48 protein-coding genes and 1 tRNA gene (2 of these 49 running past the window's edge) are annotated in these 57,671 nt (G+C 33.0%); 27 read left to right on the top strand and 22 right to left on the bottom strand.

Going from position 1 to position 57,671, the window contains the following annotated elements:
- The 8 genes from IPO86_11035 to IPO86_11070 form a co-directional block, all read left to right on the top strand.
- Window positions 1–619 carry the 3' portion of an ABC transporter substrate-binding protein gene (locus IPO86_11035; protein MBK9728644.1) on the top strand. The gene continues 170 nt to the left of window position 1, outside the view, so the window shows 619 of its 789 coding nt (coding positions 171–789); its start codon lies beyond the left edge, outside the window; its stop codon occupies window positions 617–619.
- On the top strand, window positions 616–2,211 hold the full coding sequence (locus IPO86_11040) for a S8 family serine peptidase (protein MBK9728645.1): 1,596 nt from the start codon (window positions 616–618) through the stop codon (window positions 2,209–2,211). The genes IPO86_11035 and IPO86_11040 overlap by 4 nt, the downstream gene beginning before the upstream one ends.
- Window positions 2,212–2,263: 52 nt before the next feature.
- Window positions 2,264–2,337: transfer RNA gene (locus tag IPO86_11045), tRNA-Arg, on the top strand.
- A 29-nt stretch (window positions 2,338–2,366) separates the two neighbouring features.
- Entirely contained in the window at window positions 2,367–2,600 is a 234-nt protein-coding gene (gene rpmB / locus IPO86_11050; GenBank protein ID MBK9728646.1) for a 50S ribosomal protein L28, read from the top strand.
- Between the two features lie 6 nt (window positions 2,601–2,606).
- Window positions 2,607–2,795, top strand: coding sequence for a 50S ribosomal protein L33 (gene rpmG / locus IPO86_11055; protein ID MBK9728647.1), 189 nt, complete (start codon window positions 2,607–2,609; stop codon window positions 2,793–2,795).
- 2 nt (window positions 2,796–2,797) lie between these two features.
- Window positions 2,798–2,974 (top strand): DUF4295 family protein, encoded by a 177-nt coding sequence (locus IPO86_11060; protein MBK9728648.1) that lies wholly within the window; start codon window positions 2,798–2,800, stop codon window positions 2,972–2,974.
- A gap of 77 nt (window positions 2,975–3,051) precedes the next feature.
- On the top strand, window positions 3,052–4,005 hold the full coding sequence (gene ftsY, locus IPO86_11065) for a signal recognition particle-docking protein FtsY (GenBank protein MBK9728649.1): 954 nt from the start codon (window positions 3,052–3,054) through the stop codon (window positions 4,003–4,005).
- Window positions 4,006–4,125: 120 nt separating this feature from the next.
- Entirely contained in the window at window positions 4,126–6,546 is a 2,421-nt protein-coding gene (locus tag IPO86_11070) for a T9SS type A sorting domain-containing protein (GenBank protein ID MBK9728650.1), read from the top strand.
- Window positions 6,547–6,566: 20 nt separating this feature from the next.
- On the opposite strand, the gene lepA is transcribed toward IPO86_11070, so the two are convergent.
- Window positions 6,567–8,360: an elongation factor 4 gene (lepA, locus tag IPO86_11075; protein ID MBK9728651.1), complete on the bottom strand. Its 1,794-nt coding sequence runs from the start codon at window positions 8,358–8,360 to the stop codon at window positions 6,567–6,569.
- 268 nt (window positions 8,361–8,628) lie between these two features.
- Here lepA and IPO86_11080 point away from each other — a divergent pair, with 268 nt between their 5' ends.
- On the top strand, window positions 8,629–9,411 hold the full coding sequence (locus IPO86_11080; protein ID MBK9728652.1) for a hypothetical protein: 783 nt from the start codon (window positions 8,629–8,631) through the stop codon (window positions 9,409–9,411).
- A 39-nt stretch (window positions 9,412–9,450) separates the two neighbouring features.
- Window positions 9,451–10,485: a PLP-dependent transferase gene (locus IPO86_11085; GenBank protein MBK9728653.1), complete on the top strand. Its 1,035-nt coding sequence runs from the start codon at window positions 9,451–9,453 to the stop codon at window positions 10,483–10,485.
- A gap of 11 nt (window positions 10,486–10,496) precedes the next feature.
- Here the strand turns inward: IPO86_11085 and IPO86_11090 are convergent, their stop codons facing one another.
- The 3 genes from IPO86_11090 to IPO86_11100 are packed head-to-tail and all read right to left on the bottom strand — an operon-like array spanning window position 10,497 to window position 12,797.
- Window positions 10,497–11,087, bottom strand: a complete 591-nt coding sequence (locus tag IPO86_11090) for a bifunctional nuclease family protein (protein MBK9728654.1) — start codon at window positions 11,085–11,087, stop codon at window positions 10,497–10,499.
- A 9-nt stretch (window positions 11,088–11,096) separates the two neighbouring features.
- Entirely contained in the window at window positions 11,097–12,044 is a 948-nt protein-coding gene (locus tag IPO86_11095; protein ID MBK9728655.1) for an electron transfer flavoprotein subunit alpha/FixB family protein, read from the bottom strand.
- Window positions 12,045–12,056: 12 nt separating this feature from the next.
- The gene (locus tag IPO86_11100) at window positions 12,057–12,797 is read right to left on the bottom strand and encodes an electron transfer flavoprotein subunit beta/FixA family protein (protein MBK9728656.1); all 741 of its coding nucleotides are present in this window, start codon (window positions 12,795–12,797) and stop codon (window positions 12,057–12,059) included.
- Between the two features lie 163 nt (window positions 12,798–12,960).
- Here IPO86_11100 and IPO86_11105 point away from each other — a divergent pair, with 163 nt between their 5' ends.
- Window positions 12,961–13,191, top strand: a complete 231-nt coding sequence (locus tag IPO86_11105) for a hypothetical protein (GenBank protein MBK9728657.1) — start codon at window positions 12,961–12,963, stop codon at window positions 13,189–13,191.
- On the opposite strand, the gene dapF is transcribed toward IPO86_11105, so the two are convergent.
- On the bottom strand, window positions 13,183–13,965 hold the full coding sequence (gene dapF / locus IPO86_11110) for a diaminopimelate epimerase (protein ID MBK9728658.1): 783 nt from the start codon (window positions 13,963–13,965) through the stop codon (window positions 13,183–13,185). The two genes, IPO86_11105 and dapF, sit on opposite strands and share 9 nt — an antisense overlap.
- 81 nt (window positions 13,966–14,046) lie before the next feature.
- Between dapF and IPO86_11115 the strand changes: the two genes are divergently transcribed.
- From IPO86_11115 to IPO86_11125, 3 genes are read left to right on the top strand one after another with little or no spacing between them, the layout of a single operon-like run.
- Window positions 14,047–15,498: a trypsin-like peptidase domain-containing protein gene (locus IPO86_11115; protein ID MBK9728659.1), complete on the top strand. Its 1,452-nt coding sequence runs from the start codon at window positions 14,047–14,049 to the stop codon at window positions 15,496–15,498.
- 60 nt (window positions 15,499–15,558) lie between these two features.
- Window positions 15,559–17,196 (top strand): acyl-CoA carboxylase subunit beta, encoded by a 1,638-nt coding sequence (locus tag IPO86_11120; protein MBK9728660.1) that lies wholly within the window; start codon window positions 15,559–15,561, stop codon window positions 17,194–17,196.
- A gap of 3 nt (window positions 17,197–17,199) precedes the next feature.
- The gene (locus tag IPO86_11125) at window positions 17,200–17,613 is read left to right on the top strand and encodes a hypothetical protein (protein MBK9728661.1); all 414 of its coding nucleotides are present in this window, start codon (window positions 17,200–17,202) and stop codon (window positions 17,611–17,613) included.
- On the opposite strand, the gene bshB1 is transcribed toward IPO86_11125, so the two are convergent.
- The 3 genes from bshB1 to IPO86_11140 form a co-directional block, all read right to left on the bottom strand.
- Window positions 17,605–18,333 (bottom strand): bacillithiol biosynthesis deacetylase BshB1, encoded by a 729-nt coding sequence (bshB1, locus tag IPO86_11130; GenBank protein ID MBK9728662.1) that lies wholly within the window; start codon window positions 18,331–18,333, stop codon window positions 17,605–17,607. The genes IPO86_11125 and bshB1 overlap by 9 nt on opposite strands.
- Before the next feature lie 37 nt (window positions 18,334–18,370).
- Window positions 18,371–19,423, bottom strand: coding sequence for a ketoacyl-ACP synthase III (locus IPO86_11135; GenBank protein ID MBK9728663.1), 1,053 nt, complete (start codon window positions 19,421–19,423; stop codon window positions 18,371–18,373).
- 185 nt (window positions 19,424–19,608) lie between these two features.
- Complete coding sequence (locus tag IPO86_11140) at window positions 19,609–20,886, bottom strand: asparagine synthetase B (GenBank protein MBK9728664.1); 1,278 nt, start codon at window positions 20,884–20,886, stop codon at window positions 19,609–19,611.
- 139 nt (window positions 20,887–21,025) lie between these two features.
- Here IPO86_11140 and IPO86_11145 point away from each other — a divergent pair, with 139 nt between their 5' ends.
- The 3 genes from IPO86_11145 to IPO86_11155 all read left to right on the top strand — a co-directional run bounded on the left by IPO86_11145 (window position 21,026) and on the right by IPO86_11155 (window position 26,087).
- Window positions 21,026–23,122 carry a hypothetical protein gene (locus IPO86_11145; GenBank protein ID MBK9728665.1) on the top strand — a complete coding sequence of 699 codons (2,097 nt, stop codon included), beginning with the start codon at window positions 21,026–21,028 and terminating at the stop codon, window positions 23,120–23,122.
- 66 nt (window positions 23,123–23,188) lie between these two features.
- Entirely contained in the window at window positions 23,189–25,186 is a 1,998-nt protein-coding gene (locus IPO86_11150) for a ComEC/Rec2 family competence protein (GenBank protein ID MBK9728666.1), read from the top strand.
- Window positions 25,173–26,087 (top strand): helix-hairpin-helix domain-containing protein, encoded by a 915-nt coding sequence (locus IPO86_11155; GenBank protein MBK9728667.1) that lies wholly within the window; start codon window positions 25,173–25,175, stop codon window positions 26,085–26,087. The genes IPO86_11150 and IPO86_11155 overlap by 14 nt, the downstream gene beginning before the upstream one ends.
- Before the next feature lie 10 nt (window positions 26,088–26,097).
- On the opposite strand, the gene fbp is transcribed toward IPO86_11155, so the two are convergent.
- Window positions 26,098–27,078 (bottom strand): class 1 fructose-bisphosphatase, encoded by a 981-nt coding sequence (gene fbp / locus IPO86_11160; protein ID MBK9728668.1) that lies wholly within the window; start codon window positions 27,076–27,078, stop codon window positions 26,098–26,100.
- An 87-nt stretch (window positions 27,079–27,165) separates the two neighbouring features.
- On the opposite strand from fbp, the gene IPO86_11165 reads away from it, so the two are divergent.
- Together IPO86_11165 and IPO86_11170 are read left to right on the top strand one after the other, a co-directional pair.
- A complete protein-coding gene (locus IPO86_11165; GenBank protein MBK9728669.1) occupies window positions 27,166–28,926 on the top strand; it encodes an ABC transporter ATP-binding protein in 1,761 nt (586 codons plus the stop codon).
- A gap of 52 nt (window positions 28,927–28,978) precedes the next feature.
- The gene (locus tag IPO86_11170) at window positions 28,979–29,320 is read left to right on the top strand and encodes a DUF3276 family protein (protein MBK9728670.1); all 342 of its coding nucleotides are present in this window, start codon (window positions 28,979–28,981) and stop codon (window positions 29,318–29,320) included.
- Between the two features lies 1 nt (window position 29,321).
- On the opposite strand, the gene IPO86_11175 is transcribed toward IPO86_11170, so the two are convergent.
- The 5 genes from IPO86_11175 to IPO86_11195 all read right to left on the bottom strand — a co-directional run bounded on the left by IPO86_11175 (window position 29,322) and on the right by IPO86_11195 (window position 35,148).
- Window positions 29,322–29,543: a DUF2905 domain-containing protein gene (locus IPO86_11175; GenBank protein MBK9728671.1), complete on the bottom strand. Its 222-nt coding sequence runs from the start codon at window positions 29,541–29,543 to the stop codon at window positions 29,322–29,324.
- Window positions 29,544–29,567: 24 nt separating this feature from the next.
- Window positions 29,568–30,806 (bottom strand): hypothetical protein, encoded by a 1,239-nt coding sequence (locus IPO86_11180; protein MBK9728672.1) that lies wholly within the window; start codon window positions 30,804–30,806, stop codon window positions 29,568–29,570.
- Between the two features lie 94 nt (window positions 30,807–30,900).
- Window positions 30,901–31,791 carry a nucleotidyltransferase gene (locus IPO86_11185; protein MBK9728673.1) on the bottom strand — a complete coding sequence of 297 codons (891 nt, stop codon included), beginning with the start codon at window positions 31,789–31,791 and terminating at the stop codon, window positions 30,901–30,903.
- Window positions 31,792–31,896: 105 nt separating this feature from the next.
- The gene (locus tag IPO86_11190) at window positions 31,897–33,450 is read right to left on the bottom strand and encodes a DUF1501 domain-containing protein (protein ID MBK9728674.1); all 1,554 of its coding nucleotides are present in this window, start codon (window positions 33,448–33,450) and stop codon (window positions 31,897–31,899) included.
- Window positions 33,451–33,468: 18 nt separating this feature from the next.
- A complete protein-coding gene (locus IPO86_11195) occupies window positions 33,469–35,148 on the bottom strand; it encodes a DUF1800 domain-containing protein (protein MBK9728675.1) in 1,680 nt (559 codons plus the stop codon).
- Between the two features lie 286 nt (window positions 35,149–35,434).
- On the opposite strand from IPO86_11195, the gene IPO86_11200 reads away from it, so the two are divergent.
- The 3 genes from IPO86_11200 to IPO86_11210 are packed head-to-tail and all read left to right on the top strand — an operon-like array spanning window position 35,435 to window position 37,678.
- Window positions 35,435–36,439: an NAD(P)/FAD-dependent oxidoreductase gene (locus tag IPO86_11200; GenBank protein MBK9728676.1), complete on the top strand. Its 1,005-nt coding sequence runs from the start codon at window positions 35,435–35,437 to the stop codon at window positions 36,437–36,439.
- 30 nt (window positions 36,440–36,469) lie between these two features.
- Window positions 36,470–36,787, top strand: coding sequence for a 2Fe-2S iron-sulfur cluster binding domain-containing protein (locus IPO86_11205; protein MBK9728677.1), 318 nt, complete (start codon window positions 36,470–36,472; stop codon window positions 36,785–36,787).
- Window positions 36,788–37,678 (top strand): EamA family transporter, encoded by an 891-nt coding sequence (locus IPO86_11210; protein ID MBK9728678.1) that lies wholly within the window; start codon window positions 36,788–36,790, stop codon window positions 37,676–37,678.
- A gap of 76 nt (window positions 37,679–37,754) precedes the next feature.
- Here the strand turns inward: IPO86_11210 and IPO86_11215 are convergent, their stop codons facing one another.
- The gene (locus IPO86_11215) at window positions 37,755–38,615 is read right to left on the bottom strand and encodes a mechanosensitive ion channel (GenBank protein ID MBK9728679.1); all 861 of its coding nucleotides are present in this window, start codon (window positions 38,613–38,615) and stop codon (window positions 37,755–37,757) included.
- Window positions 38,616–38,745: 130 nt separating this feature from the next.
- Between IPO86_11215 and IPO86_11220 the strand changes: the two genes are divergently transcribed.
- Window positions 38,746–40,158: an inorganic phosphate transporter gene (locus IPO86_11220; GenBank protein ID MBK9728680.1), complete on the top strand. Its 1,413-nt coding sequence runs from the start codon at window positions 38,746–38,748 to the stop codon at window positions 40,156–40,158.
- On the opposite strand, the gene IPO86_11225 is transcribed toward IPO86_11220, so the two are convergent.
- The 3 genes from IPO86_11225 to IPO86_11235 all read right to left on the bottom strand — a co-directional run bounded on the left by IPO86_11225 (window position 40,151) and on the right by IPO86_11235 (window position 47,708).
- Entirely contained in the window at window positions 40,151–42,091 is a 1,941-nt protein-coding gene (locus IPO86_11225) for an OmpA family protein (protein ID MBK9728681.1), read from the bottom strand. The two genes, IPO86_11220 and IPO86_11225, sit on opposite strands and share 8 nt — an antisense overlap.
- Window positions 42,092–42,183: 92 nt before the next feature.
- A complete protein-coding gene (secDF, locus tag IPO86_11230; protein ID MBK9728682.1) occupies window positions 42,184–45,267 on the bottom strand; it encodes a protein translocase subunit SecDF in 3,084 nt (1,027 codons plus the stop codon).
- Between the two features lie 146 nt (window positions 45,268–45,413).
- Entirely contained in the window at window positions 45,414–47,708 is a 2,295-nt protein-coding gene (locus IPO86_11235) for a TonB-dependent receptor (GenBank protein ID MBK9728683.1), read from the bottom strand.
- Window positions 47,709–47,748: 40 nt separating this feature from the next.
- Between IPO86_11235 and IPO86_11240 the strand changes: the two genes are divergently transcribed.
- Window positions 47,749–48,525, top strand: coding sequence for a T9SS type A sorting domain-containing protein (locus IPO86_11240; GenBank protein ID MBK9728684.1), 777 nt, complete (start codon window positions 47,749–47,751; stop codon window positions 48,523–48,525).
- Between the two features lie 140 nt (window positions 48,526–48,665).
- On the opposite strand, the gene IPO86_11245 is transcribed toward IPO86_11240, so the two are convergent.
- On the bottom strand, window positions 48,666–49,157 hold the full coding sequence (locus IPO86_11245) for a hypothetical protein (GenBank protein ID MBK9728685.1): 492 nt from the start codon (window positions 49,155–49,157) through the stop codon (window positions 48,666–48,668).
- A gap of 188 nt (window positions 49,158–49,345) precedes the next feature.
- Here IPO86_11245 and mutS point away from each other — a divergent pair, with 188 nt between their 5' ends.
- On the top strand, window positions 49,346–51,922 hold the full coding sequence (mutS, locus tag IPO86_11250) for a DNA mismatch repair protein MutS (protein ID MBK9728686.1): 2,577 nt from the start codon (window positions 49,346–49,348) through the stop codon (window positions 51,920–51,922).
- Window positions 51,923–51,985: 63 nt separating this feature from the next.
- On the opposite strand, the gene IPO86_11255 is transcribed toward mutS, so the two are convergent.
- On the bottom strand, window positions 51,986–52,210 hold the full coding sequence (locus IPO86_11255; protein MBK9728687.1) for a hypothetical protein: 225 nt from the start codon (window positions 52,208–52,210) through the stop codon (window positions 51,986–51,988).
- Window positions 52,211–52,526: 316 nt separating this feature from the next.
- On the opposite strand from IPO86_11255, the gene IPO86_11260 reads away from it, so the two are divergent.
- Both IPO86_11260 and IPO86_11265 read left to right on the top strand, forming a co-directional pair.
- Complete coding sequence (locus IPO86_11260) at window positions 52,527–52,955, top strand: DUF1801 domain-containing protein (protein MBK9728688.1); 429 nt, start codon at window positions 52,527–52,529, stop codon at window positions 52,953–52,955.
- Between the two features lie 68 nt (window positions 52,956–53,023).
- Window positions 53,024–53,656, top strand: a complete 633-nt coding sequence (locus IPO86_11265) for a methyltransferase domain-containing protein (GenBank protein MBK9728689.1) — start codon at window positions 53,024–53,026, stop codon at window positions 53,654–53,656.
- A 123-nt stretch (window positions 53,657–53,779) separates the two neighbouring features.
- Here the strand turns inward: IPO86_11265 and IPO86_11270 are convergent, their stop codons facing one another.
- Together IPO86_11270 and ffh are read right to left on the bottom strand one after the other, a co-directional pair.
- On the bottom strand, window positions 53,780–56,680 hold the full coding sequence (locus tag IPO86_11270; protein MBK9728690.1) for a T9SS type A sorting domain-containing protein: 2,901 nt from the start codon (window positions 56,678–56,680) through the stop codon (window positions 53,780–53,782).
- Window positions 56,681–56,803: 123 nt separating this feature from the next.
- A protein-coding gene (gene ffh / locus IPO86_11275; protein ID MBK9728691.1) for a signal recognition particle protein crosses the window boundary here: on the bottom strand, window positions 56,804–57,671 show its 3' portion. Its footprint extends 470 nt past the window's final position; only the last 868 of its 1,338 coding nucleotides appear in the window; its start codon lies beyond the right edge, outside the window — the gene reads right to left on this strand; it ends in the stop codon at window positions 56,804–56,806.

Below are 57,671 nucleotides of genomic sequence, written 5' to 3' on the forward strand. Positions count from 1 at the left end.
GATACGGATTGGAGGAACCAAAAATCCTGACCTCGATAAAATACGCCTGTTGAAACCAGATTTAATTATTGCAAATAAAGAAGAAAACAATAAGACTGATGTTGAAGCTTTATCAAAAGATTCGGTAGTCTATCTTTCTGATATTTTTGATTTAGATAGCATGTATCAAATGATGGCAGAACTTGGAATTTTAACTGGTATGTCGAATATTGCGAATCAATGGATTCAAAATATTAAAGATCGATATAATTTATTTAAATCAAATGCGTTATTTCCGCATAAATTTAATATAGTATACTTAATTTGGAGAGCACCTTATATGACTGTCGGAAGGGATACATTTATTCATTATATGCTTTTGCAAGCAGGTTTCGTTAATATTTTTTCAGAATACCAAAGATATCCACAGATAAACTTGAATGATATTCAATTTAGGAATCCTGATGCTATCTTTCTATCTTCGGAACCATACCCATTTAAGCATCATCATCAAATTGAATTTTTGCCAATTAAAAGTACCCTTGTGGATGGGCGAATGTTTTCGTGGTATGGCACTTATACAATTCGGAGTTTTGATTATCTTAATGCCTTGAAACAAAGTTTAAATAACAATCTATGAAGTTCAATTTTTACTTAATAATTTTGACTTTTCTAACAAATAGCCTTTATAGTCAAAATTCCATTTTAGCCCATCGATATACCGTTTCCCTTAAACCAGGTGTAACTTCATTCAAGGAGTCAAATACATCCAGTAGAAATTCGGTTATAAAAAATATTGAGTATTTAAATAGTTATCAAAACATATTATCCATTAGCTTTTATGATGACTTGAATCCAGAAGAAGAAAGTCAGTATTTAAAAAAGCATCCAGATATTTTAAATTTTCAAGCTGTTGTAAATTTCAAACAACGAGGTTGCAATCCAAATGACTCTGCATATTTGGCTCAATACAATATGGAGCTTATGAAATTTGACGAAATCTGGTGCTATGCTACATCTGGCTTAAGCCCTTTTGGGGATACCATAGTGGTAGGTGCAATTGATAATGGATTTAGCTATTGGCTTACTGACATGATTCCAAATATTTATGCAAATCGACTAGAAATACCTGATAATGGGAAAGATGACGATTTGAATGGGTACCGTGATGATTACTACGGTTTAAATGCTAAAATTAGTTCTGAAGGAGATAACCATCAAGGAGATACTCATGGCACAGAAGTGATTTCTGTAATCGGTGCAAAAGGAAATAATAGAGTTGGTATTAGTGGAACAAATCAAAATATTAAAATCTTATTATGCTCTGCAAATTCATCTGATGAATTAGTAAAATGTTATCATTATTTTGTTAAAATGAAACGGGATTATTTAAATTCTGGAGGCAACAAAGGTGCATTTATTGTAAGTTCTAATCTATCCGCCGGTTTTGATGCATTTCCCGATGATTTACCATTAGTTTGTCAAGCGTATGATAGTTTAGGGAATGTTGGAATCTTAAATGCAGTAGCCACTATAAATGAGAATGAAAATATTGATATTGTAGGTGATGTCCCTGGTTTATGCCCTAGTTCTTCATTAATCGTTGTTACCAACACAAACCGTTCTGATCAGAAAGTTACAGATGCAGGATATAGCAAAGTTAATGTTGATTTAGGTGCTTGTGGGGAGGGTATTCCGATGTTAGATATTTCCGGAAATATCCGGGAGGAATCAGGGTGTTCCTTTTCGAGTCCACATGTGGCTGGTGCCATCTCTTTATTATATCAATTTTGTCCAAAACTGACCACTTTAAATAAAACAAAGCCACAGTCTGCAGTATCTGTATTGCACGACATACTTCTTAATTGTGGAGATCCTTTGTCAAGTTTAAAAGATGTAACTAAATCTGGAAACCGATTAAATATTTATAAAGCTTTAGTTTGTCTAAATAATTATTGCCAAGACAGTATAACAGATAAGCGACCGGTCGTCTTATATAATAATTTTGGATCAGGTCCTGTAAAATTGAAATTCACACCGGAGCAATTTGGAAAATATAACTTATTCATTTACAATAACTTAGGTCAATTTATTCAGAAGCAAGAAATAAAGTATACCCCAGATGAAGATTATTATTTTTTAATTGATATAAATTCTTGGCCACCCGGTGTTTATCATGTTTATATCGAAGGATTAGATCTAAAATGGGGTGAAAGCCTAATAAAAATATAATATCCTTTTTATTCTCAAATATTTCTGTAATTTTGCCGTCTATTTTTAAAAGGGCTCCGTAGCTCAACTGAATAGAGCACCTGACTACGGATCAGGAGGTTTAAGGTTTGAATCCTTACGGAGTCACAATTGAAAAAACATAAGTTTATCCAGATATGTCTAAAGTATGCGATTTAACCGGAACGAAGCCAATGTATGGCAATAACGTTTCCCACTCGAATAGAAAAACACGTAGAAGATTTAACCCAAATCTTCAAAAAAAATCATTTTTTATTCCTGAAACAAAAGAATGGGTTGATTTAAAAGTAACAGCTAAAGCATTGCGCACCATTGATAAATTAGGTTTATACGCATTTATCAAAAAATTAGCTAAAAAACACACTAACTAACATTGTATGGCTAAGAAATCAAAAGGCAACAGACAACAAATAATTTTGGAATGTACAGAACATAAAACAAGTGGCTTGCCGGGCACTTCGAGATATGTAACGGAGAAAAACCGAAAGAATACTCCAGATAGATTGGAAATAAAAAAGTATAACCCTATACTTAAAAAATACACTGTTCACAAAGAAATTAAATAGTAATGGCTAAAGTATCAAAAAACGCACGGGTTGCTCAAAGAGCTGCAAATGCAGGGTCCGGAAGGGATCATGTAAAAGTGATTAAGTCTATTAAAGATCCGGTTACTGGTAAATATACCTACAAGGAATTGATTATACATAAAGATAAAGTCAAGGACTTTTTCGAACAGTCTAAATAATTCATACGATATAAGATTTAAAATTATAAGGAAGCTCCAGACTTTGGGGCTTCTTTTTTATTTAATACATATTCTATATGGGATTTTTTGATCGTTTTTTTAGCAAGGAAAAAGAGAAAGATTTAAATCAAGGATTAAGCAAAACCAAAGATGGATTCTTTGACAAGATAGCAAAAGCTGTTGTTGGAAAAAGCCAAATAGATGAAGCTTTTTTAGATGATCTTGAACAAATATTAATCAGCTCTGACGTTGGCCTCGACACTACTATTAAAATTATTCAACGTATTCAAAAACGGGTACTTGAAGACAAATATTTAGGATTAGATCAATTAAACAGTCTACTCCGTGATGAAATTTCTAAATTATTAGCTGAAAACAATACACTGGATTTAGAAGATTTTGATACCGGACCGGTAAGCCCATATATTATACTTGTAGTAGGTGTGAATGGGGTTGGAAAAACAACCACCATAGGGAAACTTGCTTACCAATTTAAGCAACGAGGAAAAAATGTATTAATCGCTGCTGGTGATACCTTTCGCGCAGCAGCGGAAGACCAACTTCACATTTGGTCTGAACGAGTTGGTTGTCAATTTTTTACAAAAGGTATGGGAGCAGATCCTTCTGCAGTGGCTTATGAAGCCGTGCAATTTGCAATTAAAAATAAAATTGATGTTGTTATTATAGATACTGCTGGTAGGCTTCATACTAAATTAAATTTAATGGGCGAACTCGCTAAAATTAATCGTTCCATTGCAAAATCTTTACCAGGAGCTCCCCATGAGGTCTTATTAGTACTTGATGCAACTACCGGGCAAAATGCACTCGAACAATGCAAACACTTTACAGCAACTTCTCAAGTAACTGGTCTGGTACTAACAAAATTGGATGGAACGGCTAAAGGAGGTGTCGCATTAGGAATTTCTGATCAATTTAAAATACCCATTAAATATATAGGCGTTGGAGAACAAATAGAACAATTGCAAATATTTAATAAAATAGCTTTTGTTAATTCCTTATTTGATAAATAGGACGCTTGCAAAGAAAATTTTAAACCTTATTCAATTTTAATAATTGGATTGAATACGTTAAAGTTTTTATCATTCTACTTTTATTTTGTAATATTGTCCATAGAATAAACTACTTCAATTATGCAATTTTACCAATTAAAATATATAATACCGTTTATATTCTTTTGTTTCATTCTGTTTTTAGGAAATTCTGGAAACCCTCCAGATGGATACACAGGTGCACCTTTTAATAGTACTTGTGGCAGTTGTCATGGAGGCGGCTCATTTGACGGCGTAGTTGATATTTCAGGTTTCCCATCTACTATATTGCCAAATACCACTTATGATATTACACTTACAGCTTCCGCAACATCAGGAACTCCAATAGTTGGAGGTTTTCAATTGGTTGCAGTAAATGCTGCAAATCAAAATTCAGGTGACTTAATAAATGTAAGCGGACAAACAGGAACGACTACTTCAGGTTCCAGAGAATACATAGATCAAAGAGGCGCCAAAGCATATACAGGAAATTCTGTTTCGTGGGATTTTAAATGGACTTCACCAAATGGTCCATCAGGGAGTGTTATTACCTTATATTTTAGTTCCAATATGGCCAATGGCAATGGAAGTTCATCAGGCGACCGATCTATCAATTCAAGTAAAAGCGGAACAATGATGGGCGGAGGCAATCCACTTGGTGCTTCTATTACTCAGAAAAAAAATATATCCTGTTTTGGTGGGAGTGATGGAGAAGCAACCGTTACAGCCACTGGAGGCTTCCCACCTTATTCTTATATTTGGTCTAATGGACAAACAAGCAATAAAGCGGATATGCTAAGTTTTGGATCGCAGACAGTAACGGTCACAGACAATATGGGTTCAACAGCTACAGCAAGTACAATTATTACCCAGCCAGGATTATTACAACACGATGTTAAAATTAATAAACAAGTATCTTGCCCCGGTGGTCGCGATGGTTCGGTAACCACCACGGCACTTGGAGGAACGGCACCTTATAATTATATTTATTCAAATGGATCTTCTTCGAATCTCAGTGCAGGATTATATAGCGTTACAGTATCCGATGCAAATGGATGTAATACAAGTAGTACCTTTGTCATCACCGAACCGGATACATTTTCAGTAAATACTATAACTTTTCAAAACCCAATTTGTCCTTCAGATTCTAATGGCTTAATAAAACTAGGTGTTGCAGGAGGAAATCCGCCATATAAATTCAAATGGAGTACAAATGATACTTCCTCTCAAATTTCAAATAAAAAAGTTGGCAACTACAAAGTCACTATTACAGATGCTAAAAATTGCAATACCATTCGCAGCTATGAATTACAATCAAAAGATAGCATAGCACCTCAACTTATTTCAAAAAATGCAAAAGCTTATTTAGGTATAACCGGAATTGCGCTTCCATCAATTTCAGAATACTTTACAATAAATAAAGACAATTGTGATCCTAATCCTAAATTGATTATTAATATCGATACCTTTAAATGTGCCCAAATTGGAAAGCGAAATTTTATCTTGCAATCTACAGATGCAAATGGAAATAAATCAACAGCATCCGTAGAAATTGAAATTCTCGATACCATCAAACCAATTATACATAGATGGAATGATACTATTTTTTATGCGTGTAATATACAAGTGCCACAAATAAATGCGAGCGACAATTGCAGTATTTCTGAATTTAAAAAACTTTCTGGCCCGGATCCAGGAACCATTTTTCCTGTCGGTAGATCCGTTTTTATATTTAGTGCCAAAGATGGTTCAAATAACGAAATTTTAGATTCTTTTAAAGTTGATATTGTACAACCACTAACATTTACAATCGATACCTTCTATTTTAACTATTGTACTGGCGACACTTCCTATCATGTTGTACAATTAATGCATTCTCAAGGAAAGCTGTATGATTTTATTTATAATAACGATACGATTGAATTTGTAAAGGATACTTTAATAACGCTTCAAACATTTAATACAGATTCATTAAAATTTAAAGTAGTTGAAAATTCTGGGTGTTCAATTGACTATAAAATCAATATTGATTATCCTGGACCAATCCTTACATTGGATGCAGTACTGGTTACAGATGAGTCGGACATAAATAAAAAAGACGGTTCCATATTAGCAACTATTCCTGGAGCAGATTCAATTGCTATTTTTGATGCATTTACAAAAGGCTATATAAATAGTACAGGATTAAATTTAGCGGAAGGAATATATGAATTGAAAGCTTATAAAGCATCTTGTGTATTCACTTTCGGACCTTATACTATCAAACTTATTACGAGCACTGAAAATAATGAATCGATTGACATAAAATTAGTCCCAAATCCATTTGAAAATGAATTATCAATCATTTCAAATTCTAAGTTTGAATTAAAATACAAATTGTTTAATGCTTCCGGAGAGCTGATAACAAATGGTGTCTTTTTAAACACCTCCGTCCTTAATCTTAGTAATTTAAAAAGTGGGATTTACTTTTTAGTATGTGCTGATAAAAACCAAGTTTTGTGCAGAAGAATCATGAAAATTTAGAAATTATCGAAAGGAATACTTTATTCATCTAACTTTAAGACATCCAGGAAGGCTTTTTGGGGTACATCTATTGACCCAATTTGTCGCATTTTCTTCTTCCCTTCTTTTTGTTTTTCTAAAAGTTTTCGCTTCCTAGAAATATCACCGCCATAACATTTGGCAGTTACATCTTTCCGCATCGCAGATATCGTTTCTCTTGCAATAATCTTACCACCAATGGCCGCTTGAATTGCGATAACAAACTGATGTTTCGGCAAAATCTCTTTAAGTTTGGAACACATTCTGCGACCAACAGATTCTGCCTTTGATCGATGTACTAAAGCAGTCAGAGCATCTACATTATCGCCATTTAATTTTATATCTAATTTAATCAAATCCGATTTCCGATAATCAATTGGGTGGTAATCAAAGGAAGCATAACCTCTTGTCAATGATTTTAAACGATCATAAAAGTCAAATACAATTTCAGCGAGTGGCATTTCAAACATTAGTTCTACCCTATCTGTAGTTAGATAATGTTGTTTTGTCATAGTACCTCTCTTATCCATACATAATTTAATGATCGTGCCAATATAATCTGGCTTCGTAATAATTTGTGCAGAAATATAAGGTTCTTCGACATATTCCAAATAATTTGGCTCAGGTAAGTCATTTGGAGTATTAATCGTTAATAATTCATTTCTAGTAGTGAGTGCTTTATAAGATACGTTTGGCACTGTTGTAATTACTTCTTGATTAAACTCTCGAGACAATCGCTCTTGAATAATTTCCAGATGCAACATTCCTAAAAATCCACAACGAAAACCAAATCCTAAAGCAATTGAAGTCTCCGGCTCATACACTAAAGATGAATCATTTAATTGCAGTTTCTCCAAACTATCTCTTAAGTCTTCAAAATATTCATTTTCTACCGGATAAATCCCAGCAAAAACCATTGGCTTAACTTCTTCAAAACCTTTAATTCCTTCAGAACAGGGATTTGAAGCCAATGTAATAGTCTCTCCAACTTTTACTTCTTTTGCATCTTTAATTCCAGTAATTACATAACCAACATTCCCACAACCAATTTCGGGCTTAGCAACCAACGTCATCTTCAAAATTCCAAGCTCCTCAGCATCATATTCCTTGCCCAAATTGAAAAATCGAACCCGGTCGCCTTTTTTCATTTGACCGTTCAAAATTCTAAAATAAATAATAATGCCTCTAAAACTATTATAAACAGAATCAAATATTAACGCTTGTAAAGGGCCATTTGGGTCTCCCTTAGGTGCATGTATTCGACTCACTATTGCATTCATAATATCTTGAACCCCTTGACCTGTTTTACCACTAGCAAGAACTATATCTTCTCTGTCGCAACCAATTAAATCAATGATCTGATCACTTACTTGATCAATCATTGCACTATCCATATCAATTTTATTAAGAATCGGAATAATCTCAAGATTATGTTCTATTGCCAAATATAAATTAGAAATTGTTTGTGCCTGAATACCTTGTGTGGCATCTACAATTAATAATGCTCCTTCACAAGCAGCTATTGATCTTGATACTTCATAAGAAAAATCAACATGCCCTGGAGTATCAATCAAATTAAAAATATATTGCTCCCCATCTGAATGCAAATAATTTAATTGAATAGCATGTGCTTTAATAGTAATCCCCCGCTCTCTTTCTAAATCCATGTCATCCAATGCTTGATGTTGCATATCTCGCTCAGAAATGGTTTTAGTAAATTCTAATAAACGGTCTGAAAGCGTACTTTTCCCATGATCAATGTGAGCAATAACACAAAAATTCCTAATGTTCTTCATGAATTTCCTAAATCTGCGCGAAATTACCTAGAAGCAGACTTCTTTTTAAGTTTTTAAAGAATAATATAATCAAATTAACAAATTAACTTATATTTGTCATTATGTTCAATTGTATATATTAAATTATGAATTATCAACAAATTTATAAGTCTAAAATGTTTTTTATCTAAATTCACACTATAATATTAGGTATAAAATAAATTAATCATCAAGCAGCCTATTGAGAACTTAAACGTTTATTATTTGAAGGCTTATTTTTGAGCAGCTTATGAGATACTTAAAATTTATTGTTTTTCTCTTCATTTTAGGAGCTTGTTCCAAGCCGGAAGAAAATTTTATTAAAATTCCTTCAGAGTTTACCGTTGCATTACAAGAACAAATTCAAATTGAAGGTAATCGGATTTTGAATCTAGAATTTGCATCTCTTGTAAACAATTATTGCCCTGAAGATACCATGATTTATAATAGTCGAGTTGATAGTTCTCAATTCAGAATTCAAATACTTGATTCTTATAAAGCCAATCTTTGCACCCATCGAAAAAATTATCTAAAGTCAATTATTCCATTACCTGACATTAAAGATAGCTTAGACGTAATAATTAGCTTAGGGAATGCTTCAACGATCAACATGAGGGTTTATATTCATCCTAAATCCTATCGCCTTGAATTGATTCACGGAACAGGTCTTACAAAAAAATTTGATGAAACCAAAAGATTGCCTAAGAACATAATCTGGGGATATGCTTATCCAAAATCAACGGATCCAACTTCGGAAACGCTTTTAAATAATTTTCGAAAAGACATTGAGTTTGATTGCTCAACCAATCGCTTAGAACCAGGATATTATTCTTACTTAACCGTTCAGAATAATTATTCGATCATATTAAGTGACAATCCAGGAATTGTTGGTAACTCCTTTAATTTTTATTATTTTCATTATAAGTCTGATGTTGAGCTAGTTGATTTTTTCACTATAATAGGTTCAACGTATTCAAATTTAATTGGATATAAAATAAATTCAGGTTCTGGCAAAGAATTTAAATCGCTCTAATTAAGGATCTGACAGAAATGTATTTATTTTACATTTAGAATGCATAAACACAGGATAAATTTAATTAGTGATACGGTTACGCTTCCAACAAAAAATATGTTGGAATTTATGGTTCAAGCAAAATTAGGCGATGATGTTTTTAAAGAAGATCCAACAGTATCTGAACTTGAAAACAGACTTGCCAATATGTTTAATCAAGAAGCCGGTTTATTTTGTCCTTCCGGAACCATGGCAAATCAAATAGCCATTAAGGGACATACCAATCCTTTGGATGAGTTAATTTGTGATATCAATAGCCATGTGTTTCAATATGAAGTTTCGGGATATGCTTTTCATAGTGGAATATCAATTAACCCATTAGTTGGAGATTTTGGAAAATTGTCGGGTGCATTAATTGAAAAGGCTATTAAACCAGATCAAGATTGGTTACCAAATACGAAACTTGTTGTAATAGAAAATACAGGAAATAGATCGGGTGGCAATTATTACAGTCTGAATGAAATTCATGAAATTTCTGCAATATGTCGTAAACGAAATCTAAAGTTACATTTAGATGGCGCAAGGATTTTCAATGCAATTCTTGCTGCAAATTATTCACCTTCCGATATCGGTAACTTTTTTGATTCTATTTCTATTTGTCTTTCAAAAGGATTAGGAGCCCCTGTGGGCTCAGTATTAATTGGTTCGCGGGAATGGATCCAAAAATGTAGAAAAATCAGGAAAGTAATGGGTGGTGGTATGCGTCAAGCAGGAATTCTCGCTGCAGCTGGTCTATATGCTTTAGATCACCATTTGGGAAGACTTCAGACTGATCATGATCATGCAGCGCAACTTGAACAATGCTTATCGAAATTAACGTATGTCGATAGGATTCGAAAAGTATATACTAATATTGTGATATTCGATTTGACGAATGAAATTACGCCAGAAAACTTTTTAAAACAATTGATGGTTTTTGGAATTAATGCTTCAGCTTTTGGAAATCAATCGATTCGATTTGTTACACATCTTGATTTTACAAAAGAAATGCTATTTGAAGTGGAGGATGTTTTAAAAAATAAAATCGTCTATTAATTCGAAATAGTTTATTTGCGTTTATTTAATTCATCCCGAATATGAGCTGCCTTTTCATAGTTTTCTTCTTCTAAAACCTTTTCTAATAATTTTTGAAGCTCTTCTGTACTATAACTACTATAAGCTTTTTGAGGCTTCTCTTTTTTAATAATCTGCTTTTTGATATCTTCCTCCGCTTCCTCCAAAACAACACCGGCTGCTTCCATAATAAATTCATATGTATATACAGGGCAACTAAAACGAACTGCTAGCGCAAGAGCATCTGAGGTTCTGGAATCAATCTTAATTATTTCACCTTCTTTTTCACAGATTAATTGAGAATAAAAAATACCATCTAATAAATCATTTATTACAATTTCTTTAACCTCAATTCCAAAAGAGGATAAAGCATTCTTAAACAAATCATGTGTTAATGGTCTATTGGGAGTCATTCTCTCCAATACAACGGCAATAGCTTGAGCTTCATAACCGCCAATAACTATGGGCAATCTTCTATTCCCTTCCAACTCACCAAGCACTACCGCATAGTTTTGCGATTGGGTGACACTGTGTGAAAGCGCAATAATTTCTAATTCAACAACCTTATGATCTTGGTTTGACATGTATTCTTATCATTTAGCTTTTCTTAAAGCTTCGTTCAATTTCGGTAATATTTCAAATAAATCACCACATACTCCGTAATCAGCTGCCTTGAAAAAAGGTGCTTCCGGATCTTTATTAATAACGAAAATCTTCTTCGAATTATTAACACCAGCTAGATGTTGAATAGCTCCTGAAATTCCAATAGCAATATAAACATTAGGGCGAATTGCAATTCCTGTTTGTCCAACATGTTCATGATGTGGCCTCCATCCTGAATCTGCTACAGGACGAGAACATGCAGTTGTTGCATTTACCAAATCCGCAAGTTCTTCTATTAAATTCCAGTTGGAAGGATCTTTCATTCCTCGCCCTGCCGAAACAACAATATCAGCCTCTGACAAGGGAGTTTTTCCTTTAATTAGTACCCGATCCTTTAAAACTATTTTTGAATCCGGAATATTTATATCTAAATTTAAAATTTTAGTATCACTACCCTTTTGTTCATGCAAACCATAGCCATTTGGCATTAAAGCAAGGATTCCTTTAGCATTTTTTAAACGATACCAGGCTGAAGCTTTTCCGGAAAAAACACTTTTTTGAATTACCACATCTTCAACATTTTTCTTAAGCCCGATGACATTGCTAATCAATGCTAAATTTAATTTAACAGCGAGTCTACCCGAAATTGATTTACCTAAACTATTATTACTTAAAATAATGTAATCAGGATTTAACAAATGATATGCTTGAGATATGATTTCAGTCCATTGTTGAGTATCTATGTACGATGGGGATTTAAATTCGTACACTTCGCTCATACCATACTTGTTAAGATCTCCCAAATTTGAAACTCCCTCAGCAATTATACCACACACCTTTTGACCAGATTTTTCACCTAAGGAAGCTGCATATGAAATTGCTTCTAAAGAAGCTTTTTTAACATGGTTCTCTGCTTTATCTAGAATTACTAAGATCATTCTTTAAATTTTTCAAATAATTTTTAATTCACTTTTAAAAATGCCTACCATGGTATCGATATCATTTGGATTGATCATCTGAACACCAGATTTTGCGACTGGCAACTCAAACTCAACCAATTCAACCAAATGTTCAACAGATACTTTATTAATCACTTCCAACGGCTTTTTCTTAGCATCTATGATACCTTTCATATTTGGGATCCGTTGCTCTGCAAGTCCTTTTGCAGCAGACAATACGAATGGAATTTTTAATTCTACCAATTCAATTCCACCTTCGATTTCACAACTACAGCTAGCATTTGGTAACTCAATACTTAAACTATTACAATATGAAACAAATGGAAGATCCAAATATTGGGCTAATCTACTACCAACCTCAGAACTATTATGATCAATTGTTTCCTTACCGACAAATATGATATCGTAAGATTTGTCTTTTGCGAAATTTGAAATTTGGAATGCCACATCATCTGAGTTCTCAGGGTCCGCATCCACTCGAAACGCAGCATCTGCACCAATTGCTAAGGCTTTCCGAATTAATATGTCTGAACTGGCAAGTCCAACGTGAATCACATCTACCTGGCCTCCAAATTTCTCTTTTAATTCAATACCACGTACTAATGAATACCATTCATCATAAGGATTTAAAATATATTGCACCCCTTCTTCAATAAATCGCTTTCCTTGTGAATCAAAACTTATTTTTGAAGTTGTATCCGGAGTTTTACTGATACACACCAATAATTTCATTTTCTAATCAAATTTATTCGCAAAGATATATAATTTGCATTCATCATATAATTCAACAATTATGAACCCGATTTCACGAAAGGATCAATTGCTTCAAATGATTGAAAATGAACCTGAACAAGTGTTTCTACATTATGCTTTAGCCAAAGAATTTGAAAAAGAATTGAATTGGATAGAGGCTTCAAAAAATTATCAATTGATATTACAAATAGATGCAAATTATATAGGTGTGTATTACCATTATGGCAAATTATTAGAACACTTGGGTCAAATTGACGAGGCCAAAACCATATATCAAACAGGAATTAATAAAGCCCTCGTTGTTAATGATTTACATTCAAAATCTGAACTTCAAACGGCATTGTTGGCACTTGAAATTGAAGCATTAGAATAAATCGTAAAAACCACTGAATACCTTATTCGCTTCTCCCTTTAGCCAAATTTCTGTAGCTGAAGATCCATTCAATGTCATTTTAACTTCTAGTTCACCACCTTTTGCTTTTACAGGAACTACTTGTTCTCCAGATAATCCATCTTTAAAACATTTATAATAAGCACTTGCCGTTACCCCGGTACCGCATGCCAGTGTTTCCCATTCTACACCACGTTCATACGTTGCAATTTCCAATTTTGATCCTGAACATTTTATGAAATTTACATTTACTCCTTCCGGATCAAATTTATGTCTTAATAGTCGGCCTTCTTCATTGACTGGAAATTTAAATGGATCTTCTACTTCCACAATTAAATGAGGCGAACCGCTTTCTATCAATGAGCCATAAGTTGTTTTAACAAATGTCGGAATATCTCTCATTTTTACTGAAACCAATTCTTCTTCTATAAAACCTGCATGGATTCCATCCGTTGCAATAAAACTAAAACTAAATTTCGCTTGTTTATGCATCATGTACCGAATTGCAGCCCGACTCCCATTTCCACAAAAACTGGAAGCTTGGCCGTCACTATTAAAGTATTTCATGTGAAAATCAAAGCCTTCTTCAGAACATAATGCAATCAATCCATCAGCGCCAACACCAAAATGTCGATCACATATTTTTTGTATTAAGTCCCGGTTTTTTAAGTCAATCAATTCAAATTCAAAAAAATCAAGAATTACAAAATCATTTCCGGATGCTTCATATTTTTCAAATGGAATTTTTCGTTTCATACTACAAGTTTAGCAATAGTAATGATTAAGGCACAATTTTTGTTTATATTTATATATTAAAGATATTTATAATATTTAATAATGAGCTCAAAGAACATTCCGTTTTTAATTATTGGTATTTGCATAATCACAAGCATTTTTACCAGTTGGTTGGTTTTCAATCTTTTATATAAGTCAAATCAGTCGAATACTGTTGAATCCAGGTTACTACATCAGGTGAATTATGACCCACAAAGCAATTCCCAAAAAATGCTTTCAACATGGGCCACTTTTTCACCTCAAAATTCTGGAAATTTTGTGTTTGCCGCTTCTAAAAGTACACCGGCAGTCGTTTTTATCGAATCCATCATGGAAGATCAGGAATCCATTTTTTCAATTCCGAACAGAGGAATTGCAACTGGTTCAGGCGTATTAGTTTCTGAAGATGGATACATTGTAACAAATAATCATGTTGTAGAATCCGCTGATAAAATCCAAGTGTTGCTCAATGATAATCGAGAATTCGTTGCAACCCTTATCGGTACAGATCCTACTACAGATTTAGCAGTTCTTAAAATTGAAGCAGTTAGTTTACCTTATTTAGAATTTGGAAATTCGGATTCTAGTTTAATTGGCGAATGGGTGCTTGCTGTTGGTAACCCGCTTAGACTTCAATCTACTGTTACCGCCGGAATTATTTCTGCCAAAGCCCGCAATATTAATATTCTCAATAATCAACAATATAGAATTGAATCCTTCATCCAAACGGATGCAGCTGTAAATCCAGGAAATAGCGGTGGCGCTTTGGTAAATATGACAGGAGAATTGATTGGTATAAATACAGCTATCATGAGCCAGACTGGGCGATATGAGGGTTATTCTTTTTCAATTCCATCGAATCTTGTGAAAAAAGTGATCACCGATATTAAAAATTTTGGCACCGTTCAGCGAGGCCTTTTAGGTGTCGTCATCGAAGAAATAAATGACGAGCGAGCTAAGTTGTATGGACTAACTTCAGTTGCCGGTGTATTTATTAGTAATACTACAAAAGATGGCGCTGCCGATCTTGCAGGTTTACAACCAGAAGACATTATTCTTGAAATAAATAGCAGAAGAATTCATTCTGTACCAGAATTACAAGAGATCATTGGAAGACTAAGGCCCGGTTCTAAAATAGAAATTAAATATTGGAGAAACAAAAAACAAATTGAAACAGAGGCTATTTTAAAAAATCAAGCTAACACTACCTCATTAATTAGTGCTCGACGAGATCCAATCTTATTAGACTTGGGTTTTGAAGTACGAGATTTAACAGATATAGAAAAAGCACTTTTTAAAGAATCTGGCGTAAAAGTTCTTAGTATTTATCAAGGTAGTATTATTGAAAGCACGAATATGGCACCAAATTATATCATTACTTCAGTAAATGGAAAAAAGGTTCAAAATTCTGATGACTTCATAAAATATTTGAAAGAGACGGATAAAAATGTATTGCTGAATGGGTTTTATGAAAAATACAAGGGTCGTTTTCCCTATCGATTCAATAAGAATTAAGTACTTTGTCGGCTTTTTAAATTCTTTACCTTAATTTAAGTCACTGCTTATTAATATTTTATGAATCAATCATTTGACCTGGTATTCAATCAAAATGAAGATGCAATGAAATTGTATCTTTCTAAATTGCGCAAAGAGATTGACACCATCGAATTAGGTGGTGGCCTAAAAAAACTAGAAAACCAACGTTCGGAAGGAAAATTAACAGCAAGAGAAAGAATTCAATATCTATTGGATGACCAGAAACCACAATTTGAACTTGGTGCATTTGCAGGATATGAAATGTATGAAGAGTATGGCGGTTGTCCAGCGGGTGGTGTAATTGTAGTGATTGGATATATTCAATCAAAACTATGCATCGTTGTTGCAAATGACGCAACGGTAAAAGCTGGTGCATGGTTTCCTATCACCGGTAAGAAAAATTTACGCGCTCAGGAAATAGCATTAGAAAATCATATACCAATTATCTACCTAGTTGACAGTGCAGGTGTATTTCTACCAATGCAGGATGAAATTTTTCCAGACAAAGAACATTTTGGTCGAATTTTTAGAAACAATGCAGTATTATCGTCAAAAGGAATCCCACAGATTGCTGCTGTTATGGGAAGCTGTGTAGCAGGTGGTGCTTATTTGCCAATTATGTCTGATGAAGCTTTGATAGTTGAAAAAACAGGTTCCATATTCTTGGCGGGTCCTTATCTGGTAAAAGCAGCTATAGGTGAAGATGTGGATATAGAATCCTTAGGGGGTGCTACCACACATTGCGAAATTTCTGGAGTAACAGATTACAAAATGAAAGATGATAAACATTGTCTGGATACTATTAAAAAATTAGTTGATAAAATAAATAATCACGCAAAATCAAATTTAGATCAGATTGAATCAAAAGAACCGAAAATACCGACCGAAAAAATCATAGGTTATTTTCCATCAGAAGCCGTGAAGCCATATGATATGGGAAGGATACTTGACTGTATTGTAGACGATGATTCAATCGTGTATTATAAAGAGGACTATGGAAAAACCATACTTTGTGCTTATGCTAGAATTGGAGGATATGCAATTGGAATTGTTGCAAATGACAGAAGAATTATAAAATCGGGAAAAGGAGAAATGCAAATGGGCGGAGTTATCTATTCAGATTCTGCAGATAAAGCAACTCGATTTATACTAAATTGTAATCAAAAGAAAATTCCGTTATTATTTTTACACGATGTAACTGGGTTTATGGTTGGAACCAGATCTGAACATGGTGGCATTATTAAAGATGGAGCAAAAATGGTGAATGCAGTAGCAAATTCAACAGTTCCAAAGTTTTCAATAATTATAGGTAACTCCTATGGGGCAGGCAATTATGCTATGTGTGGAAAAGCCTATGATCCAAGGTTTATCGCAGCATGGCCTACTGCTAAGATTGCAGTAATGGGCGGAGCTCAGGCTGCAAAAGTATTGACTCAAATTCAAATTCAATCCTTAAAATCAAAAGGAAAAGCACCAGAACCTGAAGAAGAGAAAAAATTATTTGATCAGATTAATGCAAAGTATCAAAAACAAACAACGGCATATTATGCAGCAGCAAGACTCTGGGTGGATGCAATTATTGATCCAATACAAACCAGAAACTGGATCCTTATGTGTATCGAAGTATCAAAATTTCAAAAAATCGAAGACTTTAATCCAGGTGTGATTCAAACATAGCATATGAATGAAAAATACAATAATTGGTTGAAAAGAATAGGAATCGCAGGATTCTTGTTTTTTCTAATAAAAGGAATACTTTGGTTGCTTTTTGGAACTGCAATTTATAAATGGTTTCAAAATTTATTTTTAACTAGCTTATTATCTTTGATTCCTCTTTTTGTAATTTGTCAATATAACCCTACACTAAATACTTATCCTAATATAGCTATTTCAATTTCAAAAATTCCAGCTATTCCTTCTTTAACTATAAATTGCCAAAACACAAAACCATTGTTTTGCAGATTGGAAGATCAATTAAATTCAAAAAAGAAATATCCTATTAAATTTAGATTAGGCTCCCTGGATTATACAAATAAATTGGAGTATTCCTCTGATTTAATTCATTTCAAAAGCATAATTAATACATTAGATTAAACTTTCAATTAAATTATTTAAAGGAATAGGGCCATTAAAATTAAATGCTTCTGCATATTCTACATTCATGCTTCGCCCATAGGTTTTATTCTTAGCTTTAATTACATCGAAAAAATCTTTTCCAGATATTGGCGAAACGGGTTCTGTTGAATTAGGATCATAAAACTGCGATTTAAAACACTGTATGATTTCAAGTTTTTCATTCATTACCGATGAAATATCACAAATGATATCAGCTTCTAATTGATGATCCTGAACGTAGTGCAATACATGTTTTGGCCTCCACTTTATTTGGTTTTTACCATGCTGATCGATGGTGATAATTTTTTCGAGTCCTGCATAAAATATTGCATCCGACACTAATTTCGCAGCACGTCCATGATCCGGATGTCGGTCTGAAATAGCATTTGCAAAAATTATTCGAGGCTTTGCAGCTCTGATTACTTGAATAATTTTTAGAATAGATTCTTTGTTCCAATTAAAAAAACCATCTTCTAAATCTAATTGAACTCTAAAATTAGCGGATAACTTCTGGGCAGCCTGAAACGCTTCTTCCGTTCTCAACGAAGCACTTCCTCTAGTGCCCAATTCACCCAAAGTTAGATCTAATAAACCTATAGAATATCCTTTCTGTATATGATTTAAGAGGGTTCCACTACAAGACAATTCAATATCATCTGGATGCACTCCAATCGCAAGGATGTCCACTTGAGTTGGCATTCTAAGTAAGTTTCTAATCATTCTATAAATATTTTGATTACCATTTAATCAAAGCACTACCCCATGTAAATCCGCTTCCAAATGCAGCAAGACAGATCAAATCACCTTTATTAATTTTACCCGCTTCCCAGGCTTCGCAAACTGCAATTGGTATGGTTGCTGCAGTTGTATTGCCATACTTCTGAATATTATTCCAAACCTGATCATCGCGTAATTCCAATTTCTGTTGTATAAACTGGCTGATCCGCAAATTTGCCTGATGCGGAATCAACATATTAATATCTTTTGAAGTTAATCCTGCTTTCTGCAAAGCTTCTTGAATAACTTCCTGAAATTTAATTACGGCTGTTTTAAAAACAAGGGGTCCATTCATATTGGGAAAAATCAATTGATCATCCCACATTTTTTGTGTTAAGAAAATCCCACCATATTTTTGTTCAGGATAACCAAATTGTTCTTTGCCAAGATGATGACCACCGTGACTCCCTGGATTTAAGGAAGCTAATTCTTCTGCATATGTACCATCTGAATGCAATACAGTATTAATAATTCCTTCTTCTTCATTTTCTGTTGGTTGAATAACAAATGCTCCAGCACCATCACCAAAAATTACGGATACATTTCTGCCTCGGGTGGTAAAATCCAGACCCATCGAATGCATCTCAGCACCTACCAATAAAATATTTTTATATTGTCCTGTTTTAATAAATTGATCTGCAATTGATAAACCATACAAAAAGCCGCTACATTGATTCCGTACATCCAAGGCTGGCGCTTCTTGCTTTGTCATTTTCAATTCCCGCTGAAGTAAAACTCCACAACCTGGAAAAAAATAATCCGGACTTAATGTAGCAAAAATTATAAAATCGATATCCTCTTTATTAATTCCAGCTCTTTGAATTGCAATTTCTGCAGCTTTTGCGCCCATTGTTGAAGTAGTTTCAACATGCGCGGTTCCATAGCGTCTTTCCTTTATACCAGTTCGCTCCTGAATCCATGCATCTGTAGTATCCATTAATTTTTCAAGATCTTCATTTCTGATTACATTTTCGGGCACATAATAACCCATTCCAGCAACTTTTGATTTCATTTTATTTTTGTATTATCTAGTTAAAACAACGATCCATAATTTGTAAAGTTAAACTACTATAAACCAAATAGAAAGTGATTTTAATTGGTACTGTTTTTACTCTTAATAAGCAATGAGATTCTCTATAATTAATTTTAAATTCCTTGATAAATTGTTGAAATTCAAATATAATAATAAAAGAAAATCTAAGTCTTACGCTCTTTCTTTTTGGCTGCTGGAAATAAAACATTATTTAATATTAACCGATAACCTGGCGAGTTAGGGTGTAAATTTAAATCCGTAGGAGGATCGCCTACCCGATGCTGATAATCTTCGGGATCGTGACCTCCGTAGAATGTCCAGGTACCGAATCCAAAACTTCCATGAATATAGCGGACCTCGTCTGCAGATTTTGTATCCCCCAATACAAGAACATCCGTTTTGATTAAATTCTTTTTAAAACCAGTGGTTTGACCCATAAAACCTTTAATCGTACGCGTATGATTTTGTGTTAACATGGTAGGAACTGGATCCCATTTAGCAGAAAAATCAAATAAATTAAAATAATCATTTTCGGCACTAATTTGCCGGTCATAGGTATTATCAATTGTTGAAAATTCATATTCTATTGGATTATCCTTTAGAGTATAATCTTTAAAAGCTAAAGTTTTAGAAAAATCTAATTTAGAACTAGCATTTGGATCTGAACCATCATTATCGTAATAAACAGCACATATATCTAATCCATCTGCAGATAATGCAATATCATAAGAATCCGTTGCCGAACACATAGCAAACATAAATCCACCACCGGCTACGTATTCTTTGATTTTCTTCGCAACTGCTAACTTACATTGCGAAACTTTAGAGAATCCTAATTCCTTACTAAGGTTTTCCGCTCGTTTTTGATTTTCGATATACCAAGATTGGGTATGATAACCAGAATAAAACCTACCATACTGACCTGTAAAATCTTCATGATGAAGGTGCAACCAGTCATATTTAGGTAAAAGATCATGAATAATTTCACGGTCATAAATTTTATCAAATGGGATTTCCGCATATGTTAAAGCCAATGTTACAGCATCGTCCCAAGGTTGAATTCGCTCTCCTTTTTCATTAAATTCTGGAGTATAAACTGCCATTTTAGGAGCTTTTTCTAATTTAATCACTTCCTCATTAATTTCCGGATTACCGATTTCTGTTTTAATTCTTAAAAATTCAGATTCTGAAATGATTTCATAGGATACACCGCGGGTAATACATTCTTTTTCAAAGACTTTCGTATTCACAAAAACAAAACTTCCGCCCCGATAATTCAACAACCAATAGACCTCTATCTTTTGATCAATTATCCAATATGCAATACCGTATGCTTTTAAATGATTACTTTGTTTTAAGTCCATAGGAATCAATACATAAGATGCAAATGAAGCATGGATAGTAAAAAATAGCATGAAAATAATCACAAAATATTTAGCCATATGAACCTAATTTTATACTACAAATATATTTTAAATTTATACAAAAACCATTGACTATCGAACAATTAAGGTTAAATTTTGGTTATTTTACCATTGTACATTTCAAATTGTTGATCTTTGCGCACTTATAAAACGGAATATGGGTCAATTTAGTTTTCAATACCCGGTTTGGACTATAGGTTTATGCCTTATCATAGCCCTTATTGCAGGTTTAGCACTGTATTACAAAACCAGTCAACTCTCGGATCGGACATTCGGACAAAAGCTCCTACTCAGTATTCTCCGGGTTGTGTCCGTATTATTAATTCTATTATTATTATTAAACCCTCTTTATAAATATTTTAAACAAACTATTCAAAAACCAATTTTAGTTTTTGCACAAGATGTAAGTAGCTCCATCATTAGCAAAGATTCAAGCTTTTTAAAAGAATATATCAAACAAAGAGAACTCGCAAAAGAAGTATTATCTGAAAAATATGAAATTGCTCATTTGGAATTTTCAGATCAAACTCAATCTAATAAAAATGATATCTATAATGGACGTTCAACTAACATTAATTCAGTTTTTGAATACATATCTAATCAATTAGATTTACAAAATGTAAAAGCTGTAATACTCGCAACAGATGGCATTTATAATTCTGGTAAAAATCCTTCCTATCAGTCCATTTTAAAACAAATTCCCGTTTACCCAATTTTATTTGGAGACACACTTCAAGAGCGCGATTTATTCATTTCAAATTTATTTCATAATGAAATTATTTATGCAGGTGATAAATTTGCAGTTCAGGCTGATATACAAAGCTGGAATCTTCAAAATGAAAAATCAAACATTCAACTACAGATATTTCAAAATGGAAATTGGTTAAATTTACAATCCGATATCTTTACAATCGGGCAAAAGAAATTCTTTTATACCAAAGAATTCATTGTGCCGACTGCACAAGCAGGCATTTTCAGGTATCGAATAACATGTACTATACTTCCTCAAGAAAGCAGCATAAAAAATAATACCAGAGAGTTTTATATCGAAGTACTGGACTCAAAAAAGAAATTATTAGTACTTATCAATTCTCCACATCCCGATATAGCAGCAATCAAGGAAGCACTTTCAAACAATAAAAATTACGACATTGAAATTAAATTAGCATCTGAACCAATTCCAAGTCTCGCTAAATATAGTTTGATCTTAATGCATCAATTACCCGGTGCATCTGGACTTGGTTCAAACTTCATTGCACAAGCCAAACTAAACAAAACTCCTTTAGTCTATATTGTCGGTCAACAAACTGACATAAATGCGTTTAATAGCAATCAAGATATCGTACAAATAACAGGATCCAATAAATCATTTAACGAAAGCACACCTGTATACCGACCCGGCTTTGGCGAATTTACGATAAGTGACCAAGGACAAAGTTATATTCCAAAATTTCCACCGTTAAATTGCTTATTTGGAAACTATAAATTAGATCCGACTGCTTCTGTTTTGTTCTTTCAAAAAATTGGAAATGTAGAAACAAATTATCCACTATGGATTTGTTCCGCCAAATCTGGACATAGAATATCCTATATATTAGGTGAAGGAATCTGGAAATGGAAGCTGAATGAATTTGCAAATTTGAATTCTTTTAACACCTTTTTTGAACTCGTAAATAAAACGGTACAGTTTACAAGTACCCAAGAAGATTTACGTAAATTTAGAGTTAATCAAAATAAAAGAATATTTAATGAAGGGGAAGCTATAAGTTTCAATGCAGAATTCTATAATGATAATTTTGAAAGAATAAATACACCGGATGCAAAACTTGAAATTATAGGTCCAGAATCCTTAAAATATGAATTTAGTTTTTCAAAACTTGAAAATTATTACAATTTAAATGCGGGTTCTTTACCAAAAGGAGACTATTCTTATCTCGCAAAACTCGAATGGAATAAGAAAGAATTTACAGTTAATGGTAAATTTTCTATACAAGCGCTAGATCTAGAAACCAATAATCGGGTTGCAGATTTTGACTTATTAAGAGTTCTTGCTACCAAGTCTGCCGGACAAACCTACTACCCTTCACAAATAGACCAATTAACAAACAATCTCTTATCGAACCAACAGGCCAAATCTATCATTTCACAAAATTTGGAAATTAATCCTCTAATAAATCAAAAATGGTTGTTTTTTATAGTCTTTCTTTGCCTTGCCATAGAATGGTTTCTTCGAAGATATTGGGGTAGCTATTAAAAATTATTTAATTAATTAAATTCATTTTTGGAATTCTAGTATATTTGCAATACACTAGAGAACATTATGATCGAGTATACCCTTGCCCGACCATTTATTATATTGAGTATACTTTCTGCCATCGTCTACAGCTTGGTTGAATATTGCTTTTTCAATATTGAAATAAACAAATTTTATCCTTTCATCATTGTCCTGGTTTTATTCCTTATTTCGCTATGGTATCAAAAGAAAAAAGCATATTTATCCTTATTCTTGTTTGCAATTCTGGTATTCAGCTCGCGAAAGCTTCAACACTTAAATGAAAAACATACAAATCAAGAAATTTCAGACAATACAAATTTAGAAAACCAAACAATTCATGTAATTAAATCACAAACATTTAATAACCTGAACATAATTGATGGGAACCTACAAATTGGAAATAAACTACAGGCTTGCAGAATCAAAATACCAACACGGTATCTAACAGAAAAACTCTTCTACAATGATACCTTAAAATGCGCATTCACTTTACATAAAATTAAGTCCTATAATTCGAGATACTTCTCTGCTTATAATGAGTATCTATTAAAAAGTCATATACAATATCATGGGATACTTACGGATTCTGTTGTCCAAATATCAAAGAGTAAGCAATTATCATTGCAAAATACTTCACAAATAATAGCTGATAAAATTAAACTTCGATTTCTTCAAAACATTCCGGATTCTTCAAATGCATTTTTATTAATCTCGTTGCTGATAGGTGAAAAGCAACAATTAGATGCGACCATCAAAGAAGCTTTTATTTCTACAGGTACAGCCCATATTTTAGCCGTTTCAGGACTCCATTTAGGAATTCTCTATATCTTATTATTCCAAGCATTCAAAGTATTCCGTTTTTTTCCGGCATTAAATTATAAAATCATAGCTTTTCTAGGAATTATTATAAGCATATGGCTTTTTGCCTTCATTACAGGTTTGAGCGCTTCGGTGCTTAGAGCTGCAATCATGCTTAGTTTTATGGAATTTGGAAAACTTCTAGGCCGTGAAACAGACTCTGTAAATAGCTTATTCGGATGCAGCTTTGTAATGCTCTATTATGATCCATGTACCTTATATGATGTTGGATTTCAATTATCGTTTTTCGCAGTTCTGAGCATCTTATTATTCAATCCATACATCCAAAGATTATATGTTCCAGGCAATTTTATTACATCTAAATTATGGGAACTAATATCCGTTTCCATATCCGTGCAATTTCTTGTTACACCTATAAGCATTTACTATTTTCAACAATTCCCTTTATACTTCTTGTTTTCAAATCTTCTCTGGATACCCTTATCATTTATCCTTATGATCATTGGCTTGATACTTATCATCACCTCTTCTTTTCTTCCATTGATTTCATTAAAAATTGGTTTACTTGCTTCGCTACTCTGTGATATCGGAATGAATGGACTATATTACATAAGAAAAATCCCTAGCTCCGTGCTACAAAATTTGTGGCTTTATCCTGAACAAATAATAGCATATACAATTATCTGCATTCTAATATTTTTTGGAATGCAATATAAAAATCAAAAGTACTACTTCGTTGGACTTACTTTGTCCTTGCTTATTCCAATAATACTAGCCATTCGTTTTGTTAATCTTGAAAATAGCAGTCAGCTCATTCTCTATAAGGAAAAAAGTACTTTGCAATTTGATTTAAGGATAGGTAGAACAATCTACACCACGAATCCAACAAGTAAGCTAATGCTAAAATTAAGAAGCTCCAACTTAGTATCAAATATCATTGCTGAACAAGAAATTGAAAATTTAAATCAAATATTAAAAGTCTACAAACTTGATAAATTTTGGATCCACACAACAACGCAAAATAATAGTTCTAATTTTGAATTTTGCCCCATTAACAGATCCTCGATACTTGAATATGATCATCCATTTAAAATCAATAGTGACCCATTATTGAATTTAAATAATTCAAGAAAAACTGTTATAGAATGTCAACAAATTTCTGATGCATACATTAGCACTTATGGTCCACAAATATTAAATCTTATAAGCTATGAAGAAGAATGAATTTGATTCCTTTTATTTGTCTAAACACGAGCGAATTGGTGTATATCTTCTTCTCCTTGTTTTATTTTCTCTGCTCTTTATTCCGTGGTTTTATCAGTATGTATTTCCGGATTCTTCACAAACAGCTAACAGTACAAAAATTAATAAATTGGAAATACGCTCTCAAAATGACACCCTTAGTAAGAATAATAAACAAAGCACTAACTCCTGGATGGAATCGAATTTGAATTTAAAAAAAAGAAATCAGCTCACTAAAAATGAAATTAAACTATTTTCTTTTGATCCGAATACTTTGAGCGCTGGTGATGCAATAAAATTAGGAATCCCAATCAAAGTTTATCAAAATTTACAAAAATATTTGAATGCCGGCGGTAAAATAAAATCCGATGAACAATTTTCGAGAATTTATGGAATGGATGAATCGATTTATGCCCGAATTAAAGATTCTATAGCCATCCCTAATAATAAAATTACACCAGTATTTAAAACAAACATCCGAATTAAAAGCATTATTGATATCAATATTGCCACGGAAGATGAACTTATTAAATTACCTTTCATAGGTGAAAAATTAGCAAATCGGATAATAAAATATAGAATCCTATTAGGTGGATTTATAAAAACGGAGCAATTGCTAGAAGTATATGGGATTCAAGATAGTATTTTATCCATCTTAAGGCCTCAATTAACAATACAAGAACCAATAAGAAAAATTTCTATAAATGAAATAGAATATGATCAATTAAAAACACATCCTTATTTTGGTTATCACAAGGCAAAATTAATTACAAATTATATTAAGCAGCATAATTTGATCGAAAACATAAATCAACTTGCCAAAATTGAAGGAATGGATAGCGCTTTTATTTCCAAAGCTGGACCTTATATCCGTTTTGATTAATAAAATTATACTAAATAAATTTTAAAACTTCCTTTACATTATCAACAGAACCGATAATAATGGAAGATCTTTGATGAAGCGAAGTGATTGAAGTATCCATAATTCTTTTACCCGATTCATCAACACTCATTCCGCCCGCTTGTTCCACTACAAAACTTATAGGACTACATTCATATAGCATCCGCAGTTTGCCTTGAGGATTTTTAATAGTTTGTGGATAAAGAAAAACCCCTCCTAAACAAATGGTTCTATGCACATCCGCTACCATAGAGCCGATATATCTCAACATCATATTGTGATCTGCACATTGATTTAAAAATTGCTGAATCCCGGAATTAAACTGGCGATAATAACCTTGATTTATGGAATAGTTGTTTCCAGATTCAGGAATTCGCATATTCTTATGGCTTAAACAAAATTCTCCAATACCACGATCGTATGTAAAGCCATTGACCCCATATCCTGAAGTATAAATTAGCATTGTTGAAGTACCGTAAAGTATATATCCAGCAGCTACTTGCTCCGTTCCTTTTTGCAAAAAATCATCCAACTCCAAGGCTTGATCCTCTGCCGTTAATCTTTTGTAAATACCAAATATTGTACCTACACTTATGTTCACATCAATATTAGAAGATCCATCCAACGGATCAATAACAACAATATATTTATTTCTATGATTTGAATTCGTAGTAAATGAAATAAATTCATCCAATTCTTCCGATGCAACCCCTGCACAGAGTCCTGAATTCCGTAAATATTCAATCATTAAATCGTTTGCATAAATATCCAGTTTTTGGACCGTATCTCCACTAGAATTTAAATTACCATCTTCCCCTAAAATATCCATCAAGCCGGCCTTATTCACTACCCTATTGACAATTTTAGCTGCAATACCAATATGTCTCAATAAACCTGTAAACTCACCAGATGCACTATCCTGTAGCGCCTGATTCTGGACAATAAATTCATCTAAAGTAATCCTTCTACTCATATTCATAAATAAAACCTAAAGATAGTATAAAATCAAACGCCATAAATATTTGAATCTGGCTTAGCTTTACATTTTAAATCTATCATTTTGAGGCATCTTTTTACACTCAACCATTATTTTTTAAAGTATAAACAAAAACTCTTGTTGGGAATCCTATTTGTGATTCTTTCAAATATTTTTCGAGTTTTACAACCTCAGGCAATTCGGGAAGCTTTAAATAAAATTTTAGAATATCTTAAATCCGACCAAACCTCAGCAAATGCCTCTGAACTTAGTCAACAATTGATGAAATTTGGATTGTATATTTTTGGATTTGCCATACTCATGGGAATATTTATGTTTATGATGCGGCAAACAATAATTGTAATGTCCAGGCTCATTGAATACGATTTAAGGAAAGAAGTATTTCAACATTATCTTAAACTTGATCTAAACTTTTATAAAAAGAATAAAACAGGTGATTTAATGTCAAGAATTACGGAAGATGTAAATAAAGTAAGAATGTATTTGGGACCTGCCATATTATATGGTATCAATCTAGTTAGTTTGGTTGTGATTGTAATCTTTACGATGTTTAAAGTAAACTTTTTATTATCCCTTTATACCTTATTACCATTGCCTGTGCTTTCCATAATTATTTATTGGGTTAGCAATAAAATTAATAAAAAAAGTGAAGTTATACAAAGGCAACTTGCGAAATTAACAACCATCTGTCAAGAATCATTCAGTGGTATTCGCATTATTAAATCTTATGCAATGGAAGATAATTGGAAGCATGATTTAGAGCGCAATTCTCTTACCTACAGGAATTCAATATTGGGCTTAGCAAAAATTGATGCTTTATTTTTTCCCTCTATGCTGCTATTGATTGGCTTAAGCACTTTAATCACAATCTATATTGGGGGATTAAATGTTTATAATGGGACTGTTACTGCAGGGAATATTGCTGAATTTGTAATTTATGTAAATATGCTTACTTGGCCTGTTTCGGCTTTAGGTTGGTGTGCTTCTATCGTTCAACAGGCAGAAGCTTCGCAAAAACGAATCAATGCTTTTTTAGAAACTCAATCTAGCATCCTTCCTCCAGAAAAAATCACAAACCCTGTTGAAGATTTAACAATTACATTTGATCATGTCTCATTTACATATCCTGAGTCTGGCATTGAAGCCGTTAAAGATTTAAATCTTCAAATAAAACCAGGCTCAAAAATCGCGATAATTGGTAAGACAGCTGCTGGAAAATCCACGATTGCTGAATTACTGATTCGCTTATATGACCCAACAGAGGGTAAAATATCTATTGGAGGAATCAATTTGAAAAGCTTCAGTCCAGACGCATTAAGAGCTGCTATAGCTTATGTACCCCAAGATGTATTTTTATTTTCTTCTTCCATTAAAGAAAATATTGCTTTTGGAATTGAAGCGCTTTCAGATCAAAAAATTGAACATGCCGCTATAATTTCTGAAGTTCATAAAGAAATTCAAGACCTGCCTGAATCTTACCATAGCATCCTGGGAGAACGTGGAGTGAACCTGTCTGGAGGTCAAAAACAACGCATTAGTTTGGCCCGTGCAATGGCCAAATCATCCTCGATAATTATTCTAGATGATTGTTTGTCAGCGGTTGATTCGGAAACTGAACAACTGATTCTAAATCACCTGGAGCAAGAATTATCTGGAAAAACCTTAATCCTTATAACTCAAAGGCTTAAACAAACCCAACGGATGGACCATATTTTTGTCTTTGATCATGGCAGCTTAGTGGATCATGGTAGTTTCCAAGAATTGATTGAAAAACCAGGATTATTTTCTCAATTGTATGCAATTGAAAATAAAAACGACTTTTGATAGTTTCGAAAATTAACGTATTTTTACATAAGTATTAACAAAATCCAATTCTGTGGAAAACGAGAAACATATTGAAAATATATTTTCAAAAAAGCTTCGTGCTGGTAAGAGAAGAACTTATTTCTTTGATATTCGCAAAACAAAGTCGGAGGACTTTTTCATATCTATTACAGAAAGCACTCGAAAATTCAATGGAGATGGATATGAAAGGCATAAAATTTTCATTTATAAAGAAGACTTTAATCGTTTTATAGAAAACTTACAAGAAGTTGTTGATCAAATCAAAACTAATTATTTACCGGATTTTGATTATGATGCATTTGCCAAACGAGATGAAGAATGGGAAAATTTAAAAGAAGAAGAAAAATCTAAAGAAGATCCAATTGCCTGGTAAACTATTTGGCTAAAATTCTATAAATATAAAGAATCAAATTTAGAAGCAAACTAATGAGTAACATGCTTACTAAAGGAAAATAAAATTTTGACTGCTCATTTTCCCATTTAATATCTCCGGGTAGATTCCCAAACCAACTAAATATTTTTAGAAAATTATTCCAAAAAAGGCCCAAGATTATAAGCACACAACCAAGCAGAATGATTAGTTTAGCGATTGACATTTGACATTATCCAGTTCTATAAAATTAAAGTACAAAGCTGATTTTTTGCTGCCCTGAACTTATAAATATTAAACCAACAAAATTTAATTGTTTTAAATCAAAATACTTAATATTTGATTGCATCATAATTCTACCTAAGGCATCATAAATGATATATTTTTTTTGTTCAGAATTAATAAGTTTGAAATCAACAATACGAAGAGATTCATTGGTTTTAAAATGAACTGCTTTGATTTCAGATTGAACAACTGATAAGTCTTCCAGATAAGTTTTTATTCGATAATAATACGTATCTGGTTCAAATAATTGATTTTTAAAATATTGATATTGACCCTTTAAGTTATTAATATTCGCTATTTGTTTCCAGTTAGTATTCTGTGTCTTTTGTTCAATTTCAAAATATTGAATTGGAATATCTGAATTAAATGACCAATATAATTTTACAATATCCCCCATTAAATCAATTTCAAACGCTTCGAAGGTAAAAGCTAATGGTGCCTGAATATTTTCTACACAGGTTTGAATCTCTAAAAAATCTTCAATGACTTGCAAACTTGCTGTATTCCAAGGCCTTGAAGCAATTGAATTCATAATATTCGGTTCCGTGTTATAATGATTGGAATTACAACTATGACCTATCCATTCGTGGCTCGATAAATCCACATTTGAATTAAAATTGGATACAAACCCTACCAGTGCTATTGCCGGTGCACATAAAACACCTAAAAACGAAACACCAACATTGGTATAGTGTCCGGTATATAAAATATAATTATCATCGTTTCCTGGAAAACCATTTATATCTAACCAATTTGTAAAATTGATCAGGGTTTCAACTGTACTAATCCCATACGAAAACGGTGTTGCTCCATCAAAAAAAACAAAGTCAATGTCAGTTCCAAAATCCCAATTGGGTGCAGAGGAATCAAACATTCCGCGAATACTATCTACTAATACCTTAAGATAATTTACAACACTGTCATTCTTATTGTAAGAACCTGTCCGTTTGCGTTCGTAACTTGTATCAACATAAATATGCAATTCAAAATTGCCATTATTTGAACGACTTTTTAAATGATCTTTTAGTGAACTATAAAATTGAGAGGTATAGGATTCTATTTGACTTTTATATTTATCCGACTCACAAATTATATCATTACTTAACTTGTTTTCAGGACTTAAAATAGTTTGAGAAAAGGCTACAAACTGGCAGAATATAAGAATTGATAAAACTTGAAATTTAAATTGAAACGCTGGCTGCATAAAAGACTTCAAATTGCATTATATCATGCAAATTAAAATCAAATATAAAGCACATATTATAAAAATTCAAATATTTAAAATGAATCGGTATAGATCATAGTTTAAAAGGATACTTCCCAGCTTCAATTAATTTGTTAAATGCTATTGCAACCATTTCTTTATCTTCCTTATAAGTTACGCCAATCCAGTTAGAATTTGAATGTAAAACATTCACTTTTAGGTTATTATGATCAATTTGAAACTGAATTAATTCTGGAATATAAAATTCTGAATTTTCAGTATTTTGATGTTTTCTAAGAAATTCGATAAAAAAGTGTTCTGCCCAATTAAAATAAGAATTCTGAAAGCCCCACATATTCATCGAGACCAATGTGTCTGGCCGTAAAATATGCTTAGCTTCATCTTGTAAATAATAAATCACTTCATCCCGAATTATATTTTTACATTCTATAACCTTGGACAAATATCCTTGTTGATTTATTTCACAAACTCCTCTATTAACTGCGCCATAATCTGACAATGTGTTTTGTAGAGAATAAGCTACAACGGCGTAATTATTTTCTTGATTCAAATAATTATAAAGAACATGCATCGCATCTCTGCCATAAAAGTCGTCAGCATTAATCACACCAAAGGGACCATTTATTGCTTCTTTCGCCACCCAAACTGCATGGCCGGTTCCCCAAGGTTTAGTTCGTTGGACAGGACAGCTAAAACCCATAGGAAGTATATCTAATTCTTGATATACAAAATCCATCTCTATTTTATCGCTCCATCGATTTTCCATTCGGTTTATAAAATCGATTGCAAAAGATTTTCTAATTACGAAAACGATCTTTTCAAATCCGACTTCAATTGCATCAAAAATTGAATAATCTATAATCGTTTCCCCATTAGGTCCAAAAGAGTCAAGTTGTTTAAGTCCACCGTAACGGCTCCCCATGCCGGCAGCTAATACTAAAAGGCTAGGCTTTTTAACAGTCATTGTTTTAAAATATGGTGCAATATTAAGCTACTTCAACAATAGGAACAAAAAAAAACTCATGCAATACTTAAACTGCATGAGCTTTCTTTAAAAACTTAAATTATTCTATAATTTTATAAGCGCTTTTGTTTTCTGGGCACTTTCTGAAGCAATTCGGATAAAATAATTTCCGCTTTGTAAATCAGATAGATCCATATCAATTACATGAGCTCCCCTCAGCATTCTACCAGATTGTAAGACTTTGATTTCAGAACCAATACTATCAAATACGGTGACCCTAATATACTCATCGTTACTTTCAAATTTAATCTGTGTAGATTCTTGAGCTGGATTAGGATAAGCCTCAAAACTTAATGCAAAATCCCTATCGTAATCGCTTACTGATGTAGGTGAGCATCCTTCGATTACCGGTAATTTCTGAAAATCTTTAAATAAAATCTGACTTACGACTGCTGGTTCTACTTCGAACCAATCTATCAATATAGAAGCATAGACAGATCTAAAGTCATATTGCATTGCTACGCCTTCATCATTTGTTACACTTGCATTAATTGTTGGATTATTACCAAGAATCCCTGGATTTACACAATTACCAAATAAAAACATTGGTGCAGCAGAACCATGATCACAACCTGTAGAATCATTTGCTTTGATACGTCTTCCGAACTCAGAAAATGTCATACCAAGCACTCTTTTTTGATTTCCAGATTTTTCGATTTCAGTTTGGAAACCAGCAATTGCATCAGATACTTGTTTTAATAAATCAGCATGGACACCAATTTCATGATCCGCAGGATCACATTGATTTGCATGCGTATCAAATCCTCCTACTTGAACTACATACACTTTGGTTTTCATGCCCCCTTTAATCAATTGAGCAACAATATTTAGTTGATCTAAGAGCCGATTCCCAGTTGTGGCAATGGTACCTCCAGCATTTGTAAAAGCATCTTTTATAACATCTGTATAATCATTTGTTTGCTTTAATGTTTCCATCAAATATTTCAACTCATTTCCATAATTAGTTGCTGGAATTGATGAAGGAAATGCAGGTTCGGCTATCTGTGCTAAAGTTGCAGGATCATTAATCGCAAGACTAAAATTTGCTATTGGCCCCTGGCAAGTTTGGGAAACCAACGAACCTATAGTTATTGCCAGAGGGTCTGGAACTTGAGCGCTAGGATATCCGGTAGGATAATCTGCATGATTTTGCACATAATATCTACCTAGCCATCCTGTAGTTTCTACTTGTTCTGCACTGGATCCTGAAGTCCAAATATCTGTTGATCTAAAATGCGATCTATTTTGATTAGGATAACCAACAGATTGAATCAATTTAACTTTAGCAGCATCAAACAAACTCTTTAGACTTGTCATCGAAGGGTGCAAAGCAAGATCATCCCGCAATTTTAGACCAAGACTTTCTTTGATCATTATTTTACTTCTCGCAATTGCTAAATTTGAATATTGATCTAATGGTAACACCATATTTAAACCATCATTACCTCCAGTCATTTGAATTAATACCAGGATTTTGTCATTTTCCGGACTTACAAAATCTAAAAATGAATTTCTGGCTACAGCACTAACTGGAATACCATTTATAAGCATGGGCACAGTGGCCAGTGAACTTACCTGAAGAAAGGTCCTTCTTTTCATATAGAACGATTTTTTAGATTAACTTAAATAATATTCAGGCATAGATAATAAGGACACAAACAGCGGTTTAAGCCTTGTTTCAACGACTGTTTTTGCTTGTGCATTTGTTGGATTTGAACTGTAATTATTCCACATCGTAGCCCATTGAGCTTCCGTATTGGTGCCTAATAATTTATTTTTTAAAAAATCTAATTGATTTTGAAAAATAGTTTGAGGCAACAAATGTGTGGTAATGTCTGATATTAACTTCGTTGCATCCGCAGGATTTGAGAATGCACTAACATATGCAACAAGGTCTAATCCAAAGAGTCCATTTGCATTTCTTATTCGAACTGTTTTAGTAGCCATTCCGGATGTGAATGTATTGCGGATTGGAAGGGTTACAGAATTTACCCAAATTTCATGAAAACTTGGCTCTTGATAATAAGGAGTCCATCCAGCTACACTTGGAATATCAAAATACACTTGTTGCATACCCATAGTACCACGGTATAAATAGAGGAATACATTATATTTTTCCTCAAGATCAGTGGGCGGCTTAAACTTCATTGTTTTTAAAGTATTAAACACAAACTCATACGGAGGGCGAATCATAGCGCCCAATGCCTCTTGAGTATAGAAATGATCGCTGGCAAGTAATGCCCGAACTACAGGCGCAATATCAAAGTTGTTTGCAGTTAAAATATCCGCAAGTCCATTTACGATATCTGTTTCAATACTTGCATTTACTTTATAATATACAAAATAACGATACAATTTTCTGCAAATAAAAGTCGCAGCTTCTGGTTTTGTAAAAATTGCATTAATTACTTGCTTGTATTCATCCTTACCTCCATTAGAAATACTGATACCAGGAAATCTTGCAGATAATAGTTTTACGGTCGTATCATGAAGGTTAGGATTAAAATCAGCATAAGGGTAAAAAGATTCATTTTGTCTGTCTGATTTAATTACCCAACCCGTAAGTGCTTTCGCAAAAGCTAATACATCTATTTCCGTAAATGTGGTATAATCTCCAGGGCCTGCTAACTCCCCTTTTCCTAAAGTAAATAACTCCATTAATTCTCTGGCAAAATTCTCATTAGGAGCTATTTTCGTATTTTGAACCCCATTTAGATAAACCAGCATGGCTTTATCAACGGTTATAAGTTCTGTTAGTGCTTTAAAATTTCCTAGGCAATTGGATCTAAGCAAAGAAATATATTCATAATTGTAACGAGGATCATAAACTTCAGAAACCACAAAATGATTATGCCAGAACAAAGTCATTTTTTCAATTAATGAAACGTTTTCATTGAAAATTTGCTCCATAAGCCAAGCTGTTAAAGAATTCTGCTTTGATTGGACATTTGCTTGAATTCCTGGATTCAATTTAGCTCTTACCCAAACATCCCCTTTATTTAGATCAGGATCATCCGGGGTATCCGTATAAATTACTGGTGCGGGTGGCAAAGCTTGTGACTGAAGCAATTTGTCAAGTGTTTTATCCAGACCATCTGAAACAGCCTGTAAAATCTGGTCGTGACTTGGGCCAAACATAGCTCTGCGCAATAAATGAGCGGCGTTTGCATAGTTCCAAGTACCGGCATATGGGCTTAACCCTGCACCCAAGGGCAAAGAATCTTCCTGTAACCGATTGCCAACTGTAGCGGCAGTCTCTACTCCGAGGAATTTTCTAATTGTGGTCCTTCTATCCATAAGACAACGAATTTTACTTAATGATTAAAAATTATTCAATTACATATAAGACTTCTCTTAAGTGTATTGGTTTAACAAAGATTATAAAATTTTTAACTATATTTTTCAATAATATTTGAACGCAAGCTGGATTTTCGATTTAATATAAACAAACAGCTATGAATTTGTGTGATCAATAATTCTATTTTGAAAGTAGGATGAAGAGGAATTGGAGACCAGAATACCAGGCAGAAATCCTTCAGATTCAATAAAAAGCTTAATTTTTAATTAGCTTTGCGGCGTTCTTATGAAAATTGTAACAGACATCGCTATTATTGGTGCCGGACCTTGCGGATTATTTGCAGTTTTTGAAGCTGGATTACTTAAAATGCGTTGTCATTTGATTGATTATCTGGCTGTTCCCGGTGGACAATTAGCCGAAATTTATCCTAAAAAACCAATTTATGATATCCCTGGATATCCAGAAATATTAGCAAAAGACTTGGTAGATAATTTAATGAAACAAATAGAACCATTTCATCCAGGCTTTACACTTGGTGAGCGTGCAGAGAACATTATTAAATTAGAAGATAGTTCCTTTGAAATAACAACAAATTTAAACACTACAATTAACGCAAAAGTAATTGCTATTGCAGGTGGACTTGGATGTTTTGAACCGCGAAAGCCTGAAATTGAGAATATAGAATACTATGAAAATAGGGGTATCGATTATATTATCAAGGATCCAATTAAATATCAAAATAAAAGAGTAATTATTGCAGGAGGAGGAGATTCAGCTCTCGACTGGTGTATTTATTTGGCAAATTTAACATCAGACCTAACATTAGTACATCGACGTTCTGAATTCAGAGCAGCACCAGAATCGGTTTCGAAAATCGAACAATTAGTAGCTGAAAAAAAACTAAAACTTTACCTTAGTTCTGAACTTGAAAAAATTAATGGCTTGCATAAATTAGAGTCAATAACAATAAAAACAAAAGAATCAGAAGTTATACTAGAAACTGATTATCTAATTCCCTTGTTTGGATTAAGTCCGAAACTTGGCCCGATAGCAAATTGGGGTCTCAATGTAGATAAAAATGCTATCGATGTTAATACTTTAGATTATAGTACAAATATTGATGGTATTTATGCAATCGGTGATATTAATAGTTATTCTGGAAAATTAAAACTTATATTATGTGGATTTCATGAAGCAACATTAATGATGCAATCTGCATATAAAATTGTAAACAAAGGAAAAAAACCAAGCTTTAAATACACTACTGTGACTGGAATAAATAGTATTTAATTCAATTCACTTTTAGTTGCAAGACCGCACATGGAGTTTATAAATATTTATATTCGCGATAGAAGTAAAACAGATCATATAATTGAACTTCCTAATGATCCTGCATATTCTCTCATGGAAATGCTACGCGCCGCAGAGCTTCCAATATTAGGTACCTGCGGAGGAATGGCGTTGTGCGCTTCCTGTCATATATACATTCTTTCAAGCCATAAATTGCCTAATAAAAATAATGCTGAAGAACAATTACTAGATTCACTTATCAACAGTAAAGAAAATAGTCGACTGGCTTGTCAACTTCATATCCATGAATCTTTAGATCAATTGATCATAGAAATTGCAGAACTCTAAATGCCAAATACGAATCCAAACCAAAAAGCTTATCTGGCATTAGTGCTCGTTTGCATTATTTGGGGAACTACATATTTAGTTAATAAATTAGGAGTAACCCAAATGCCACCTTTGTTTTTTACTTCTATTCGACAATTAATTGCAGGATCTATTTTAATTGCATTTCTTATTATTATCAAAGGTGAAAAATGGCCTGATAAAAATTTTTTATATATGCAAACCATCTTAGGCTTTTTATTAATAAGCTGTGGCAATGGATTAGGCATATTCGGACTTCAATATATTGATAGTGGAATTTCAGCAATACTTGCAACGTTCTCCCCTATTTTAATTGCATTTTTAATGTCCATCTTAAAATCTAGTCATTCCATTTCTCGATGGACTTGGATTGGATTATGTTTAGGCACATTAGGAATCATTATTATTTGCCTTCAAAAAATTGGGACACATCCTGGAAAGAGTTCTATAATTGGAATCTTATTTACGATGGCATCTGTAATTGCGTGGGCATTTGGTTCTGTTTATAGTAAGTTACATAAAAATACCTACCCTCCATTTATGTCTGCAGGCTTTCAAATGTTTATAGGTGGAATTCCTGTGTTTATTCTTTCCTTGATTATCGAAAAGCCCTTAGGATTTCAGATTGAACAAAGCCATTTAATGATCTGGGCATACACCATAATTATTGGATCACTGGTCGCATATTCCTGCTATATCTATGCATTAAATCACTTGCCTGTAACTTTAGTTAGTATTCATACTTATATTAATCCAATTATTGCTATTTTATTAGGAACCTTTATTTTAAATGAATCTCTTAATATTTACATTATCATTGGTGCACTTGTTACATTCACGGGTGTTTATATTGTTACCCGACACCGAAGCTGAGTGATTCAAATAATTTCTTAAATTTAAACAAATCACTTTCAATCATTTCATAAAAAGTATTATTGCTTGATCTGTTTTATAATGAGGCATCAAATACTTTGCGCTGGATCATTTTATGAATTTCATTTAATATATTTGCTTTAATTTCTTGCTCTAAAACCGGATCGATCCGAATTAATTTAAACTGAAGTTTATAACGCACTTCATCCTTTCCCAAATTGGCAATTCTGAAATTACTTGATTTCGCTTCATAATGCGGCGAATAAATATATAATACTTCATTAATTTTTGCTTCAATTTCAGCTTTAGATAAATTTACTGAATTTGCTATTATAAAATCTAAATTGTATTTCCTGATTTCCTTTTGTGTAAAATTTACAATGTCACTGTAATAGGCTTTGGTATTCGCAATATAGATAATATCATCTTCATCATTTTGCAATACTATTTTATGTATATTTAGATCAACAACTTTTCCTTTTTGATCCCCAATTCTAACATAGTCGCCGATAGCTAATTCTCTTGAAAAGCTAATATTAAACCCACAAATGACATCTGTAACTAGTTCTTTAGAAATAATTGCAATAGCTGCTGCCACAATACTTAGAGATGTTAGCAATTCATGAAAATGAAAGCCAAAAAAGCCTAATACCATAACTGCAACACCTATTCCACTCAGTAAGTAATATATATTTTGCAAACCAATAATTACATTGTCAGAATATTTATGTCCAAACTTTTTTCGTTTTCGATAAATAAATTGGCAAAAACGAATGACTAAATTTATAGAAGTCCAGAAAATAAGAAAACTAATCAAGGAATGTACTATACTGGAATTTGCTAATAATGACTTAAGTAATTCAGAGCCAAGCCCTTGTTGCAATGCAATCAATACTAACAGAACAACAATCTTGATGACAAATTTAAAAATATTCATTTTCGTTTAGTAAAATAACAAATTTGCTTAATTCGGTTTGAAATGTATGTTTTTGAAATTCAGCTATCTAATTGTTCAAAATCAGATAATCCGTGTAAATTTACGAAACCCTTATACTTAAACCATTCTTATGTTGGGAATTGATTTGGATATTCATGGAACTTTGGCAATTTTATGTATTCTATGCATTTTAACTGTCTGTATTTTTGAATTTGTTAATGGCTTTCATGATACCGCCAATGCGGTAGCCACCGTGATTTATACAAAAAGCCTTAAGCCTATACCGGCAGTCATTTGGTCTGGTATTATGAATTTTTTAGGTGTGTTGACCAGCTCTTATTTATTTGGAATGGCTGTAGCAAGCAAAATTGCTTCCCTGTTACCTCTTGAGTCTGTATTGTCTCAAAATATTAATGAAGCAATTGCTATGATCGTATCTGCATTAATAGGGGCTATTCTCTGGAACCTAGGGACATGGTATTATGGTATTCCTTGTTCTAGCTCTCATACTATGATTGGTTCCTTATTAGGAGTCGGCATCGTATTTTCACTATTACCTGAAAGTGGCAATAAGGTGGGTGTTAATTGGAGTGAAGCTTTAAAAATTGGAAATTCTTTATTGGTGTCTCCAATTTTTGGATTTACAATGGCAATTGCTCTTATGTTTATTTTAAAATCCTTTATAAAAGATAAAACGATTTTTAAAGAGCCAGAAAATAATGAGCCACCACCACCCTGGTTGCGATTTATTTTAATTTGTACCTGCACATTGGTCAGCTTTTTCCACGGTAGTAATGATGGGCAAAAAGGTGTTGGTTTAATGCTTATCGTACTAATGGCATTTATGCCGATTCAATTTGCGCTTTCCCCTGACTTTAAACCTAATGAATTTAAACAGACACTTTCTAAAATGAAGGAAAGTTTTAATCGAGAATCCACTTACAACTATGAAATGGAGCGCACATTATGCGCTAGTGCTGATAAATTAGAAAGATTTGAAAAATATATGGATGAACTGGATGTAACGCAAGGCCGCCAACTCATGATCGCTAGAAAGCAAATGAGTGTTCTTTCTAAAGAATTAAAAGTAATTTTAGCTGAACCTAATTTAATTAGTAAACCAGAAAATCAAAAGCTAATAAAAGAAGGTATTTATGAACTCAATCATTTTACATCTCACGTGCCTGCTTGGGTGATTTTGATTATTTCATTATCATTAGGAATTGGAACTATGGTTGGTTGGCGAAGAATTGTTGTCACTATTGGCGAAAAAATTGGCAAGCGACATATGACATTTGCTGAAGGTGCATCTGCTGAAATTGTAGCTTCAAGCACCATTGGACTTGCTTCTGGATTAGGTTTACCTGTTTCTACTACACATGTTTTATCTTCTGGAGTTGCCGGAGCTATGGTAGCGACAAAAGGCATTAAAAATCTACAAAAAGGAACTGTAAAAAGTATTATTCTAGCTTGGGTTTTAACTTTACCTGCAACGATTTTAATCAGTGGTGCTCTTTACTTAATTCTAAGACACATTATTTAACAATCTTAAAAGTAGTTCGTCTGTTTTTTTGATGCTGATCTTCCGTACAAGCATTGCATTCACAAGAAATGGCCATATCAAACTCCCCATACCCTTTATACTGAAGACGGTTTGCTTGAATCCCATTATTGACTAACCAATCTGTTGCAGATTTTGCTCGTTTTTCAGACAATTCAAAATTATAAACATCGTCACCTCTGCAATCTGTATGAGAACCTAATTCAATTTTTATACCAGGATTCGTAAATAATACCGTCTTTAATTTTTCCAATGCGGAGATTGCGTCTGCCCTTATTTCCCATTTATCAAAATCATAATATAATTCTTCCAAAATAAATTCTTCATCAAATACTATAGGTATCAATTCAACCTCAAGATCTAATATAAACAAACTATCTTTTGTTAACTCTGGTTGCACAGGCGTTGAAAATTTAAATTCCCGATTTAGATAATTTTTTCTCGATGCTAAAAATGTATAATTTTCGCCTGGTAATACTTTCAAATTAATTTTACTTCTGGATTTTGTATTAATTGAATTCTTAGATATTTTTTCTATTAAATCCACAGAGTCCAAAAATAATTTTTCCTTTTGCTTATAGGATTCATGACTAACAAATTGTATATTTAGCTGAACTTCCCATTGAAATTTTTTCTCCTTTTCTTTGGGTTTCAAATCAAGTCGTTTCTTCAATTCGACTAAATAAATCTCATCGTCATTAGTTTCATTACGATTTGAACTCAGGTACCCTTTTAAAAATACAGAATCATTCATCACAAAGCTAGTATCAATAAAATATCCAAAATCATCGGCCTCTGAATTTAGATTTGGTTTCAAATTAATTGCTGGTTGCCACAGTTGGTCTGTTGATTTATATGATTTGAAGATATCTAATCCTCCTAAACCAGGCCAACCATTGCTACTAAAATATAGAGTATCTTGATTCCAAACTGGAAACTTTTCGTCTAATGGTGAATTTATAGTCTCCCCTAAATTGATTGGTATGGACCAAGCATCATTACGTAAAAAAGTAACATATAAATCATATTGCCCGATTCCTCCGACAACATTCGAACTAAAAACCAGAATAGAATCTGATTTATGAAGCGCAGGATGCATTATATTACAGGACTCAAATCCAAAATCTAACCACTCAGCTTTCGACCAATTACCCTCTTTAAAACTAGCGTAAAATAGATTGCAATAATCTTGCAATTGATTTAATCCACCGCATCTCGTGAAATAAATGGTTTGCATTTTTGAATCAAAACAAAAGGAACCTTCATTTGCTGCTGAATTTATATTTAAATGGAAAGGACTTATTGTTTTATTCGTGCATTGCAAGATATCAGAATAGGATCTACCAGACCATGCAAATTTTTGATTTCTTCCTTTGTCTTCAGAAAATCGATCGGACACAAAATAAAAATTGCCTTTATTGTCGACAACTGGTGAGTAATCAGATCCCTGATCATTTAAAACTGCCAATTTTGTTAGTTTGAAATAATATTCATTTTGTTGACGTTTCCACTCAATATTTAATTTACAGATTGCAATTTCCTTACGATATTCAGAAGGGTTATCTAATTCTTGAGAAAGTTCCTGAAAAGCACTTATAGCTGCTTCATATTCTCCATTATTTTTTAAAGCATTTGCATATTCTTCCAATGCCTTCAATCCATAATTTAAATCATATGCTTTCTTAAACCATTTTAAAGATTGTTCAAAATCACTCACATATTTATAACATTGTCCAATCCGAAAAGATTGTAGAGCATTTTGCTTCTGATTGGTCGATTGGTTTAATTCCTCCTTATAAAAGAGTATCGCGACATTATACTGTTTATTTGAAAATGCCTGGTCTCCAGTTTTTACTTTAATTTGATAAGAACAAGAGGCAAGAAAAATAACAGTATAAAGTAAAAAATGTCTCATTTTAATATAACGCAACAAATATACTTATTGTATAAATAAAAACGCCTTTCAAATAGCTATTTGAAAGGCGTTTAATATTTTATATATTATGATTATACTTTGGCTACTTGTTTCGTTACTTTAGAAGTAACTTTTTTAGCTGCATAACGCAAATTCTTAGTAAAGTCAATTACTACAGGCATTGCTACACAAATAGATGAAAATGTTCCAATAATAATACCTACTATAATAGCGAAACAAAATCCTTTTGTACTAGCTCCTCCAAAGAAGAATAAGATTATAATCGTAAGAATCGTAGCTAAGGATGTATTAATAGTTCGCGATAAGGTTGTATTAATTGCTTCATTTACTAATTCCCGATCCGTCTTTTGACTATCCATACTTAAAAATTCCTTAATCCGGTCAAAGACTATAACAGTATCGTTCATAGAATAACCAATTACTGTAAGTACAGCAGCAATTAATGTTTGATCCACTTCCATTGAGAACGGTAAAATACCATGAAATAAAGAGAAGGCGCCTAATACAACGATGGTATCATGGAAAAGTGCCACAATTGCACCCAAACTGTATTGCCATTTATAAAATCTGAAAAAGATGTAAATAAAAATAACGAAGAGCGCAATAATAATAGATTTATAAGCACTTGACTTTATATCGTCGGCGATAACCGGCCCAACCTGACTAAAAGAAACAACATGTGTCCCTTTTGTATCATGATTCATAAATTGTTCATAGGTCAGATCATTGCCCAAAACTTCTTTTATGCCTTCAAATAATTTTTGATTTACTTTTAAAACTGCATCATCTCCAGATTCATTAATCATATAGGATGTCGTAATATTAAATGTATTCTTAGTATCCACACTTTTCACTACAGGATTCCCTTCAAATGTTTTGGTCAAAGTATTTCGGAGTACATCCGCATCGACTGCTCTATCAAAAGATACATTATAGGAATAGCCTCCTTTAAACTCAACACCTAATTCAAATCCCCTTGTAAAAAATGAAACAAAACTGATGATAATCAATACGAGAGAAAATATATAAGCATATTTTCTAAAGCCTACCCAATCCACTTTAATATTTTTAAATGCATGCGCTGTAAATTCGCTTGAAAATCCCATTGTTTTACCTTTCCCAGTCCACCAATCAACAATTAATCTGGAGACTAATACAGAGGTAAACAAAGAGAAAATAATACCAATAATTAAAACGATTGCAAATCCTTTAATGGGTCCAAGACCATATATAAATAAGACAACACAAGTCAGTAAATTGGTAACGTGAGAATCAATAATTGCTGAATAGGAGTTGAGATATCCGTGCTTTATGGATTCTAAATAGGATCTCCCTGCTGCCAGTTCTTCTTTTATTCGTTCATAAATAATCACGTTTGCATCTACTGCAATACCCATAGTAAGTACTAAACCAGCAATACCGGGTAAAGTCAAGACTGTACCAAATGAAGCTAGCGTGGCTAATATGAATAATACGTTTAGGAACATTGCAATTATAGATACAAAGCCTCCTCCTGTATAATAAACCACCATGAATAAAAGCACTAAGAAGAAGCCTCCTAGTGTCGACCAAAGGGATTTACTAATATTTTCTTTACCTAACGAAGGGCCAACTAAAGATTCCTGAACAATTTTAGTTTTTGCTGGTAATTTTCCTACTTGTAGAATATTTGCTAAATCTTTTGCTTCATCAATTGTAAAATTACCTGAGATCTGAGAGCTTCCTCCGAGAATAGGCTCTCTTACACTTGGGCAAGAAACGACTTCATCATCTAGTAAAATAGCGATTTCACGTTTATTGTCATTAGCAGCACGCGTTGTCAATTCACCCCATGCTTTTGCACCTTTATTATCCATAGCAAGGCTTACAACGACCTCCCCGGTAAGATTATCAGGATTTGCACTAGCCCGAACAATACGTTCACCATCAAGAGGAGCATTTGAGCTCCCTGGTTTCTTTTTTATTGCGTAAACACTATACGCTGTAGAAGCTTGTGCTTCATTAGGAAGTTTAAAAGGTTTTGCATCTATTTTAAACTCCAAATCTATAGGTAAAAATGGTTTTACTTCTGGCATATTTACCAATTCCAGGAATCGTTTCCGATTTGCTTTTTCAACGGTTCCCAAAATTGCATAACCCCCTGCAGCTGAACTGGCAGGCGTAAAAATTCTCAACAACGGACCTCTATCTAATGGTGTGTCTTGTTGTCTAATAGTATCTGTCCCGACTATACTTGAATCCAGCACATTTCCTAATGAATCTCTTTTGTACTCGATTTTGTCTTTTAATTTATATTCATCTTTTGCTACAGAAGAGGTATCACCCTTCTCAAGTGCTTTTAATTTTTTATCAACATTTACAATAGCTTCATAAACACCTGGATCAATATTTCTATAAATTTCCCAAAATTCTAATTTTGCACTTGCTTGAAGATATTTACGTGCACGTTCTGGGTTGTCAATACCTGGTAATTCCACGATAATCATATCGCGCGCTTTATCTAAAGATACATTGGGTTGTGTTACCCCTAATTTATCAATCCGATCTTTTAATCTTTTAAAGGTTAAATCAACCGTTTCATTTGCAATTTCACGAAGAATTCGGGCGACATCGATATCCGGAGTTTCAAACTTTATACGGTCTTTAATGGAAGCTCCTCTTGAAAAAATAGAAGCTAATTTTTTTCCACCAGATTCTTTTTGAAATTCTTCTACAAACAAACTGATATAATCAGATTGACTTGATTTCATTCTTTCTGTTGCCTTTGATAAAGCAGCTTTAAAAGCAGGATCTGTACTATTACCAGAAAGCGAGACTAAAAGTTCACTTAAATCAATCTGTAAAATAGTACTCATACCCCCTTTCAAATCCAGACCTAAAGCAAGTTGTTGCTTTTTTAAATCAGCATATGTATATTCCTTAATTAAAGGGATGCTGAATATTTTTAAACTAGAGACAGAATCTAAAAAATGAATCCTACCTGCTTTAATAGCAGCTGATTTTGAATTTTCATCTGTTATACCAATACCCTGTTCCTGAGCATACTCTTCCGCTTGTCGCTCTACTTTATTAGTAGGTATATAATAAATAAATTGAAGCAAACAAATAAACACAATAGCTATCAAAAGCCACTTAACAATTCCTTTTTCAGACATATAATAGAATTTCTATACTTTTTAAAAAACTCCGCAAATATAAAGTAAGAAAACCGAATAAACAGGCTTTTTGCAAATTAATAACATGCTTTTAAAAACAAATAAAAGTCCTATTAAGTTATATTTCAATTAGTTATATAAACTGCTTAATATGAATATGTAGCACGGACACTTAAATTTCTAGGTGCATCCATAATTCCTGGTCGAATTGTGTAGTCTTCATTGAATGCATTTTGCAAGTTTACTTGAAGATCTAATTGTTTAAAATGATAGCCAATTCGCAAATCATAGACTCGATATCCATGGTCATGAACAGCGCGATAATCTTTTATTCCTTTTAAAAACAAACTCAACTCAAACAACCAATCAATTGCCTGGACATGAGATGCATAATTAAAGGAAATACCTCCATATAATTTCTTATAATCAATTTGGAGGTCAAAACGCAATAAATGCTTTGATCGGTATTTTAGTATATTTTCATTAGAGGAAGAATTTGCAGCATTTTGCATTCCTCTGCTAGCAGAATCTCTTTCATTAATTGGTAATAATTTACCAGCAAGATCAAATTCCAGATATTTGGGTTCTATAAATGTATATCCACCACGCGTAGTAAAAACAAAATCGGCTAGCTCTGTTCTCGTTTGAAATTCTAACTCTAAGCCCTTGATATCAGTATCTCCAATATTCTTTGATTGAAATTGCAATTGGTTATTCAAGACAAATTCCATCATATCATAATACCGGGATTGAAAAAATGCAAGATCCAGAAAACCAATTGTTTTACCTATCTTAAATCCTTGTTTAAGCCCAATTTCAACGCCAAATCCATGTTCGGAATGCAAATTCGGATTTGGCATAATACTCAATCCACCTGCTTTGGTGCTTATATACTTTTCTGCAATGGTTGGAAAGCGATAACCTTGTCCAAAAGAAGCTCGAATGAAGGTTGTTTCAAATACCTTATAATTTAATCCAAAACGGAATAAAACAGTATCCTCTGATTGTTTAGCCTGCACTTTCAATCCTCCGGCATATTCTGGTCCTTCAATGCGGTAGGATTCATATCGCAACCCAGCTGTTAAAATCAACCTATTAAAAAATTTCTTTTCAAACTGTAAAAAACCAGCCAGATTATTGTGTATAAAATTGGTATCACTGTATAATTTTGCTTTAGTCCAGGATTGATTCAACAAAACACCTCCAATAATTTGAATCCCAATTGCTTGAATATTCTTAGATAATTGATATTCAGTATATAAATTTTCACTTTGATTTGATTGATTATTATCGGCTCCATTATAAACATGATAGAATCTGGAGCGCAAGGAATGATGATAATCTAATTTACTAACATATTTAACAGTAGGGTCTATAGTAAACCTAAACTTTTTGCTACTACTGCTTGAACCAGCATCCCCTTCAAACAAACCCTTATCTTTCCAATAAAAAAAACTGCTACTCTCCCCTTTATTAAAATTGAGTCCAACACTTAGCGTTAAGCGATCTTGTAGCCGTTTGCGAATTAATCCGTGAACTCTAATCGTATTTTGATCGTGATTCTTGTTGTAACCCACTTTTGTAGTGAATGCTGCACTTGTTGAAACATCCCAAGATTTCATTTTTTGACGATGGACAAAGCTCACAAATCCTTCATATGGAAAATCTAATTCTTGATTTTTTCCCCACCATTCATTCCCATTTTCTGGTCTTAGAAAAATACGAGGCATTATAGTTATTGCTGTATATGGTTCTGAAGCTGGATAATTTGATCTAAAGTGTATAATACCATTCATTGCAGAACTTCCATAAACAGCAGATGATGCACCCTTCACGATTTCAATTTGCCCGATATTTTCAAGTGGTAAATCATCCCAATTAGGAAATCCAGCATCAGATTGCAATGCCGGTAAATCATCCATTAATAATAAAACCCGGCTACCAGCCCCATAACTATAGCCACTTCCTCCACGTATATTTGCTTGACCATCAATAATTTGAACACCAGGTACCCGATCCAAAATCTGTGAGACATTGTTTGAGTTCAGTTTAGAAGAAAGTTCAGATTTGATCACACTCATCGACACGGAAGATTCGGAAATTGGTTTCTCAAAGCGGGAAGACGTAATCACCGTGGTGTTTAAAAGATAACTCGTCTCATCTAAAAATATAATAAATTCAATACCTGAAGTTATATCCAAATTAAGATCCTGATAACCAACCATTTTCACTTTTAGGGTAGAAATGCTTTCATCAAGTTCCAATTTAAATTTACCTAGCTCATCTGTAACGGTACCAATGTTACCAACCCCAACCAATGCCCCGGTTAAAAAATCCTTGGATTTCCGATCCTGTACTGATCCGTGGATAAGCTTCTTTTGTCCAGATAATGAAAGCATAGAAAATAAAAGAAGCCAAATGCAAAAAAAATGCTTTGTCATAATTTAGTCATAACTTGCGTGTCAACTTAACACGCCAAATATGAATTATTTCTTTTATACTTTAGTTTATTTATTTACTTTTTTCAACTTACAGGCACAAAATTGTCTGCCAGACAGTACATTTCGCGATTCTTCTGCTGGGGTATATCCAAAACCTATTTCCCCAACAAATCCAAATGGTGGTATAAAAAAGAAAGCTTGTATCAATAAACCCTTTGAATTTATTTTTACTGTAGTAGTGCCGGATAGTGTTACTGTTCCAATATATCCTACTCCTATAGCTTTAGAAAAAGTAGCTATTGATACGATCAATGCAATTTCAAATTTACCTAAAGGAATAACTTATAAATGTAACCCTCCAAACTGTGTTTATAATAAAAACACATTTGGTTGTCTAATTCTAAGCGGCATCGCAACGGCTGATAATATTCCAGGAGATTTCAAACCTATAATTAAATTAATACTTACCATCAATCTCGGTTTTCCCGTTCCTTACGCTACTGAATACCCAGGAGCTGCATTCCCTGGTGAGTATATTTTAACACTGCAATCGGAAGTAGATTGCGCCTCTGCAACAAATCAGGATCTTCGCAAGACAAATTATTGGTATCCTAATCCTGGAAAAGGCATACTTTATGCTGAATCAAAAGATGTCCATTCTATTAAAATTTACGATTTGCAAGGCATCTGCATATTTAGTACGAATAAAATGCTTGACAAATTAGACCTAACAGCACTAAACAAAACTGGTTTATATTATATTCAATGGATTGAAAACAATCAGATTCTAAATCAAAAATTATTATTAGTGCCTTAAATTTACATGTAAATTTAATTTTACAGAGCTTAAGATTCAGTTTCAAATTTAAAACTTAATGCAAGCCCGAATATATACAGAATGCACTGTTTTTATCATTAAAATTGTTGAGTTGCAATTTTAATCATTTCATAATCACATCATTCTTCTTCTTCTTCTTCTATATCATTATAAAAGATCGGATCAATCATTGGCAAACCTATAAATATACATTCTTCCTTACTCACCGCTAACATTCTTAAAATACCTCCGGATGCACGCGCGATTTGTTCAGCATACGCAATATAAGATGTATACAGTTGATTTGAAGTTCGCATATTCAATTTTAAAAAAACATCATTAAGTCCTGCCAATTTAGAACTTAAAATACGACTTCTATTGTCTGCATCTTTTGGAAGCTCTTCAATCATTTTGTCAAAGAGCATACTAAATTGTTCATCCACTTCTTTATATAAAGGTTTTAAGTCAAATTGATTGCTATAACTTCTAATCTTTACAATCTTTTCTGCCCATTGCCTTTCTTTTAAATCAATGTCATTGTCAGCACCTGCAATTAAAATTGCTATCATAGGCACTGCATCAATTAATAGTTGGTATTCTTCCGGTTTTAAATCTTTAAATGCTTTTAGCATAGTGATCTGTTTTTGTATTGAAACAATTAAGGACGTTACAAAACTATAATAATTTTCATTTCTTATTAAATTAATTTAAGTCCATAATGGGATTAGAATTTTTCTACATTATGCGCTTATATTTGCGGAAAACCTAAAACTTGAAAGGAGAAGCCCTTTTATTCGAAATCAATACGATGACTCCTTTAATGGAACAATATTATTCCATGAAGGCAAAACATCCGGATGCCATATTATTATATCGTGTAGGAGACTTTTATGAAACTTTTAGTGAAGATGCAGTTAAAACATCTAAAATTCTTGGTATTGTTCTAACTAAACGCAATAATGGTGGCACAGATATAGAATTAGCAGGTTTTCCATATCATTCACTAGATGCCTACTTACCTAAATTAGTTAGAGCGGGTTACAGGGTTGCGATATGTGAGCAACTTGAAAAACCTATGAAGGGTAAAAAAATTGTAAAGCGCGGCATTACCGAAGTGATTACACCGGGTGTAACCTATGATGATAAATTATTAGACCATCGTAAAAATAATTTCCTCGCATCTATATATATTACAAATGATTTAATAGGAATAGCATTTGCAGATGTTTCAACAGGCGAATTTTATTTATCGCAAGGGAAACCAGATTATATTGAGAAATTATTGCAAAGCTTTGAACCTGCTGAAATTATTTTATCAAGAGGCAAGACAACTACGTTTGAATCTACATTCGGGGATCAATTTTATATCTACCCATTGGAAGAATGGATCTTTCAATTAGAATACAGTCGCGAAAAATTATTACGTCATTTTAAAGTTAGCAGCTTAAAAGGATTTGGCGTTGAAGAATTATTGTATGGGCAAACCGCAGCAGGAGCTATCATCCATTATTTGGAAAGTACCGAAACAAAAAATCCAGATCATTTATCACAATTATCCAGACTTGCAAGTGATGAAATAGTATGGATGGATCGATTTACGATTAAAAATCTAGAATTAGTGGATCCAATTCATCCAGAAGGTAAAAGCCTTTTACAAATTTTGGACAAAACGCTAACTCCAATGGGTTCTAGGTTGATGCGAAAATGGTTGGTAATGCCGCTACTAGATTTAAATAAAATTCAAAATCGACTCGGCATGGTTGAATCCCTATTCAATCAAGAACAATTAACCGATGATTTAAATCAAATTCTTAATCATTTTGGTGACCTCGAACGATTAGTTTCAAAAATACCCTTGCGTCGCATTACGCCAAGGGAAATCAATCATATCCTTCGGAGCCTTAAAAAGTTAAGTCCTTTAAAAGTTCTTTTAGTTAAGCAAAACCATCCCGGTCTTTTACGACTTACAGAAAAGATTCAAGAATGTGTTAGTTTGGTGGATCTAATTTCTAAACAATTAGACTCTGAAGCTCCAAATCAAATTAACAAAGGCGGGATATTCATTCCGGGATTCTCCGTGGAGTTAGATGAACTTAAATTTATCTTAAATAATAGTAAAGATTTACTGCTCGATATTCAAAAGAAGGAAATTATTACCACCGGCATTACAAATTTAAAAATAGGCTACAATTCTGTCTTTGGTTATTTCTTAGAGGTTACAAATAAATTCAAAAATCAAGGTTTAGTACCCGAGCATTGGATTCGAAAACAAACAATGTCAAATGGTGAACGATATGTCACTGATGAATTAAAAAAACTGGAAGTCAAAATTCTTGGAGCAGAAGAACGTATTATCCAAATTGAGGAAGAACTTTTTGAGAAACTCGTTGATCAATTACAAGAATATCTTCTCCCATTGCAACTAAACGCGCAGGTAATTGCAGAAATTGATGTTTTATTTTCATTTTCTAAAACAGCTAGAAGCAATCGTTATTGCAAGCCTCAAGTAGATGATAGTATGGTTTTAGATATTAAAGAGGCTAGACATCCGGTAATTGAAATGCAATTACCGACTGGAGATTCATACATTCCAAATGATATATACCTTGATTCGGATTCACAACAAATATTAATGATCACCGGACCCAATATGAGTGGTAAATCTGCAATTTTAAGACAAACCGCGCTCATTAGTTTGATGGCTCAAATTGGTTCCTTTGTTCCCGCTAAAGAAGCCAAGTTAGGATATATCGATCGCATATTCACAAGAGTAGGTGCTAGTGATAATATTTCATCCGGCGAATCTACATTTATGGTTGAAATGAATGAAACGTCTTCAATACTTAATAATTTATCAAACCGATCCTTAATTTTATTAGATGAAATTGGGCGTGGAACCAGTACTTATGATGGAATTTCATTAGCGTGGGCCATTGCAGAATATATTCATGAAATACCCGACCGTAAAGCAAAAACATTATTTGCTACACATTATCATGAATTAAATGAGTTAAGTAATTATTTATTGCGAATTAAAAATTTTCATGTTTCTACTCAGGAGATAAATAAGTCTGTTTTATTTCTTCGCAAATTAGTTCCAGGAGGCAGTGAACATTCATTTGGAATACATGTAGCTCAAATGGCTGGAATGCCAATTGAAGTATTACAGCGCGCTGAAGAAATATTAGCAGACCTAGAAGAAAAAAGAGCAGGATCTATAAATACAAATCAAATTTCTGACCAAACCAAAAAATTGCAAATCCGGATTATAGATTCAAAAGAACTCGAAGATAAAAAACTTTTAGATGATATTAAAAGAATGGATATTCAAACAATGACTCCCATAGAATGCATGATGAAATTACTTGAACTAAAAAAGAGAATTGAAAATAATTAATACACTAAATCTTGTTTTACATGCGAATAATAAAATATAAATAAAATGATAAGTTTCTTAAACCTAAGCCGGCAACAAATCTTCAAAAAGCAGATGAAGTTGTCTTCTTGTTTTTTGATCATTTATTTTAAGATAATCACAAACTAACTTTGAAATATCAAATCCACCAATTCGGATAGCATCCAAAATAAGGGATTGCAAATAACTCGTTTGGCTATCGGTAAGTTGAAACGGGTATACTATAAAGATTGCCTCCAGAAATAATTCAAAACTAATTTCTTTCTTCATTTAAGCCTGCAAAATAAGAGAAATACACATAATTCTATAATCCGGACACAAAATCTGGTATAATTATACATAAACTGCTTGATGAATAAAGCTTCCGTAGCTATCATTAGATTTTACTTAGGAACTAACAAATAGATCGACCTACAATTTGAATAATATTCATAATAGAAATTTGGTAAAACAATCATTATCAAACTTATCTTTATAACTAGTTTTTTGATAACCACAAGACTTATACAATCCTTAATAAACAAATTAAACATACTATCCCGTAGCTTATAATGCCGACCTTTTTTAAAAGAAAACATTCTATCCTATGAAAAAACTTCCAAGTCTGACTTCTGGTATATCCGAACCTGAAAAGGTAAATGAATTTATGAGCAAATTGAATTATCCATTAATTGATGTTGTACGACATTTGCGTACAAGCATCCTAAATATAGACAAAGAAATAGGTGAAGGAATTGCTTGGAATGCTCCTACATTTTTTTATACAGGTTTTATGCCCCCATTTAACCCAAAAGATTACAAAAGGTATCTTGTTGGAATCAATATATTTAAGCAAGACTATGTAAGACTTATCTTTTTACGAGGAGCATTCGTTGAGGATCCTTCCCAATTACTTGAAGGGAGTTATGCAGATGGACGAAGGCTCGCACTTTTCAAAAATGTTGAAGAAGTTAAAAACAAAGAAGAAGATTTGAAAAATATTATTCTCCATTTATTACATTCCATTGGAAATTAAGAAGTCATGAATAAACTTATCGGACACCCGCTACCTAATATTTCAGAATTATTAACTATGCACTTTTAATGGATAAGTCAAAAATTGCAGTAGCTATTTTCAACAAATTAGCAAAAATGTATCAAGATAAATTTATGAATGTAGATTTATATTCAGAATCGTTTGACTTATTTTGCAACGCTATTCAAAAGGAAAATGCTACTATTTTAGAAATTGCTTGTGGACCTGGAAATATCACTAAATATTTATTAAACAAAAGGCCAGACTTTAATATTCTAGGTATTGATTTGGCACCTCAAATGATAGAATTGGCAAAAATCAACAATCCAACAGCAAATTTTTTATTAATGGATTGTAGGCAAATTGAAAGTATTACATCAAGATTTGATGGCATTATGTGTGGATTTTGTCTTCCTTATCTTACTCTTGAAGAGACTCATAATCTAATAAACAATGTTTCCAATTTGTTAAACTTGGGTGGCATCCTCTACTTGAGCACTATGGAAGGCGATTACAATTTATCAGGCTTCAAAAAAGGAAGTACTGGTGACGAAATTTTTATGCATTTTTACCAAGCCAAAGACTTGCGTAAAATCTTAATTTCAAATGCATTTGAAATTTTAAAACTTCAACATCAAATGTACCCGACAGACACTGAACAAGATACAATGGACTTAGTTATTATTGCTAAAAAAATATAAACCAACCAAGAAATCCAAATTCTAAGTCGCTTGCGTTACTACAAAAAAATCTATTATCTAATTTTAAAAGTTCAAATAATCCAGTAATAACTCGATTAAATTTAATCGAATAAGTACAATGCGTTATTCAACAATCCATTTGAGCACTTCTTTTTTATGCTCTGTACGCAATACTATAAAGTAAATTCCTTTGCTGAAGTCAGAAACATCAACCAATTCGATAATTGATTTTGCACTATACTGTTTAGACCAAAGTTCTTTACCAAATATATTTACTAAACTCAAATTAAATAGTTTGGAACGATCCAAATCAACATAAATGGAACCTTTTGAGCTCACAGGATTTGGACGCAATTCAAACTGTTTAACGAAATCGATTTCATTATTTAAGGTCAACTCTTTCACTATAAATGGACCTAATACTTTTATACAAGAATTTGCATCTGTCAATGAACAAGTATAGTCTCCAGGTGCAAGATTTATAGCTGGATTTGTTAATTGTCCGTTAGACCATAAATAAGTGTATTGAGGAATTCCTCCTTCTACATCAAGCGAAATACTACCGTTATCTGCACCTGCATTACTTCCTGTTATTTGTTGATTTTTTAAACTTATCTCGAGAGGTTGCGTGATTGTAAAGGATTTTACAATTTTAGTACCTTGTTGATCTATAATTTGCACTGAATAATTTCCAATACTGAGATCAGAAATTTCATTTGATTGTTGCTGTGTATTCCAGATATACTGATATGGTGGCACTCCACCTTGAACATTAATTTTTATCTTACCATTACTACCTCCAAAGCAACTCACATTATGAATATCCCAGGAAGCTAAATTCAAGGCGGCAGATATTCCAACTAGAATTTTATTGCACTTTATATGTTCGCCACAATCATTATTAATGGTTAAGCAAATTTCATATTCACCATCTGAAGTATAACTATGAGTTGGATTTTTAAGACTGCTTATTGATCCATCTCCAAAGCTCCAATTCCATTTTGTTGGTATCCCTTTCGATTGATCTGTTAATTGAATATTTAAACCATTTACGGATTGTTCAAATGCAGCTTCTGGTACGGTTTGTTCGAAAACTATAACGGTCGCAAATGCTTTACAAAAATTCTGTGTATTTTCAACTTGAAACTCATAATCTCCGCCTTTATTTACGATCGGCATTAAAGTATTCGCCCCAGTAACAATATTACCATTCGCACTGGTCCATAAATATTTAAAATTTGCTCCTTTGGATGATGCGGAACCATCGATAATTACTTCGGTATTTATACAACTTACATCTTTCTCAGGATTCGCAATTGCTTCGGGCACCAATTGATCTTTTTTAATTTCAATCGTATCTTTAGATACACATAAATTAATGGTATCCTTTACATGTAAAATATACTTAGCATCTACATTAACCAAAATTGATTTCCCTTGAATTAAGAAACTGGTATCATTCTGTTTTTTCCAATAAAATTTAGTTTGCAAATCCTTACTTGTACCTTTTAATTCTGTTTCTAAAAATACGCAATTTAATGTAGTATCATTACTACTTTGGATATTTGGAAATACCCTTTTATCTAAAACCACAACAGAATCGACATCAAAGCATTTGTTACCAGCGTCTGTCACTTTTAAAAAATATTTTCCAGGCAAATTAACATCAGGCAAAAGTGTTTCCTGACCTTTCACAATATTTCCTTCTTTTGTTGTCCATAGATAAATAAAAGCACCACCTTGGCTAGATTGACTTCCATCAAGATTTATTATTTCCTTTTTACAATCCAATGGTTTATCTGTTCCTGCATGAACGTCTGGTTTATGTGTAGCATCAACATAGGTAGTGCTCGTTTCTTCACATCCATTAGCATCTGTAACGGTAACAGTATATGATTTTTCACCTTTTAAATCTGAAAAATAAGGACTTGTTTGTTGTCCAAAACCAAGGTCATAATCATATGGGAAAATGCCTCCATTTGCTTTAGCTTGAATAAAACCATTAATTTCATCGCATGTTTCTTTACCAGGAACAGTGGAAAGTGTTAAATCAGAAGGTTGATTTAATGTATATGATTTTACTTTGGTACAACCTGCATTATCCGTAACTGTAACTGTATATGTTCCTGCTTTCAAATTATCAGGAGCATCTGTGGTATTGCCATTTGACCAATTAAAATTGTAAGGGGGAGTACCGTAATTTACATCGATAAAAATACTACCTGTAGGTTCATTAAAACATTTTACATGGATCAATTGAGAACTTACGATATCAACACGTTTTGTTGGTCCATCAATAGTAAATGGTCCAAATTCTTTAAAATATGTATTTACATCAGTTATGGTAACAGAATAGGTACCACCTGGCAAATTATTGAGATCTTTAGAAGTCATGCCATTACTCCATTTATAACTTAGCGTACTAAAACCTCCAGTAACATTCAAAACAATTTTACCATTATCACCACAAGTTGAGTTTGTTAAATTTGCAGTTGCAGCTAATTTAAAACTTTTAGTAATCCAATTAGCATAGTTTTGATATGTTCTAGTTCCAATTTCCCAGCTTCTTTTATCTGGTGAAATAACATATAAAGTAGGGTAATAATTTATATTATAATCATTATTAACACTCGCCCCGTTGCTGCCAGAAAGATCTGCAATCTGATAAGGAATCCCAGCCACCCAATTACCTTGCGTTGAGCTATTACACCCACTAGGACCATAAAGACAATTTGTATTCGTATTCCAATCTGATTCCAACATAACCACGGTCGTTTCATTACCAAGGTTATTATAAACACTTTCTAATACCCCGCTGGTATGAAAGGCCCAACAAGGTGAGCACCAGGTTGCTGAAAAATCAAGACAAGCAGATTTATTGGATCCCATCATAGCATAAAGGCTATAAGTGTTTCCGTTAATATCTTCCACTGAAAAATCTGGGGCTATAGAACCATTTGTAAGTTGTCCGAAGATTTTAAAAGAAAGAAAAATAAAAAAAACGAAAAGTAGACGTCTGGCCATATTTAATATTTTAATGTAAATATAGCGAAATATGAATATATGCAGAATTAAAATTAACTTGAGATAATCGGATAATTGAAAACTTAAAACACTAAAAAACCGGAAATTCTAAACGAAAAAATTTTATCTTCTCAGATTCTTCATTTGGTTCATCATTTGGCCCATTCCCTGTCCTTTGGAAAACATAAACATCATTTTGCGCATTTCCTCAAATTGCTTTATAAAAGCATTGATTTCATGAACCGTTTTGCCACATCCGGTTGCAATTCTATTCTTACGAGACATATTGAGAATATCAGGATTCGCTCGTTCTTGTGGTGTCATCGACTGAATAATTGCTTCCACTTTACTAAACGCCTTCTCATCAATATTTACATCTTTCATCATCTTTCCAGCCCCGGGTATCATACCCAGTAAGCTTTTAAGATCACCCATCTTTTTGATTTGTTGCAATTGCTGTTGAAAGTCATTAAAGTCGAACTTATTTTGTTTAATCTTCTTTTCGATCTTTTTTGCCTCTGTTTCATCAAATTGTTCCTGAGCTCTTTCTACTAAACTCACAATATCCCCCATTCCAAGAATCCTTTGGGCCATACGATCTGGATAAAAAATATCTAGAGCGTCCATTTTTTCACCCATAGAGACAAACTTAATGGGCTTTCCAACGGTATATTTTATTGAAAGTGCTGCACCTCCTCTTGTATCTCCATCTAATTTAGTTAGAACGACACCATCAAAATTAATCCTTGAATTAAATGCTTGAGCTGTATTAACCGCGTCCTGACCGGTCATAGAATCTACCACAAATAAAGTTTCAGAAGGCTGAACCGTAATTTTAATACGCTCAATTTCTTCCATCATCTCTTCGTCCACTGATGTCCGTCCAGCGGTATCTATAATCACTACATCAAGTTTATGGGTTCTGGCATACTCAATAGCATTCTTGGCGATCACTACTGGATCTTTCACTTCAGGCTCCTTGTATATTTCC

It is taken from the genome of Saprospiraceae bacterium, assembly GCA_016717265.1.
Classification (GTDB): domain Bacteria; phylum Bacteroidota; class Bacteroidia; order Chitinophagales; family Saprospiraceae; genus Vicinibacter.

Bases quoted from the DNA above. Each gene is read 5' to 3' on its own strand.
- IPO86_11040 (MBK9728645.1), top strand. From the start codon at position 616: ATGAAGTTCAATTTTTACTTAATAATTTTGACTTTTCTAACAAATAGC.
- rpmB (MBK9728646.1), top strand. From the start codon at position 2,367: ATGTCTAAAGTATGCGATTTAACCGGAACGAAGCCAATGTATGGCAAT.
- rpmG (MBK9728647.1), top strand. From the start codon at position 2,607: ATGGCTAAGAAATCAAAAGGCAACAGACAACAAATAATTTTGGAATGT.
- IPO86_11060 (MBK9728648.1), top strand. From the start codon at position 2,798: ATGGCTAAAGTATCAAAAAACGCACGGGTTGCTCAAAGAGCTGCAAAT.
- ftsY (MBK9728649.1), top strand. From the start codon at position 3,052: ATGGGATTTTTTGATCGTTTTTTTAGCAAGGAAAAAGAGAAAGATTTA.
- IPO86_11070 (MBK9728650.1), top strand. From the start codon at position 4,126: ATGCAATTTTACCAATTAAAATATATAATACCGTTTATATTCTTTTGT.
- lepA (MBK9728651.1), bottom strand. From the start codon at position 8,360: ATGAAGAACATTAGGAATTTTTGTGTTATTGCTCACATTGATCATGGG.
- IPO86_11080 (MBK9728652.1), top strand. From the start codon at position 8,629: ATGAGATACTTAAAATTTATTGTTTTTCTCTTCATTTTAGGAGCTTGT.
- IPO86_11085 (MBK9728653.1), top strand. From the start codon at position 9,451: ATGCATAAACACAGGATAAATTTAATTAGTGATACGGTTACGCTTCCA.
- IPO86_11090 (MBK9728654.1), bottom strand. From the start codon at position 11,087: ATGTCAAACCAAGATCATAAGGTTGTTGAATTAGAAATTATTGCGCTT.
- IPO86_11095 (MBK9728655.1), bottom strand. From the start codon at position 12,044: ATGATCTTAGTAATTCTAGATAAAGCAGAGAACCATGTTAAAAAAGCT.
- IPO86_11100 (MBK9728656.1), bottom strand. From the start codon at position 12,797: ATGAAATTATTGGTGTGTATCAGTAAAACTCCGGATACAACTTCAAAA.
- dapF (MBK9728658.1), bottom strand. From the start codon at position 13,965: ATGAAACGAAAAATTCCATTTGAAAAATATGAAGCATCCGGAAATGAT.
- IPO86_11115 (MBK9728659.1), top strand. From the start codon at position 14,047: ATGAGCTCAAAGAACATTCCGTTTTTAATTATTGGTATTTGCATAATC.
- IPO86_11120 (MBK9728660.1), top strand. From the start codon at position 15,559: ATGAATCAATCATTTGACCTGGTATTCAATCAAAATGAAGATGCAATG.
- IPO86_11125 (MBK9728661.1), top strand. From the start codon at position 17,200: ATGAATGAAAAATACAATAATTGGTTGAAAAGAATAGGAATCGCAGGA.
- bshB1 (MBK9728662.1), bottom strand. From the start codon at position 18,333: ATGCCAACTCAAGTGGACATCCTTGCGATTGGAGTGCATCCAGATGAT.
- IPO86_11135 (MBK9728663.1), bottom strand. From the start codon at position 19,423: ATGAAATCAAAAGTTGCTGGAATGGGTTATTATGTGCCCGAAAATGTA.
- IPO86_11140 (MBK9728664.1), bottom strand. From the start codon at position 20,886: ATGGCTAAATATTTTGTGATTATTTTCATGCTATTTTTTACTATCCAT.
- IPO86_11145 (MBK9728665.1), top strand. From the start codon at position 21,026: ATGGGTCAATTTAGTTTTCAATACCCGGTTTGGACTATAGGTTTATGC.
- IPO86_11150 (MBK9728666.1), top strand. From the start codon at position 23,189: ATGATCGAGTATACCCTTGCCCGACCATTTATTATATTGAGTATACTT.
- IPO86_11155 (MBK9728667.1), top strand. From the start codon at position 25,173: ATGAAGAAGAATGAATTTGATTCCTTTTATTTGTCTAAACACGAGCGA.
- fbp (MBK9728668.1), bottom strand. From the start codon at position 27,078: ATGAGTAGAAGGATTACTTTAGATGAATTTATTGTCCAGAATCAGGCG.
- IPO86_11175 (MBK9728671.1), bottom strand. From the start codon at position 29,543: ATGTCAATCGCTAAACTAATCATTCTGCTTGGTTGTGTGCTTATAATC.
- IPO86_11180 (MBK9728672.1), bottom strand. From the start codon at position 30,806: ATGCAGCCAGCGTTTCAATTTAAATTTCAAGTTTTATCAATTCTTATA.
- IPO86_11185 (MBK9728673.1), bottom strand. From the start codon at position 31,791: ATGACTGTTAAAAAGCCTAGCCTTTTAGTATTAGCTGCCGGCATGGGG.
- IPO86_11190 (MBK9728674.1), bottom strand. From the start codon at position 33,450: ATGAAAAGAAGGACCTTTCTTCAGGTAAGTTCACTGGCCACTGTGCCC.
- IPO86_11195 (MBK9728675.1), bottom strand. From the start codon at position 35,148: ATGGATAGAAGGACCACAATTAGAAAATTCCTCGGAGTAGAGACTGCC.
- IPO86_11200 (MBK9728676.1), top strand. From the start codon at position 35,435: ATGAAAATTGTAACAGACATCGCTATTATTGGTGCCGGACCTTGCGGA.
- IPO86_11205 (MBK9728677.1), top strand. From the start codon at position 36,470: ATGGAGTTTATAAATATTTATATTCGCGATAGAAGTAAAACAGATCAT.
- IPO86_11210 (MBK9728678.1), top strand. From the start codon at position 36,788: ATGCCAAATACGAATCCAAACCAAAAAGCTTATCTGGCATTAGTGCTC.
- IPO86_11215 (MBK9728679.1), bottom strand. From the start codon at position 38,615: ATGAATATTTTTAAATTTGTCATCAAGATTGTTGTTCTGTTAGTATTG.
- IPO86_11220 (MBK9728680.1), top strand. From the start codon at position 38,746: ATGTTGGGAATTGATTTGGATATTCATGGAACTTTGGCAATTTTATGT.
- IPO86_11225 (MBK9728681.1), bottom strand. From the start codon at position 42,091: ATGAGACATTTTTTACTTTATACTGTTATTTTTCTTGCCTCTTGTTCT.
- secDF (MBK9728682.1), bottom strand. From the start codon at position 45,267: ATGTCTGAAAAAGGAATTGTTAAGTGGCTTTTGATAGCTATTGTGTTT.
- IPO86_11235 (MBK9728683.1), bottom strand. From the start codon at position 47,708: ATGACAAAGCATTTTTTTTGCATTTGGCTTCTTTTATTTTCTATGCTT.
- IPO86_11240 (MBK9728684.1), top strand. From the start codon at position 47,749: ATGAATTATTTCTTTTATACTTTAGTTTATTTATTTACTTTTTTCAAC.
- IPO86_11245 (MBK9728685.1), bottom strand. From the start codon at position 49,157: ATGCTAAAAGCATTTAAAGATTTAAAACCGGAAGAATACCAACTATTA.
- mutS (MBK9728686.1), top strand. From the start codon at position 49,346: ATGGAACAATATTATTCCATGAAGGCAAAACATCCGGATGCCATATTA.
- IPO86_11255 (MBK9728687.1), bottom strand. From the start codon at position 52,210: ATGAAGAAAGAAATTAGTTTTGAATTATTTCTGGAGGCAATCTTTATA.
- IPO86_11260 (MBK9728688.1), top strand. From the start codon at position 52,527: ATGAAAAAACTTCCAAGTCTGACTTCTGGTATATCCGAACCTGAAAAG.
- IPO86_11265 (MBK9728689.1), top strand. From the start codon at position 53,024: ATGGATAAGTCAAAAATTGCAGTAGCTATTTTCAACAAATTAGCAAAA.
- IPO86_11270 (MBK9728690.1), bottom strand. From the start codon at position 56,680: ATGGCCAGACGTCTACTTTTCGTTTTTTTTATTTTTCTTTCTTTTAAA.